We start from the raw sequence: 56699 nt of genomic DNA, 5'->3' as shown, positions 1-56699 counted from the left end.
CGGCTGCTCGTAGCCGGCGGTGCGGCTGGCGACGACCTGCTCGGCGCTCCAGCCGGCCACCTCCCGCACCGCGCGGGCGTAGTCGTCGGCGTCGTCGTAGTCGACGAGCACGCAGTTCTCGCCGGGCCGGGCGTAGGCCATGTTGCCGCCGCAGTCGGGCGTGATCACGACGCACCCCGCGGCCATCGCCTCGAGGCCGGGCAGGTACATGCCCTCCTCGGGGTCGGGCGTGCCGAGGAAGACGTCGGCCCAGTGGTAGAGCTCGCGCAGCTCGGCCCACGAGACCGACTCGCGGATGGCGCGCCACTCCACCGGGCGCGCGCCGGCACCACCGGCACCGGCGTCGAGGGCCTTCGCGGCGCGGTCGCCGACGTCGCTCTTCCACGTCGTGTACGCCACCCGCAGCGGCCGGTCGTCGGGCCAGCCGCCGTCGACGTCGCGGGCGAAGTACTCGCTCTCGTGGCCGATGCGCACCACGCGCAGCGGCGAGCGCGGGTCGAGCCACGGCGAGATCGCCTCGGCCACGATGTCGTTGATGGCGATGCGCGAGACCGGTCGCGTGAGCAGCCGGGTGGCGTACCCGTGCCGCCAGGTCGGCGTCCGGTGGCGCACGTTCTGCACCAGGTGGACGACGCGCAGCGGGCTCAAGCCGATGGGCAGCGAGCGCAGCGCGGCCTCGTAGTCGTCGGGGCGGCTGATGAGGAACAGGTCGTCGCGCTTGATGCCGCCGCGGGTGGGGTAGCGGGCGCGGAAGTCGACGTCGACGAGGTCGCGCAGCCGCTCGATGCGGAACAGCGGACCCTCGGGGTCGAGCTGCGCCGGGCTCCACAGCCGCACGTCGAGTCCCGCGGCGCGGGCGTGCTGGGCGTAGTCCAGGATCTTGATGACCCCGCCGAACGGCAGGAAGAACGGCACGAGCACGTGCAGGCGTCCGGTGCTCATCGCAGGCTCCGCAGCAGTCGGTCGAACGGCTCGGCCGCGGTGCCGGGTTCGAGCACGGTGGTGGACAGCCGGACGGCGCCCGCCCGCTTCGGCTCGAGCACGCTGCGGTCGGCGGCGGCCTCGCTGAGCACGGCGCGCATGCCGTCGACGTCGTCCTCGTCGACCAGCCAGCCGGCGTCCTGCTCGGCGATCCACGGGCTGACCTCGGTGAAGTCGACGTGCATGGCCGGCAGGCCCGTGGTCAGCGCGACCACGGTGCGGGTGACCATCGCCAGCTCGCGCTCGGGGTTGCGCTCGAAGACGTCGATGCTGAGGTGGCAGCGCGAGAGCAGGGTGCGGAAGTCGGTGAGCGTCATCAGCCCGTGCTGGCGGACGCCGGGGTGCGCGGCCAGGCGGGCCACCTCGGGCGACATCACCGCCTCGCGGGAGTTCTTGGCCCAGTGGTTGCCCACCACGAGGTGCAGCACCACGCGTCGCTGGTCGAGCAGCGGCAGGATCGCCTCGGCCCACGCGCCGGGGCGCGACCACGGCTGGATGTAGCCCGAGACCATCACCTGCAACCGCTCGGTGTCGGCCGGGTCGGGCGCCACCGGCGGCAGCGCCGGGTTGACCACCTCCAGCGGCAGGTCGGGGACGCCGGCCCGCTGCAGCCACTCGCGCACGTAGGGCACCTTCTTGGCGCCGTTGACCACGACACCGTCGCTGCGGCCGAGCGCGTAGAGCTTGCGCTGCTCGAGCGAGTCCATGATGGTCGCGGCGTTCTCGCGCAAGGTGTTCTCGGCCATCTCGAGCATCTTCGGCGCGAAGAAGTCGTAGACCAGCCTGCACGGCCCGAGGTCGCCGAGGTGGCGCACCAGGTTGGAGTTGATGATCACCAGCACCTCGATGCCGTGCTCGCGCACCCACGCGGTGGCCTGCTGGGCGGTGATCAGCACCGTGCCCGACGGCATGGACGGCGGCACGGCCGGCTGCTCGCCGCCCTCCCAGACCGCGCGCACCGCCTTGAGGTCGAGCAGCACGCTCACCTCGTGGCCGTGCGCGCGCAGGCCGAGCGCGAGACCCCACGCCCGCAGGCCGGGGGCCGCGACGGGCAGGCCCATGCCGGGCACGACGTCGTTGCTCAGGATGGCGACCCTCATGCCCGCTCCCCCGGTCCGAGGCGGGTCCAGGCCGTCAGCACCGCCCGCGTCATCGGGTCGGCGGGATGCCGGAAGCCGCGCAGCTCGTCGAGGTGCACCGCGCCGCCGGTGGCGTCGAGCACCTGGGTGCACAGCGCCGAGACCGACGGGTTGCGCCCCTGCGGGCCGTCGACCACCCAGCCGACGACCAGCAGCCGCCCGCCCGGGTCGAGCCGGCGGTGGGCCTCGGCGAGCGCCGCGTGACGGCGGGCGTCGTCCTGCTCGCCGCCGTCGGCGAACCACACGACGCCGGCGTGCGGGGAGGGGACCGTGAGCCGGTCCTCGAGCGAGGGGCCGGGCCGCTCGGCGTCGCCGTCGACCAGCTGCACCTCCTCGACCGAGCGGTAGCCGAGCAGCCGGGTGCGGACGGCGTCGCCGAAGCCGTGCACCCGCAGCGCGGTCGACCCGAAGGGCACCGGCACGGTCGCGAGCTGCTCCATGACGACCTCGAGCTCGAGCTCGAGGGTCTCCTTGGCGCGGCGCAGGGCGTCGTCGGCCTCGGGGGCGGCAGCGACGCGGCGGGCGAGCGGACCGTGCCACCAGTCGGCGCGCTCAGCCTCGTCGGGCTCGGGCAGCAGGCAGCACGAGGCGGGCAGGCCGTAGCGCTCGCACAGCCCGGCCGCGACGTCGGGACGCCGCACCAGCAGCCGGTCGTGCGCGGTGGCGCGCCGCAGCATCGGCTTGTCGAGCAGGTCGGCGGCCCCCTCGGCGTCGAGCGCCCCGGGCACCCGCACCACGACCGGCGTGGTGGAGCGCGGGTGGGACTGCCAGGTGCGCCAGGGGAAGCTCATCGGGTCGAGGACGACGACCTCGTGGCACTCGTCGAGCAGCCGGCCGACGTGGCCCACCATCGTGTCGAAGCCGTCGTGGCCGCCGGGCGCGAGCCCCGGGAACCGCCCGGTCCACACCGCGCGGCCCTGCCCGAGCGAGCCGGTGAACGGCGGGCCGGCGCCGTCGGCGGTGGGTCCGGCGTCGAAGCGCACGCCCTCCCCGGCGGGTGCGGTCACGCGCCGTCCCGCAGGTAGGTCTCGACGAGCCGGCGGTAGCCCGACCGGCGCCGCAGCAGCGGCGCGGCGGGGGTGCCCTCGAGCCGCTGCAGCAGCCAGACGAGGTCGTCGCGAGCCGCGCCGCCGGCGTCCCGGTGCTGGCCGGCCTTCGCCGGCTTGCCGGGCTTGCCGGGCTTGCCTGACTTGCCGGTGTGGCCGGGCTTGCCTGACTGGCCGGTCTGCTGGGGGGTGCCGCCCTGCGCGGCCGGGGCGTCACCGGCAGGCTTGCCGGCCTTGGCCTCCTGCCGCTCGCGCCACTCCTGCACCTCGCGGTCGCGGCGCTGGTCGCGCTCCTCGGCCGCCGCGAGCCGCGCCCGCAGGTGGGTGATCTCGTAGCGCAGCAGCTCGTTCTCCATGGCCAGCGCCGGCGCGTCGCCGGGCTCGAGTCGCACCAGTGGGTTCATCGGACGGCGGTCCTCTCGGTGAGCTGCTCGAGCGCGTCCCAGGTCGCGCGGACGCGTGACGCTACCTCGTCGTCGACGACGCGCTGGGGGGCCTGACGGCGGTTCGCGACGGTGGGGTCGAAGACCGACGGCGTCTCGACGACGTCCAGGTCGGCGCCGAAGCGGGCGTTGACCCGCTCGACGATCGGCGCCCCGCTCATCAGGTCGGTGAACGGCAGCACGAGGCAGTCGTCGGGGTGCGCGCGCACGTAGCGCACGAGCGCCTGGTTGTAGGTGAGCCACAGCCGCAGGCCGTGGTCGGGCTCGGTGAAGAAGCGCCGGTGGTCGGCGGCGCGGCCCTCGCCGCGCAGCAGGTTGCCGGCCTGGCGCGACTCGAGGGAGCGCACGCTGTCGCCGGGGTCGCGGTAGACCACGACGGTCCTGGCGTCGGGCATCAGGTGCTTCCAGGCCGGCAGGAACAGGCAGACGCGGGGGTCCTTGAAGCCCCACGTGCCGTGGCGGACGTCGCGGCGCCGCACGTACTGGCGCATCTGGCTCCAGTGGTCGGCGCCGATGTGGAAGGGGACCTCGGCGTCCCACTGCCAGTCGGTGCCGTGGCGCTCGAGCACGGCGCGGTGCAGGCGCAGCACCTCGCGGTCCTCGAAGTGGCCGTAGGGGTTGCTCGGCATCGCGCCGAGCAGGTCGTCACCGAGGAAGAGACCGGCGCTGTGCAGCAGCTGGGAGAGCACCGAGGTGCCGCTGCGGTGGAAGCCGGCGATGAGGATCTGCACGGCGACCCACCCCTCGTTCGCGCCCGACGTCGACAACGACCGCTCACCCTAGTCGAGCCCCGCCGCGCCCGGGGGCACGGGCTGCCGCGTCCCGGCGTCCGGTCGTGGGGACAATGACCCGATGAGCGTCGCCACTCCCCCCCGACGCGCCGCCGTCGTGCAGACCAACGCGGTGCACGACGAGGTGATGCCGTCGGTCTTCGACCTGCTGCTCGCGCACGGCATCGAGCCGACCGGCTTCCTCAACGACCGCATCGAGCGGCGCGGCGACGTCTTCGCGCCGTTCACCGCCCACGGCGACCGGGTGCGCTACCTCGAGACCGAGCGGCCGGCCGTGCTCGACGAGCTGGTCGACGAGCTGCGCGGCTACGACCTGCTGGTGCTGAACACCTACTCCTACGCCGGGCAGGGGCGGCTGGCCGACGCGGTCGGGCTGCCCACGCTCGGCGTCGTGCACAACCCGCTGCTGGTGCTGCACAACCCGCTGCTGGTCGACCAGCTGCGCACCGGTCGGGTGACCCCGGTGACGCTGGCCGCCCACGCCACGTCGTGGGCGATGACCGCCGCGCCCGACGTCTTCGGCAACGCCGCCACCCTCGGCGCCTGGATGTGGTCGATGCCCGAGGTCGCCCCGCCCCGCGCCGACGGACGCCGCCGGGTCGCCGTCCCGGGCGCGGTCAGCTTCAGCACCCGCGACCTGCGGGTGCTGCTCGACGAGCTGCCCGCGCTGGCCGACCGGGTCGGACGCGACCGCTTCGTGGTCACCGTGCCCGGCGGCGGGCCCGACCGCGCCCGCTTCGACGAGCTGGTCGAGCAGGCCGGGCTGGGCGACCTGGTCGAGACCGCGCCGGTCGACCCCGCCACGGGCAAGGTGCCGAGCAGCGCCTACTACCCGCTGGTGGCCGGCTCCGACCTGCTGCTGCCGATGCTGCCCGACGACGAGCCGTCCTACCGGGCCTTCAAGATCAGCGCGGCCATCTCGTCGTCCGTGGGCTTCGGCGTGCCGGCCGTCATCGACCGGTGGACGGCGGCCACCTACCGCCTGCCCGCCTTCACCTACCGCGGCGGCGGGCTCGTCGACGGCCTGGCGCGGGCGCTCGAGGCCGGCGACGACGAGCTGGCGGCGCTGCGCCGTGGGCTCGCCGAGCAGCGCGAGCAGGAGGTCGCCGACGCGACGGCCGAGCTGGGCGTGGCCCTCGACCTGCTCGGCACGCCCCCGCCCGTCGTCGGGCCGCAGCGCTACTTCAGCCGCGAGCACGACGCCTTCCTCCCCGGCACCCGGGCCAACGCCGAGCGGCCCGAGGAGAACGCCGACCAGCCGCCGCTGCCCGGCCTCGACCGCGAGGACGCCGACGCCTTCCTCGCCTTCGCCCGCCTGGTGCTGCCCCACTCGTTCAGCCAGCGGCTGCAGGACCTCTGGGCGCTCTGGGAGAGCGGCTTCGCCGGCTCCGGCTGGTTCGCCGAGTTCGGCGCGCTGAGCGGCCGGGCGATGTCGAACACCTACCTGCTCGAACGGCTGGGGTGGAAGGGCGTGGTCGCCGAGCCGAACCCCGCCTACGCCGAGCAGCTGCGCGAGAACCGCACCTGCGTCATCTCCGACCTCTGCGTGCTCGACGCCTCGGGCAGCACCGTCGAGTTCCACGCCGTGCGCGGCCGTCCGGCCCTGTCGGCCGTGGCCGGGTACGGCGCGGACGACGGCCCGGGAGCGCAGCACGAGCACGTCGTCCACCAGGTCGGGACGATCAGCCTCGACGACCTGCTGACGCAGTCCGGGGCCCCGCCGGTGGTCGACTTCCTCTCCATCGACACCGAGGGGTCGGAGGCGGTGATCCTCGGCGCCTACGACTTCGGCGAGCGCCCGATCCGCACCATCGCCGTCGAGCACAACGACCGCCACCGCGACGAGCTCCACGACCTGCTGACCGCCCAGGGCTACCGCCGCAAGTGGACCGAGCTGTCGGGCCACGACGACTGGTACGTGCTCGACGGCGCGGCGTCCGCCTGGTCGAGCGTGCGGCTGCAGCGGTGCGTGCGCGACGTGCTCGAGCTCGAGACGTTCACCGACCACTACGACGAGCGGGTCGCGCTCGTCGACCGGCACCGCGCGGGGCAGGCCTCGCCGCGGCAGGTGCTGGGGCTGCCCGCGCCCGCGGTCGGCACCCGCGAGCTGCTGCGGGCCGTCGGCACCAACTACCGCTTCACCGTCGACCTGCACGCCGAGCTGGGCGACCGCGCCGGCCTCAGCCGCGAGCGGCTCGACCGGCGGGTGCGGGCGCTGTACGCCAACCTCTGCACCCGGCTCTCCCCCAGCGTCACCCTCGAGATCGGCGCCTTCGAGGCCACCTACAGCCGCACGATGCGCGAGCGGCTGCCCGACGCGCGCGTGATCGCCTACGAGGCCAACCCCTACGTGCACCGCCACTTCGGCGACGAGGTGCGCGCCGCCGGCGTCGACTACCGCCACCAGGCCGTGGCGCGTGAGGCCGGCACCCTGGAGTTCCACGTGCCGCGCGACTACCGCGGCACCGAGCGGCCCCAGGTCAACCAGATGTCGAGCCTGAAGACGGGGCTGCGCACCGAGGAGCACGAGACGGTCTCCGTCGAGGCCGTCGTCCTCGACGCGGAGTTCGACGCCGCCCGCGAGACCTTCGCGCTCTGGATCGACGTCGAAGGGGCCACCGAGGAGGTGCTCTCGGGCGCCCAGGAGGTGCTGGGCAGCACGCTCGCGATCTACGTCGAGGTCGAGACCGAGCAGCTGTGGGACGGGCAGTGGATGGACGGCGACGTCGCGCGCCACCTCATGGCGCGCGGGTTCGTGCTGGTCGGGCGCGACCAGGCCAAGCCCGGCCAGTTCAACCTGGTCTTCGTGCACCACTCGGTCGCGCGGCGTCCGGGCATCGTGAAGCTGGCGGCCGGGGTGTACCCGAAGCCGGACGCGAAGGACGGCGGCGGGCGCGGCCGGGGTCGCGGGGCTCGCAAGGGCGCCGGCCGCGGTGGCGGTGGTGGCGGTGGTGGCGGTGGCGGCGGTGGCGGTGGCCAGCGCCGCACGGGTCGCGGTCGCCGGGCCGGGGGCGCCGGCTCCTAGCCGCGCCTAGCCGAGCAGGGCGTCGACGAAGGCGCCGGCGTCGAACGGCGCGAGGTCGTCGGGACCCTCGCCGAGGCCGACCAGCTTCACCGGCACGCCGAGCTCGCGCTGCACGGCGACGACGATGCCGCCCTTGGCCGAGCCGTCGAGCTTGGTGAGCACGATGCCGGTGACGTCGACGACGTCGCGGAAGACGCGGGCCTGCACCAGGCCGTTCTGGCCGGTGGTGGCGTCGATGACCAGCAGCACCTCGGTGACCCGCGCCTGCTTCTCGATGACCCGCTTGACCTTGCCGAGCTCGTCCATGAGGCCCTGCTTGTTCTGCAGCCGGCCCGCGGTGTCGACGATGACGGTGTCGACGCCCGCCTCGATGCCGTGCTTGACCGCCTCGAACGCGACGGACGCCGGGTCGGTGCCCTCCTTGCCGCGCACCACCTCGACGCCGACCCGCTCGCCCCAGGTGGCGAGCTGGTCGACCGCGGCGGCGCGGAAGGTGTCGGCCGCACCGAGGGTGACGGTGCGGTCCTCGGCGACCAGGATGCGCGAGATCTTGCCGACGGTGGTGGTCTTGCCGGAGCCGTTGACGCCGACCACCAGCACGACGCCGGGGACGCCGTCCTCGCCGCTGACCTGCAGGCGACGGTCCATGTCGGGGTCGACGACGGCGAGCAGCTCGTCGCGCAGCACCGATCGCGGGTCGCCCGCCTCGGTGCCGTCGACGCGCAGCCGGGTGCGGAGGTTCTCGACGATCTGCTGGGTCGGCGCGACGCCGATGTCGGCGGTCAGCAGCACGTCCTCGATCGACTCCCAGGTGTCCTCGTCGAGGCGCTCGCGGCTCAGCAGGCGCAGCAGGCCGCGGCCGAACCCGCCCTGCGAGCCGGCCAGGCGGGCACGCAGCCGCACGAGACGGGAGCGGGTGTCCTCGGGACGCTCGACGGTGGGGGTGGGCGCGGTCTCGACCGGCGTCTCGACGGGCGTCTCGAGCACCGGCGCCTCGGGCCCGCCGTCGACCTCGACCTCCGGCGGCGGCGCGGTCCGCTCCGTCGGCGGCGCCAGCGTGTCGCTGCGGTCGGCCGGCGGCAGCGTGCGGCGTCCACGCGTCGTGACCAGCCCGGCGACGGCGGCGATCGCGAGCACCGCGATGCCGATGACGAGGTAGACCCACTCCATGCCGCCATCCAACCAGCGGCGCGTCCGTCGTCCGAACTGACCGCCCCGGGGTGGTGCTCGCGCGGCCGTCGGCCCCGGTGGGCGGTGCCCCAGCCACCCTTTCCGGACGCCGGACCGTGGCCCCCGCACCGCCCACTGGCCCGCCCCGGGTGGGCGGTGACCCAGCCACCCTTTCCGGACGCCGAACCGTGGCCCCCGCACCGACCACGGCCCCGCTGGTGGGCGGTGAGTGAGTTACCGAACCAAGCCCGGAAACGGGAACCAGCCCACCGCCACCCCGACCTGACCCCGACCGGCGGTGACCCAGTTACCGAACCAAGCCCGGAAACGGGAACCAGCCCACCGCCACCCCGACCTGACCCCGACCGGCGGTGACCTAGTTACCGAACCAAGCCCGGAAACGGGAACCAGCTCACCGCCGCCCCGGCTCACCCCCGACCGGCGGTGACCTAGTTACCGAACCAAGCCCGGAAACGGGAACCAGCCCACCGCCACCCCGACCCGACCCCGGCAGGAAGCGTCAGTCCCGCACGAGCGGCGCGACGGCGTCCCGCACGACGTCGGGGAGGGGGACGACGGGGCGGGCGGGGTCGTGGTTGTCGACGTAGACGTGCACGAAGCGGCCCTCGGCGCGCGCGGTGGCGCCTGCGCTCGAGACGTCGCCCTGGAACAGGCCGACCCGGTAGACCACCGACGAGCGCCCGAGCCGCTCGACGACGACGCCGAGGTCGACGGGCTCGGGGTAGGTCACCTCGGCGAAGTAGCGGCACGACACCTCGGCCACCACGCCGATCGCCGGCAGGTGACGGATGTCGGTGCCGGTGGCGTGCAGCAGGTGGTTGTTGACCACGGTGTCGATCAGCTCGAAGTAGCGGGCGTTGTTCATGTGCCCGTAGACGTCGATGTCGGCCCAGCGCGTGGTGTGGGTCTCCCAGAACACGTACGCCGAGCGCGGCGGCCGCTCGGCCGGCATCAGGCGGGCTCGGTCTCGCGCAGCCGCTGGCTGATCACGGTGCTGACGCCGTCGCCGCGCATGGTGACGCCGTAGAGCGCGTCACCGACCTCCATCGTCCGCTTCTGGTGGGTGATCACGAGCAGCTGGGAGTTCTCGCGCAGCTCTTCGTAGATCTCCAGCAGTCGGCCGAGGTTGGTGTCGTCGAGCGCCGCCTCGACCTCGTCGAGGATGTAGAACGGCGAGGGCCGCGCCTTGAAGAGCGCCACCAGGAACGCCACCGCCACCAGCGACCGCTCGCCGCCGGAGAGCAGCGAGAGACGCTTGACCTTCTTGCCCGGCGGCCGCGCCTCGACCTCGACGCCGGTGGCGAGCATGTCGTCGGGCGTGGTGAGGACCAGCCGGCCCTCACCGCCGGGGAACAGCCGCGTGAACGTCGACTCGAAGGCCTTCTCGACGTCGGCGTAGGCCTCGGTGAAGACCTGCTCGACCCGCGCGTCGACCTCGCGGACGATGTCGAGCAGGTCGCTGCGGGTGCGCTTGAGGTCGTCGAGCTGCTCGCTGAGGAACTTGTGCCGCTCCTCCATCGCCGCGAACTCCTCCAGCGCCAGCGGGTTGACCCGCCCGAGCGTCGTCAGCTCGCGCTCGGCCGTGCGCAGCCGCTTCTGCTGCTCCTCGCGCACGAAGGGAGTCCCTTCGACAGGCTCAGGGTCCGCCCCGTCCGCGTCGTCCGCGTCGTCCGCGTCGTCGGCCCCGCGCACCGGCACCGGCACGTCGGGGCCGAACTCGGCGACCAGCGCGTCGACGTCCATGCCGAGCTCGTCGAGACCGCGCTGGGCGAGCTGCTCGAGGCGCATCTGCTGCTGGGCACGGGCGAGCTCGTCGCGGTGCACCGAGCCGACCAGCTCGTCGTGCTCACGGCCGAGGTCGCGCAGGGTGGCGCGGACGTCGCGCAGCTCGCGCTCGCGACCCGACCGGGCCTGCTCGACCTCGCGCCGCTGCTCGGTGGCGCGGTGGATGGAGACCTCGATGCGGGCCAGCACGTAGGACGCCGCCACGCCGACCGCCTCGGCGGCCGCGCCCTCGCGCAGCAGCCGCTCGCGGCGCTCGGCCGCCCGCTGCCGCGCCTCGCGGGCCCCGGCGGCCTGGCGCAGCAGCCCGTCGACGCGGCCGTGCAGCGCCCGCGCCCGCTCCTCGCCGGTGCGCAGCGCGAGCCGCGCGTCGGTCTCGGCCTGCCGCGCGGCCCGCGCCGCTAGCGTCAGCCGCTCGCGCTCGTCGGTGTCGGGCTCCTCGCCCTCCTCGGGGCTGCGCTCGGCGGCGGCGAGCCGCTGCTCGAGGTCGGCGACGCCGGCGAGGTCGGTGTCGCGGGCCGCCTCGGCCTTCTCGATGGCCTGCGCCAGCCGCTCGGCCTCGCCCTTCGCGGCGCGGGCCTGCGAGCCGTACTGCCCGAGCTCCTCCGCGACGGCAGCCAGGGTGGCGTCCGACTCGTGCAGCTTGGCCAGCGCGACGTCGACCCGCTGCTGCGCCGCCAGCCGCTCGGCCTCCAGCCGGCTCAGCTCGAAGCCGAGCCGCTCGCCGTCGGCGGTGGCGCCGAGCAGCGCCTCGGCCGCCTCGTCGACCGCGCTCTGGATCTCGATGAGGCTCTGCCGGTCGTGCGAGCCGCCGGCCGCGAGGTGGACGCCGAGCAGGTCGCCGCCGCGGGTCACCGCGACCACCGACGGCTCGGCCGCGACCAGCCGGCGGGCGTCGTCGAGGTCGTCGACGACCGCGGCGCGCTCGAGCAGCCGGGTCAGCGCCGGCCGCAGCCGGTCGGGGCACTCGATGAGGTCGACGGCGTACGTCGCGCCGCCGACCAGGCCGGCCGGGCCGGAGACGTCGGCGAGCGGGGGCCACGCGGCGGCGTCGACCGGTCCGGGCGCGCCGGCCAGCACCAGCTCGGCGCGGCCGAGGTCGCCTGCGCGCAGGTGCTCGAGTGCGGCGACGGCCGCCCCGGCGTCCTCGACCGCGACGGCGTCGGCGGCGGTGCCGAGCGCGGCGGCGACGGCGGCCTCGTAGCCGGCCCGGACGCCGAGCAGCGCGGCCACCGAGCCCATCAGCCCGTCGACCTCGTCGGTGGCCGCGAGCAGCGCGCCGGCGCCGTCCTTGCGGGCCAGGCCCATCTCGAGCGCGTCCTTGCGGGCGGCGAGGGTGGAGCGGGCGCGGTCGGCCTGGGCGGCCTCGTCGCGGGTCTTGGCCAGCCGCTCCTCGATGTCGCCGAGCTGGCCGCTGGCGACCTCGTGCTCGGCGTCGAGGCCCTCCTCGCCGGCGTCGAGGCCGGCGACGCGGGTCTCGAGGGCGGTGAAGTCGTGCTGGGCCCGCTCGGCGCGGGCGAGGGCGTCGCGGCGGGCGAGGCCCAGACGGCCCACCTCGTCGTCGGCGGCCGCGGCGCGCGAGCGCAGTGCGTTGACCTGCCCGTGCAGCCGGGCCAGCCCCTCGCGGCGGTCGGCGGCCGCGCGCTGCAGGGCGGCGACGCGACGGTCCTCCTCGGCGGCAGCGTCCTCGGCGGCGCGACGCGCGGTGACGGCGTCCTCGAGGGCGGTGCGGTGGGCGGTGACCTCGGCGCCGATGGCCTCCTCGCGGGCGCGCACCTCGGCGGCCTCGGCCTCGAGCTCGTCGGGGTCGCGGCCCTGGTCGGGCGCGGCCTCACCCGCCGCGGCCGCGTTGCGCACCCGCTCGGCGGCGAGGCCCTGCGTGCCGCGCAGCCGCTCGCGCAGGCCGGTGAGGGCGTACTGCGTCTCCTGGGCCCGGCTCAGCGCCGGCAGGTCCTCGCGCAGCGCTGCCTCGAGCGCCGCCTCGGTCTCGCGCGCGGCGGCCAGCTGCCGCTCGACGTCCGCCCGCCGCTCGAGCAGCAGCGTCTCGTCGGCGAGCTCCTGCTCGAGCGCGGTCCGGGCGGTGACGAGGTCGTCGGCCAGCAGTCTGGCCCGGGCGTCGCGCGCGTCGGCCTGGATGCCGGCCGCCCGACGGGCCACCTCGGCCTGGCGCCCGAGCGGCTTGAGCTGGCGACGGATCTCGGTGAGCAGGTCGCCCAGCCGGGTGAGGTTGCCCTCGCACGCGTCGAGCTTGCGCAGCGCCTTCTCCTTGCGCTTGCGGTGCTTGAGGACGCCGGCCGCCTCCTCGATGAAGCCGCGCCGGTCCTCCGGGGTCGCGTGCAGGATGCCGTCGAGCTGGCCCTGGCCGACGATGACGTGCATCTCGCGGCCGATGCCGGAGTCGCTGAGCAGCTCCTGCACGTCGAGCAGGCGGCACGAGGTGCCGTTGATGGCGTACTCCGAGCCGCCCGAGCGGAACATCGTGCGGCTGATCGTCACCTCGGAGTACTCGATCGGCAGCGCGCCGTCGGAGTTGTCGATGGTGAGCACGACCTCGGCGCGGCCCAGCGGCGGGCGGCCCGAGGTGCCGGCGAAGACGACGTCCTCCATCTTGCCGCCGCGCAGGCTCTTGGCGCCCTGCTCGCCCATGACCCACGCGAGCGCGTCGACCACGTTCGACTTGCCCGACCCGTTGGGTCCGACGATGCAGGTGATGCCCGGCTCGAGGCGCAGCGTGGTGGCCGACGCGAAGGACTTGAAGCCCTTGAGGGTCAGGCTCTTGAGGTACACCGTGGAGCTCCGTGCCGGGGTCGGGTACGTCGCGGGGACGTCGGGAAGGGCACTGACGCGGGGGAAGCTCAGCGCGCCACACCCTACCGGCGGACACCGACCGTTCCGCGCAGCCCGACGCCGGGGCGTCGGGTCGCCACCGCGCGCGTCGGTCGGGCACGGGGGTCGTGTGCCCGACATCGGTCCCTGCACCGGGCGGGGCACACGACCCCACCACCGGCGACGCGGTCACCCAGTCAGCGGCCCGGCTGGTTCAGCCGGCTCAGCCGGTCAGCGGCACGCCCACGCCGTCAGCCCGACGGCGACGGCGTCCTCGGCAACGGCCCCCTGCCAGGTGAGACCGCGCTGCTGCGCCCAGTCGCGCCACGCCGCGCCACCGACCGAGCCGGCGACGGCACCCGCGGCGCCCACGAGCAGCGGCAGGGTGGCGCTGCGCTGCTCGCGGCGGGCGAGCGCGACGGCCCCGACGCTGCCGGTGACGACCCGGCTCGCGAGACCGGGCAGCTGCAGCCGCGACGGCGCGAACGGCAGCTTGTCGGCCACCAGCTCGCCGAGCACGAGTCCCGAGGTGAGCAGGGTGACCGGGGTCGGCGCCGCCACGGCCGGACCGCCGATCCCGAGCGTCGATCGCGACCCGGCCGCCGCGCCCAGCGCGAGGCAGCGCCGCAGCAGCCGTCCCGTCGGTCGCTCCAGGACGGCGTCCTCGGACGCCGGCGGCGTGGCCCGGTCGAGCGCCCACCGGACGCCGACGCCGTAGGCCAGGTGCGCCGCGGCGTCGCGGGTCCAGTCGGCGCGCGACCAGGTGCTCGGGTCGCTGACGCCGGTCAGCGCCATCGGCACGTCGGACGCCGCCATCGCCGCCGCCCCGATCACCGCGGCGCCGACGGGCGCGGGCAGCCGCAGCCCCGCCGTCCGGGCCGCGCTGGCCGCGACACCGATGCCGAGCCCGGCCGCGATGCCCCCGAGTGCGCCGTAGGCCGCCGGCCGGCCACCGTCGCGCGGGACGTCGGCCCCGAGCCGCCGCAGCACGCCGTCGACCGTGCGGTCGGGTGCGTCGCTCGGCTGTCGGCCGCTCAGCGCGACGTCGACCCAGGTGGCCAGGTTGAGCAGGGTGGTGCCGACGGCGCCGGCGATCAGGCCGCGTCCGAGCGTGGAGGTCATCGCGCCAGGCAACCACGGCCGTGGGCGGCCTGCCTCGATCACCGGGGTGAGATGGTCCAGGCGTGGAACCCCGGGCGGGGTCCACGGCATCGGGAGGGTCGTGAGCAGCGGCGGGGACGACGGCTTCGAGGAGTACGCCGCCGCGCGCTGGTGCCACCTCGTGCACGCCGGCGTCCTGCTCGGCTGCACGCCCCACGAGGCCGAGGACCTCGCGCAGGCGACCCTGCTGCGCTGCTACACCGCCTGGACGCGGGTGCAGCGGGCCGAGAACCGCGACGCCTACGTCACCCGGGTGCTGGTCAACGGCCTGCGCGCGAGCCGACGGCGCCGCTGGTGGGGTGAGCGGCCGATGTCGCGACTGCCCGACCAGCCGGCGGACGACGACCACGCCACCGCGCTCGACGGCACCGACGCGGTGGAACGGGCGCTCGGGCGGCTGCCGCGGGGGCAGCGCGAGGTCGTCGTCCTGAGGTTCTGGTCGCACCTGTCGGTGGCCGAGACCGCCGACGCCCTCGGCGTCGCGCCGGGCACCGTCAAGAGCCGGCTCTCGCGCGCCCTGGCCGCGTTGGCCGACGACACCGACATCCACGACATCGCCCCCGGGAGGCACCCGTGAACGACGACGACGCCGTCGCCCTGCTCGACCGGCTCGCCGCCGGCCTGCCCGACCCCGGCCCCCTGCCTCCCGGCCTCGCCGCCAGTGGTGCCCGCCGCCGACGGCGGCGTACGACGGTCATGGTCGTCGCCGCCGCGTGCGTGGTGGCGCTGGTGGTCGGCGTCGTGTCGCTCGTCGGCCGCGACGACGCCGCTCCGGCCCCCGAGCCGACCACCGCCTTCCCCGACCCGCCGGCCGGCATGCGGTGGGTCGGGCTCGGCGGCGTCGTCATCGCCGTCCCGGTCGACTGGCTGGTCACAAACGACGTCTGCGCGGCGCAGTCGGTGCCGTTCAGCGTGACCCGAGGCGGCGTGGCCGTCGACTGCGTCGACCCGCCGGAACCCGAGGAGCAGGCGGGTCTGGTGCGGGTGCAGCTGAGCATCGTTCCGCAAGCGCAGCAGGACCAGTTGGTCGCCTGCGCGGCTGTCGACCCCGGACCCGACGCCTGCTCGGGCTCGGTCTGGCGCGACGGCGTCCTGGTGCAGGTGCGGACTCGCTACGCAGACCGCACCGCACTCGCTGCACTGCTCCTCGCGAGCGTCCGCCAGGTGCCCGACGGCGTCGACCTCGGCACCGGGCTCGGACGCGAGCAGCCGCCGTCCGGACGTCCGGCGATGATCGCGTGGCCGCCGATCGCGCGGCCCGGCGACCGGATCGGCGCCCTGTTCCCGGCCGAGCAGGTCCGGGGGCGGGCGTTCACGCTCACCTCGGACGACGTCACCTACTACCTCTCGTCGGGCGACACCCCGACGTGGAACGAGCGGTCGATGCCCACCGACGACATCGGGATCACCGGCCCGGGACCCGACCCGCTCGTCGTTCCCGACGTCGTGGCCCCCGGCGCCTACCGGCTGTGTACCGCCAACGCCGCGGAGCAGGCCTGCACCGGCGTGACCGTCGTCAGCCCGTGACCGGCGCCTCGGCCTCGTCGGCGTGCGCGATGTGCGCCAGCTGGCCCCAGATGAGGACGACGAAGACCGCCGACCCGCCGAAGGCGAACCAGAACGGCGCGGTGACGCCGTAGCCCTGGGCGAGCAGGCCGCCGAGGGCCGAGCCGGCCACGAGCCCGCCGTAGACCCCGACGAGGTTCACGCTGCCGACGCGCCCCTGCAGCCGGGCCGGGACGGCGCGCTGGCGCACGGTCACCGAGGTGGTGTGCCAGATGAAGGCGTGGGCGCCGAAGAGGAAGAAGATCGCCATCGCCACCGGCGGCGAGGTGGTGAGCGCGAGCGCGAGGTGGGTCAGCGTCTCGATCACCAGGCCGATGCGCATCAGGTTGCCCAGGCTCACGAACCGGGTGATCGAGCCGTAGGCGAGCGTGCCGAGCAGCCCGCCCAGCGCCGAGACGGTCGTGATGAGGCCGAAGCCGACCTCGCCGAGCCCGAGCCGTTCGGTGGCGTAGAGCACGAGCACCGACCACGCCGCGCCGAAGGTGACGTTGAAGATGAGGATCGTCAGCACGAGGGTGCGGACGGCGGCGTGGTGCACCACCCACCGGAAGCCCTCGGCGATGTCGTGACGCAGGTGCGTCTGCGGCGTCGGGCCCGCGCGCTCCGGCAGCCGCAGCCGCGAGAGCAGCGCGAAGCCCACCAGCACCAGCCCGGCCTGCGTCGCGAACGGCGTCGACGCGCCGGCCGCGAACAGCAGCGCTCCCAGCGGCGCGCCCGCCAGCTGGTTGATGGTCACGAACCCCGCGGTCAGCCGCGCGTTCGCCACCGCAAGATCGGCCCGCGCGACGATCGAGGGCAGGACGGCGCTCGCGGCGTTGTCGGTGAACACCTCCGCCACCCCGAGCACGAACAGCGCACCGAGCACGACGGCGATGCTCGCCACCCCGCCGGCGATGGCGACGGCCAGCACCACCAGCACCGCCGAGCGCACCGCGTTGGCGCTCATCATGATCCGGCGGCGGTCCCACCGGTCGGTCAGCGCGCCGGCCCACAGCCCGAAGACGAGCGGCGGCGTCCACTGCACGAGCGCCGCGAGGGCGACCAGGAACTCCGAGTCGGTGCGCGAGGCGACCAGCAGCGGGCCGGCGGCGAGCGCGATGCCGTCGCCGAGGTTCGTCGTCCACGACGAGGCCAGCAGCCAGCGGAACGGGACGCCGAGCCGACGCGGCACGACCGCCTCGACGACCCCGCTGCTCACGCCCACGAGGTCGGGACGCTACTGCCCCGGCCGCCGCGGCGCCTCCGGGTTCCGGGTCCGGCCGGTTTCCACGGTCGGTTCGATCGAACGGTCCGGGGGCTCGGGACGCCGGATCCACCGCACGAACCGTTCGATTGAACGGAACGCAGGCCGGGACGACCCGACAGCCGACGCACCACGGACCGGCGCAAGCACCGCCCCGGCGGCGGGATCAGACCGGCTGCATCTCCGGCAGCGGGGCGGTGTCGAGCAGCTCGGCGGCGCGGGCGGCGACGAGCCGGTCGTTCTCCTCTGACAGCTTGCGCACGAGCACCTCGAGATCGGCCACGCGCTGGCGCAGCCGAGCGTTCTCGGCGGCGAGGCGGGGGTCTCGCAGGTCGCTGTTCAGGTGGCCGATCAGCGCCTTGGCCATGTGGTGGCACCTTCCAAGATCCAAGAACGAGTGTCCGGCTCGACGGGCATCACGCCAGGAGCCGTCTACCAGAGTCTCACCCCGCGCAGGCCGGGTCAATCCGACGCCAACCCGACGCCAGCCCGACCTCAGTCCGGCACGGCCAGGGGCACGGGGCGGGGACGACGGCGCCGCGGCGCGGGCTGGCAGCGGGGGCAGAAGAACGACGAGCGGTTGGTGAACGCGACCCGGCGGATCGGCGTCCCGCAGCGCTCGCACGGCTGGTCCTCGCGGCCGTACGCGTGCAGCGATCGGTCGAAGTAGCCCGACTCGCCGTTGACGTTGACGTAGAGCGCGTCGAAGGAGGTGCCGCCCTCCCCCAGCGCCTGCGTCATCACCTCGCGGGCGTGGCCCAGCAGCTCGCGCACCTGCCGGCCGGTCAGCCGCTCACCCGGCCGCTCGCCGTGCAGCCGCGCCCGCCACAGCGCCTCGTCGGCGTAGATGTTGCCCACGCCCGAGATGAGGCCCTGGTCGAGCAGCAGCCGCTTGACCCCGGACGAGCGCCGCCGCACCCGCGCGACGAAGTCGTCGTCGTCGAAGAGCGGGTCGAGCGGGTCGCGGGCGATGTGGGAGATCTCGGGCGGCAGCTCGGCGCCGCCGGCGCTGACCGAGAGGCCGCCGAACATCCGCTGGTCGACGAAGCGCAGGTCGCGGCCGCCGGCGCCCTCGAGCACCAGCCGAACCCGCAGGTGCCGCTCGTCGGGCGCGGCGTGCGGCTGCACCAGCAGCTGGCCGCTCATGCCGAGGTGGCCGAGCAGCGCGTCGCCGTCGTCGAGCGGCAGCCAGAGGTACTTGCCGCGGCGGCGGGCGGCGACCAGACGACGTCCGGTGAGGGCCTGCGCGAAGCCGTCGGGGCCGCGCGGGTCGCGGCGCACCGGGCGGGGGTGCAGCACGTCGACACGCACGACGCGCGCGCCGAGGACGTGGCGCTCGAGGCCGGCGCGGACGACCTCGACCTCGGGCAGCTCGGGCACCGGGCGACTACCCGGAGGGCGGGACGGCGGGGGTGCCCGAGACCAGGTGGGTCACCGCGGGCACGACGATCGGCGCCTCGACGCCCAGGGACGCCGCGATCTCGCCGTAGGCGGTCTCGGCGCAGCCCTGCTCCGCCTCCTTCTTCGACCGGCCGGTGCCGTTGCCGTAGAGCCGGCCGGCGACCCGCACCTGGGCGTGGAAGGTCTTCAGGTGGTCGGGTCCCTCGTCGGTGATGACGTACTCGGGGACGCCGAGGCCGTGCTCGGCCGCGATCTCCTGCAGCGAGGTCTTCCAGTCGAGCCCAGCCCCCTTGGCGGAGGCCTCCTCGATGACCGGGTCGAAGAGCAGGTGGACCAGCCGCGACGACCCCGTGATGCCGCTGCTGAGGTGCACGGCGCCGATGACCGCCTCGACGGTGTCGGAGAGGATCGAGGCCTTGTGCCGGCCGCCGGTGGCCTCCTCGCCGCGACCGAGCTTGACGTGGTCGCCGAGCCCGATCGTGACGGCCACCCCGGCGAGCGCGCGGGCGTTGACCACCGCGGCCCGCAGCTTGGCCAGCCGGCCCTCGGACAGGTCGGGGTGCATCAGGAAGAGCGTCTCGGTGACGACCACGCCGAGCACGGCGTCGCCGAGGAACTCCAGCCGCTCGTTGGTCGGCAGGCCACCGTTCTCGTAGGCGTACGAGCGGTGGGTCAGGGCTCGCTCCAGCCGCTCGGCATCCAGATCGGGATGCCCGAGCGCGGCACGCAGCGCCGGGTAGTTGGCGCCGGGTGCCGCCGCGTCGGCGTGGCCGGGAGGGCCCTGCTGGCTCAGCGGTCGGCTCTGACGGGGCTCAGAGGACCTGGCGACGGGCGTTGCGCGCGCCGTACTGACCGCACTCGCCGCACGCGTGGTGCGGCAGGTGCTTGGCGCCGCAGGCGGGGTTCGCGCAGGTGACCAGGGTGGGGGCCGTCGCCTTCCACGCCGACCGGCGGTGCCGGGTGTTGCTGCGCGACATCTTCCGCTTCGGGACTGCCACTGTTCTCTCCTCTGTCTGCGTGCTGCTCGGTGCTCAGCGCGGCTCGGGTGCTGCTACTGATCCTGCTGGAGTCCGGTGAGCTTGGCCCACCGGGGGTCGATCGGGGCGTCGTGCGTGTGGTCGGGGTCGTCGGCGAGCCGGGCACCACACTCGGTGCACAACCCGGGACAGTCGTCTCGGCACAGCGGCTGGAACGGCAGTGCGAGCACCACCGCGTCCCGCAGCAGCGGCTCGAGGTCGAGCAGGTCGTCCTCGAGCGTGCTGACCTCGTCGTCCGCGTCGCCCCCGGCGTTGCGCTCGTGGTGGTCGTGCCGGTCGTCGTAGACGTACAGCTCCTGGAGCGTCACCTCGATCTCGTCGGAGATCGGCTCCAGGCACCGTGCGCACTCGCCCTCGAGCGCGGCTCGCGCCGTGCCCGTGACCAACACACCCTCCATGACCGCCTCGAGCCGCAGGTCGAGGTCGACCGGCGAGCCCTCGGGGACAGCGAGGATCTCGATGCCCAGCTCTGCCGGGGCCGGCACCGTCCGCGTCACCTCACGTTGGGACCCCGGGCGGCGGCCGAGCTCGCGGGTGTCGAGCACGAGCGGCGCTCTCGGGTCCAGGCTGGTCAGGAGATCACTTCCGGGTCCGGGCACGACAGAACAGTGTTGAAGCGTACTGCGCGGGTGCTGACCTGCGAAATCACGCCGTCAGCGCGCAGCGAGACGGGCGGTGAGGGCCTCGAGCACGAAGTCGGGGACGAAGGCCGAGACGTCGCCGCCGAGCGAGGCGACCTCCTTGACCAGCGACGACGAGACGAACGACCGCCCGGTGCTGGTGGGGAGGAAGACCGTCTCGACCGAGGTCAGGGCGGTGTTCATGTGCGCCATCGGCAGCTCGTAGTCGAAGTCGGACGCCGCGCGCAGCCCCTTGACGATGGCGACGGCGTCCTGCTCGGTGCAGAAGTCGGTGACCAGGCCGGTGAACCCCTCGACGCGCACGTTGGGCAGGTCGGCGACCGCGCGGGTGAGCATCTCGAGCCGCTCCTCGGGCGAGAACAGCCGGCTCTTCGAGGGGTTGACGCCGACCGCGACGACGACCTCGTCGAACAGGCGGGCGGCGCGGGTGACGACGTCGAGGTGGCCCAGGGTGATGGGGTCGAACGAGCCCGGGCAGACGGCACGGCTCATGACGACCTCACGGCGCGTGACCGTACCAAAGCAGCGTCTCGCCGTAGCGCTTCGACCGGTCGCCGACCAGCCCGTCGGGCCAGGCCGGCTCGGGGCTGCGGTGGGCGCGCTCGACGACGACCATCGCGCCGGGGGCCAGCCACGGCACCAGCGCGCGCAGGTCGGCGGCGAGGGCGTCGTCGGCGAGCGGGTAGGGCGGGTCGGCGAAGACGAGGTCGACCGAGGTCGTGGGCGCGCCCGCCAGGTAGGCCGCGACGGTCGTGGCCACCACCTGCACCGTGGCCGTCGCGCCGATCTCGCGCGCGTTGGCCCGTACCAGGTCGGCCGTGCGGCGGTGCGACTCGACCAGCGTGACCGCCTCGGCCCCCCGCGACCACGCCTCGAGCCCGACCGCGCCGCTCCCGGCGTACAGGTCGAGCACCCGCAGTCCGTGCAGCGAGCCGCACCACGACTCGACCGCGCTGAACAGGGCCTCGCGCACGCGGTCGCTGGTGGGCCGGGTGCGGTCGCCCGTCGGGGTGCGCAGCCGTCGCCCCTTCGCGGTGCCGGCGATGATCCGGGTCATCGGGGCTTCGTCCCGTCGGTGTGGCGGGCGTCGTCCCATGGGCCCCAGGCGTCGCAGGAATACCCGGTGGACCGGGTATTCCTGACGTTCTCGGCCGTTGCAACACCCGAGAACGTCAGGGACACCCGGTGAACCGGGTATCGCTGACGGCCCGCACACCCACGCCCCACGAACCTCACGCCCCCCACCCGACCCGTCACGACCGCTCGATGAAGTCGGCGGTGGCGGAGGTCTCGAGCTCGGTGACGGCGGCGGCGAGGAGGGGGGCGGCAGTGAGGTCGGGGTCGTCGTCGAGGAGCGCGTCGGCGGCCTCGCGGGCCTCGACGATGGTCTGCTCGTCGCGCAGCACCCGCAGGTTCTGCAGGCTCGAGCGGCGTCCGGACTGCGTGCGGCCGAGGACGTCGCCCTCGCGCCGGTGCTCGAGGTCGACCCGGCTCAGCTCGAAGCCGTCGGTGGTGGAGGCGACGGCGGCCAGCCGTTCGCCGGCGTCGGAGGCGGCGCCCGCGTGCGAGACCAGCAGGCACAGCCCGGGCAGCCCGCCCCGGCCGACGCGGCCGCGCAGCTGGTGCAGCTGGGAGACGCCGAACCGGTCGGCGTCGAGCACCACCATCGTCGTGGCGTTGTGCACGTCGACCCCCACCTCGATCACCGTGGTGGCCACCAGCACGTCGACCTCGCCGTCGGCGAAGGCCCGCATCGTCGCCTCCTTGACCTCCGGGGCGAGCCGGCCGTGCAGGACGGCGAGCCGCAGGCCGGCGAGCGGTCCGTCGGCGAGCTCGGCGGCGACGTCCTCGACGGCGGCGAGGGGCGGGCGTCCGGCGACGTCGAGCAGCACGGGCTGGCCCTCCTCGTCGACCGTCTCGGGCGCGTCGGACTCGCCCTGCTCGAGCTCGTCGCCGGTGATGCGCGGGCACACGACGTAGACCTGGTGGCCGGCCTCGACCTCCTCGCGCACCCGCGCCCAGACCCGGGTGACCCAGCCGGGGTGGTCGACGAGGTCGACGACGTTGGACTGGATGGCGGCCCGCCCGGCCGGCAGCTCGCGCAGCGTCGAGACCTCGAGGTCGCCGAAGACCGTCATGGCCACCGTGCGCGGGATGGGCGTCGCGGTCATCACCAGCACGTGCGGCGTCGTCCCGCGGGCGCCGGACTTGTCGGTGAGCGCCGCCCGCTGCTCGACGCCGAAGCGGTGCTGCTCGTCGACCACGACGAGGCCGAGGTCGGCGAACTGCACCTTCTCCTCGAGCAGGGCGTGGGTGCCGACGACGATGCCGGCCTCGCCGCTGCCCAGCCGCGACATCGGCCCGGTGCGCTGGGTCTTGGTCATCGAGCCGGTGAGCAGCTCGACCGTGGTGCCGCCGAGCATGCCGCCCTGCGCCAGCTCGCCGAGCAGCGCGACGATCGAGCGGTGGTGCTGCTGGGCGAGCACTTCCGTCGGCGCGAGCAGCGCGGCCTGCCCGCCGGAGTCGACGACGTGCAGCATCGCGCGCAGCGCCACCAGCGTCTTGCCCGAGCCGACCTCGCCCTGCAGCAGCCGGTTCATCGGGTGCGGGCGGCCGAGGTCGGCGGCGATCGTCTCGCCCACCTCGGTCTGACCGGCGGTCAGCGTGAACGGCATCCGGTCGTCGAAGGCGGCGAGCAGACGCCCGTCGCCGCCGTCGCGGGTCTGCGCCGCCCGGGCCTGCGCCGCCCGGCGCCGGCGGGCGAGCACGAGCTGGGTGACCAGCGCCTCCTCGAAGCGGAAGTGGCGGTGCGCGCGGGCGACCTCGCCGAGGTGGGCGGGCGCGTGCACGCCCTGCAGGGCCTCCTCGGCGCCGACGAGCCCGTAGCGCTCGCGCACGGCGTCGGGGATCACGTCGGGGACGGCGTCCACCACGTCGCGGGCGAGCGTGACGGCGCGCTGCAGGTCCCACGACTCGACGCCGGCGGTGAGCGGGTAGACCGGGAACAGCGGCCCGATGCCCGCGGCCTCGGCGCGGTCGGTGTCGGTGTCGGCGTCGTTGGCGCCGAGCATGACGGCCTTGGGGTTGGTCAGCTGCCAGTGCTCGCGGAACCGCGAGGCCGTGCCGACGAAGATGCCGGTGCGCCCGCGCGCGAACCGGCTGCGGAACGACTCGGCCATGCCCCGGTTGGCGGCGAAGAACGTCATGGTCAGCGACGGCCCGTCGGTCTGCAGCAGCGTCTCGACGCGGTAGGCGGTGCGCTGTCGTCGCTTGTCCTGCCAGCTCTTCATCTCGCAGGAGGCGATGGTGCCGACCACCGTGAGCAGCTGCCCCTCGTGCAGCTCGTCGACGGCGGTGGGGTTCGTGGTGTCGATGTAGCGGCGCGGGAAGTGGCGCAGCAGGTCGCCCACGGTGTGCAGCCCGAGCTTGTCGCGGATCTTGTCGTGCTTCTTCGCGCCACGCCCGCCCGCGCGACCGAGCACGGCCGCGACCGGGGTGTCGACGGTGATCGCCACGTGCAGACCCTGCCCTACTCCACCGACAGCAGCAGCGGGTAGCGGTCCTGCCCGCCGTCGTAGACGACGACGTCGACGTGCGGGAACGCGCCGCCCACCCACGTCGCGGCGCGCTCGGCGAGGTCGCCGGCCCCCTCCCCCGAGACCAGCGTGACCAGCTCGCCACCGCCGGCGAGCATGCGCCCGAGGACGGCCACGGCCACCTCGTGCAGGTCGGCGCCGACGACGGCGAAGTCGCCCTCGATCACGCCGAGGACGTCGCCCGGCTCGCACCAGCCCGCCATCGTGAGCGCACGCCGGGCCGCGACCGTGACGGCGCCGTGGCGGGCGTGCCGCGCCGTCGCGGTCATCTCGAGCACGTCCTGGTCGAAGCTGCGCGCCGGCTCGTGGACGGCGAGCGCCGCCAGCCCCTGCGTCTGCGCCCGGGTCGGGACGACGGCGACCCGCAGGCCGTGGTCGGCCTCGGCCGTGCCCGCCGCGATGCGCGCCACGCGCACCGAGTCGGCGTCGTTCGGCAGCACGACCACCTCGTGCGCGCCGGACCCGGTGATCGCGGCCAACACCTCCCCGGTCGAGGGACGGCGTCCGGGCCCGCCGGGCACGACCACGGCGCCGGCGTCCTGGAAGAGGCGGGTGAGGCCGGGGCCGGCGGCGACCGCGACGACGGCGCGACCACCGGCCCGCTCGGTCTGCTGGGCGCGCTGCTCGCGCTCGTGGCGGGCGACCTGCTCGGCGAAGTGGGTGACCCGGATGCGGTGGGGCCGCCCGGCCTCGATGCCGGCCTCGACCGCGGCCCCGACGTCGTCGACGTGCACGTGCACGTTCCACAGCCCCTCGCCGCCCACGACGACGAGCGAGTCGCCGAGCGCGTCGAGCCGCCCCCGCAGCGCGTCGACGGCGGCGTCCTCGGCGTCGAGCAGGTACATCACCTCGTAGGCGGGTCCCTCCTCGGTGAGGTCGCCCTCGGTCGGCGGGGCCGGCACCGGCACCCGCGTCGGTGCGGCGGGCCGGGGCGGACGGCGCCCGGTCAGCACGGTCTCGCCGGCGTCGAGGACGACGCTCAGCCCGCGCCCGCCCGCGTCGACGACGCCGGCGTGCCGCAGCACGTCGAGCTGGTCGGGGGTGCGCGCGAGGGCCTCCCGGGCGGCGGCGGCCGCCGCGGCGAAGACGTCGCGCGAGCGGGCGCCGGGCTGCTCGGCCCGCTCGAGCGCGGCCTGCGAGGCGGCCCGCGAGACCGAGAGGATGGTGCCCTCGACGGGGCGGCCGACCGCGCGGTAGGCGGCCTCGGTGGCCTCGTGCATGGCGTTCGCGACCGCCGCCGCGTGGCGCTCGCCGGGGTCGCGGCGGGCGAGCCGGCCGGTCAGCGCCCGCAGCAGCTCGCTGAGGATGACGCCGGAGTTGCCCCGCGCGCCGAGCAGCGCGCCGCGGCCGAACGCGGCCAGGGCGGCGTCCCGCTCGGCGCCGGCGGCGATCGCCTCGCCCACGGCGTCGCGGGCGGCGGAGACGGTGAGGTACATGTTGGTGCCGGTGTCGCCGTCCGGCACGGGGTAGACGTTGAGCGCGTCGACCTCCTCGCGGGCGGCGGCGAGGGCGTCGACGGCGACGTCGAGGAAGCGCAGGACGGTGGCGATCTCGAGGTCGCCACCCGCCCGCTCCATGAGCGGCACCGTAGTGCGGCCCCGCTTCGGATTCGGAGTCGCCCCGCGGGGTCGGATACATTGGTGCGGTTGCCCGTTCACCCGGGCCGTCCTCACTTTCGACCTGACCTCGATCCAGGAGTTAACCCGTGGCTGCCGTCTGCGACATCTGCGCCAAGAAGCCGGGCTTCGGCAACAACCGGCCGTGGTCGCGCAAGATCACCAAGCGTCGCTTCGACCCCAACATCCAGCGGGTCCGCGCCAAGGTCAACGGCACGCCCAAGCGCCTCAACGTCTGCACCGGCTGCCTCAAGGCCGGGAAGGTTTCGCGCTAGCAGTCACGACGCAGTCGGGACTGCGTCAGCGCGGAAGGTTGAGCAAGCGCCGCGACCGAGGAACGAGGTCGCGACGCGCGTGTCGAAACCACGTAAGGACCACGCCGACGCAGGCGAGGGGCCCTGGGTGTCCGTCGAGAAGCTCAGGGTCCGTGCTCCTGGTCAGAAGTGCGTCCACCCCCGCGGCCCGTCGTAGGCCGCGCCGTCGACGGTGACGACGCCCGCCTGGTCGCCGCCATCGCGCACCTCGCCCACGACCCGCCACCCCTCCGGCACCGAGCCGGCGTCGGGGAAGGTCGCGAGCAGGGAGTGGTCCTCTCCCCCGCCGAGCACCAGCTGCACCGGGTCGACGTTGAGCGCGGCTCCGACGGCCTGCAGCGGCTCGGCGATCTCGAACGCGCCGGCGCGCAGGTCGATCGCGACGCCGGAGTCGGCGGCGAGGTGGCCTGCGTCGGCCAGCAGCCCGTCCGAGACGTCGATCATCGACGTCGCGCCCGCCTGCGCGGCGACGGCGCCGGCCTCGTACGGCGGCTCGGGACGCCGGTAGGCCTCGACCAGCACCCGCGGCGAGCGAAACCCGCGCCCGAGGACGGCGAGCCCGCCGGCCGCCCAGCCCTGCCGGCCCACCAGCGCCACGACCTCGCCGGGCGAGGCGCCCGAGCGCAGCACCGGCGCCTGGACACAGGCGCCCATCACGGTCACCGCCACGGTCACCTGGTCGGAGCGGGCGAGGTCGCCGCCGACGACGGAGGCGCCGACCAGGGCGCACTCGGCGGCGAAGCCGCGGGCGAAGTCGAGGGCCCAGCTCACGGGCAGGTCGCCGGGCGCGGCGAGGCCGATGGTCAGCGAGTGCGCGCGACCGCCCATCGCGTTGATGTCGGAGAGGTTCTGCGCGGCCGCGCGGTGGCCGACGTCGAGCGCCTCGGCCCAGTCGCGGCGGAAGTGGGCGCCCTCGACGAGCAGGTCGGTGGAGACGACCACGTGGCCGGTGCGCACCCGCAGCACGGCGGCGTCGTCCCCCGGCCCGACCAGCACGTGCTCGCCCTGCTCGAACAGCGCGGTCAACCGGCCGATCAGCGCGAACTCGCCGAGGTCGGCGAGGGTCGCGTCGGCCGGGACGTCGCTCGGTGCCGCCATGGCGCCATCCCACCAGAGGGCGCACCCGGTGCGGGTACCCAGTCCCGCAGGTGCCGCGATAGGTTGAGCGACGCACCAGCCAGCACGTGGCTTCAGCGACGCAAAGGAGCGCCCCGCATGGTCGTCCAGGCCTACATCCTGATCCAGACCGACGTCGGCAAGGCCGCCGAGGTGGCCAAGGCCATCGCGCAGGTCAAGGGCGTCACGCTGGCCGAGGACGTCACCGGTCCCTACGACGTCATCGTGCGCGCCGAGGCCCGCAACGTCGACGAGCTCGGCAAGCTGGTGGTCTCGAAGGTGCAGAACCTCGAGGGCATCACCCGCACGCTCACGTGCCCCGTGGTGCACATCTGAGCCCGCACACCGCCCGACGACGACGCCCCGTGACCCTCCGGTCGCGGGGCGTCGCGCTCGGTGCCGCCGTCGGCTCGCTCTCGCTCGTGGCCGGGTGCAGCGGCGACCCCGAGATCGCGTCCTACGGCCTCGACGACGCCGACCAGGCCGCGTGCGAGGCGTTCGTGGCCGACCTGCCTGCCGTCCTCGCCGACGAGGACGAGGTGGAGGTCGACGGCGACGGCGACCCGGTGCTGGGCGCGGCCTACGGCGACCCGGCCATCACGGTGACGTGCGGCGTGCCGACGCCCGACGGCTTCGACCAGACGTCGTCGTGCGAGGTCGCCGACGGCGTCGGCTGGTACGTCGCCCCCGAGGCCTTCGACGACCAGGACGCCGACGTCGTCCTCACCGCGGCGGGCTACCGGCCCGCGGTCGCGGTCGAGGTGCCGGGCGAGCTGCGGCCCGACGCCCCGGCCGCCGCCATCGCCGAGCTCGCGGCGCTGGTCGAGCAGCACCTCACGCTCGAGCAGCGCTGCAGCTGAGCCGCGCTCAGCCGACCGGCGCCGGACGCACGTCGGGCACCAGGCCGGTCGAGACCGGCTCGACGACGCGCACCAGGGTGGCCGCGCCCTTGCCGGTGACGCGGACGACGGCCTCCACCGGCGTGCGCGCCGGGCGGACGACGACCAGCCGCGCCCGGCCGGGCAGCTCGAGCGAGGCGGCGCTGTCGGGTCCGACCTCGACGCGCTCGGTGGCCAGGGGCTCGCCGTCGGCATCCCAGGTAGCGACCTCGGCGACGCCGGGGCGGGTGGCACCGCCGAGCACGAGCAGCTTCTCGCCCTTCGGCAGCGGCGTCGCGCCCTGGGACTCCACGGGCGCGACGGGGGTGGCGTTGACGAGGTCGCCGCGCACGAACATGCCGAGGGTGGCCGTGGTCGGCACGGTCGAGTCGACGACGAGGGCGACGGGGTCCTCGTCGCCCGCGGCCGCCTCGCGCAGCACCGCGGTGAGCGGCACCCGCACGGTCGAGCCGGGCGGCAGGTCGACCGGCTCGAGGCCGCCGGGGGTGAAGGTGGCGTCGGAGGTGACGAGGCTCAGGGTGGCGCGGCCCTGCGACTCGCCGGGGTTGGCGAGCACCAGCTGGCGCGGGCCGCGGCCGCCGGTGACGCCGAGCAACAGGTTGCGCTCGGCGGGCGCGGGCTGCGAGGCGAGCGCGTCGGTGCCCTCGCGTCCGCCGCTGCCGATGCCCTGGTAGGAGTCGACCATGCTGGCCGCGACCCGGCCGCGCACCACGGTGACGCCGAGCGTCAGCAGGTCGCGGCGCGGCAGGAGGCGGGCGAGCTCGATGGTGCGGGTCTCGCCGCCGCGCACGGCCAGCTCGCGCAGGGCGGGCACGTCGACGACGCCGTCGGCGCCGAGCACGACGACGTCGACCACGGCACGCCCCTCGTCGGGGTTGACCAGCTGCAGGGCCGAGGTGTGGCGCGCCCCGGCGCCGGCGCCGGTGAACCACTGCTCGAAGGCGGGTGCGCCGCAGGCCCAGGCGGCCAGCGGCGTGCTGAAGCGGGCCGCGACGAGGCCGGGGGCCACCTCGCCCTCGCCGGTCACGACGGCCGCCCGCTCGCCGACGTCGACGGTCGTGCCCGTGCCGGGGACGACGTCCGCGCGCGAGCGCGAGCGCCCCGCCCGCACCTCGACCTCGCCGGCCGTGCCGGTGGTGGCGACCCGCAGGTCGGTGCCGGCGGCGGGGCAGACGACGTCGGACCGCTCGAGCGGCGACTCGGTCGGGCCGGCGCCGACGACCACGCGGACGTCGTCGGTGCGCACGAGCAGCGAGACGACGACGGTCAGGGCGACCACGACGGCCGCCACGACGACGGTGGCGTCGAGGCGCAGGGCGGGACGGCGGTCGGTCACGACGCCCTCCCGGTGCGCTCGTCGGGGGTCTCGTCGGGGGCCGGGGGCCGCGGGGCGCGCAGCGTCGGCAGGGCGAGCACGAGCGCGACCAGCACCGCGAGCCCCTGCACGCCGAGGAGCACGGGGCGCAGCGACGACCCGTCGCCGGCGACGCCGTCGCCGAGCGGCCTGGTGACCTCCCAGGCCCGGCTGCCGGGGTCGGAGCCCGACTGGGTCAGCCCGGAGGTGGCGTCGAGCCGGGCGGCCACCTCGCCGTCGGCCGGCGCGGGCAGCAGCAGCCACTGCACGCCGTCCTCGCCGAGGCGGTCGACGAGGTCGCGGGTGGGGCGCGCGGCGAGGTCGCGCACGGCCTCGGTGGTGGCGGCGTCCTCGGGCGTCAGCGCGAGCACCTCGTCCTCACCGAGCGTGACGCCGTCGCCCCGTCGCACCTCGTAGGCCAGGCCGTCGGCGATCGAGCCGGTGACCACGAGGACCCCGCGGGCCGGGCTCTGCTCGACGCGCTGCTCCATGTAGGCCGGCACGACGCCGGCGGGGTCGGACTCGAGGGCGTCGTCGCCGGTGACCGCCCACACCAGCCCGGCGACCGGCACCGCGGCCGCGACGGCGGCGAGGCCGAGCGCGACCGTGCGGGTGAGCGAGTTCAGGCGCGACCGGGCGAGCCCCTGGCCGCCGAGCACGGCGGCGGTGAGCAGGCAGCCCTGCACCACCACGACCAGCACGGCCAGCCCCGGCGGCGTGGTGGTGGTGAGGGCGGTGAGGCTCAGCGGCGCCAGCAGGGCGGCGAGGCCGGCGGCGAGCAGCGCCACCAGCCAGCAGACCGTGACGGGGATGCGGGTGGCCCGCGGCACGAGCGCGACGACGGCGAGCCCCAGGAGCAGCCAGCCGACCCAGTCGGGGGCGCCGTAGGCGACGTCGAGGCGGCCGGTGAGCAGGCCGGACGACGTCAGCGACTCGGCGGGCACGCGGCCCGCCTCGAGCAGCAGCGCGTCTCCGGCACCGGCGCGCAGCGCGGGCAGCCACCACGGCAGCAGCACCACGACGGGCACCAGCAGCGCCACCAGCGGCGGGCTCCAGGCGGTGCGCGAGGCCAGGGCCGAGCGCGCGAGCAGCAGCGTCACGAGCAGCCCGAGGACGACGACCACCGCGGCCAGCACCCACACCAGCGGCGTGAACGAGGCGACGAGGGCGAGCAGCAGACCCACGCGCCAGCCGGCGCGGCGGCGCCGGTCGGGCTCGGGGTCGGCGAAGCCGAGCGTCGCGTGGGCCAGCCAGGGCAGCAGCGCGGCGGCCACGACGACGCCGAGACGGCCGTTGCCCCAGGCGCCGCTGACGACCGGGACGACGGCGTAGGCGGTGGCGCCGCCGACGAGCAGCACCCGCGGCGCGCCGCGGGTGCTGACGAGGCGGCCGGTCACGCGCAGGAAGCGGAAGGCGCCCCACAAGGCGAACGGGGCCGAGAGCACCAGCAGCGCGCTGACCGCCGCCGTGGTGCCGACCACCGAGGCCAGCAGGGCCAGCGGCAGCACGTAGGGCGGGGCGGGGACGTCGGTGCCGCCGGCCAGCTCGTGCCAGGCGTCGAGGTGCAGCGACCACCAGTCACCGGCGCCCTCGGGCACCGGCGAGAGCGCTCCCCCGCTGACCGAGCCCCACGCGGCGCCGGCCCCGACGAGCAGCACCACGACGACGGCGGTGAGCGCGAGGGCGACCGGGTTGGTCACGAACCGGGCGAAGGCGCCGGTGTCGGCGAGCTCGCCCTCCTCGTCGTCGTCACGCTCGCGGCGGGCCTGCTCGGCGCGCAGCCGCGCCGCGGCCAGCGACGACGGGTCGGCCTCGGCGGCGGCGATGCGACGCCGCTCACCGATGTCGGCGGCCTGCTGCGAGGCGGCCGAGGTGACGTCGGCGAGGAAGTCGAGCCCGTGGCGGTAGGGCACCCAGGGCGGGGGCAGCAGCGCCTTGACCCGGGCCGTGTCGGGCGCGCTGCCGAGGCGACGGGCCTGCTCGCGCCGCGCCCGTCGTCCCGCTCGCACGGCGCCGGGGCGGCCGACGACGGCGACCAGCGCGGCGAGGTCGTCGAGCGCCTCGCCGACCGAGCGCAGCAGCACGAAGCCGAGCATGCGGACCAGCGTGCCGAGGGTCAGCCGCAGCACCCGCCACGGCAGCGCGGCCGTGCGGCTGTTGACCAGCAGCGTGTAGAGCGCGGCGCGGCGCTCCTGGAAGTGGGTGTGGCGGCCGGTGAGCGCGGTGCGCCGCAGGCCCCGGTGGGCGGCCTCGGCGTGGAAGACGACCGCCTCGGGCACCACCAGCGTGGTGTGACCGGCCGCGGCGGCGCGCCAGCCGAGGTCGACGTCGTTGCCGAACATCGGCAGCCGCTCGTCGAAGCCGCCGAGCCCGGCCAGCACCTCGCGCCGCGCGAGCATGCCGGCGCTGTTGACCGCCAGCACCTCGCGGCGCTCGTCGTGCTGGCCCTGGTCGTACTCGCCGGTCTCGAGGCCGGTCTCCCGGCGTCCGGTGCCCGAGATCGTCACGCCGAGCTCGAGCAGCCGTCGCAGCGAGGGCCACTCGCGCAGCTTGGGGCCGAGGACGTCGACGTCGGGCCGGTCGGACGCCGCCTCCAGCAGCGCCGCGAGGGCACCGGGGGCGGGGCGGGCGTCGTCGTGCAGCAGCCAGACCCACTCCGGCCGCTGCTCGGGCGGCAGGGCGTCGAGGTGGGCGAGCGCGGCGTCGACGGCGCCCGGGAAGCTCACGGCCGAGGTCAGCTCGAGCAGGTCGGCGTCCGGGAAGGCGCCGCGCACCAGGTCGCGGCTGGCGTCGAGGCTGCCGGTGTCGACGGCCACGACCCGCGCGACGGCGTCCTGCTCGGCGAGTCCCGCGAGCACGCCGGGCAGCCAGCGGGCCCCGTCGTGGGTCACCAGGACGACGGCGACGCCGGCGTGCGGGGACGGAGAAGACACGGTCCGCGACTCTAACGGTGGCCCGGTCAGGCAGCCGAAAGGCCGCGGCAGCCCTCAGGCGCGGGAGTGGTGCAGGCCACCCGGGGTGGAGCGCTCGGGCGGGCCGGGAGCGGCTAGGACGCGGCGGAGGCCTCGTCGCGGCCGCTGTTGGCGCGCTTGATCTTGCGGCGCTCGCGCTCGGACAGGCCGCCCCAGATGCCGAAGCGCTCGTCGTTCATGAGGGCGGCCTCGAGGCACTCGTCGCGCACCTCGCAGGTCAGGCAGACCTTCTTGGCCTCGCGGGTCGACCCGCCCTTCTCGGGGAAGAAGGCCTCGGGATCGGTCTGCGCGCACAACGCGCGCTCCTGCCAACCGGCGTCGTCCTGCTCCGGTTCCAGGAGGAACAGCTCTCGCATGGTCTCTCGCCTCTCGACCCGGTCGCCGCCCGGTCGGGATCCGCGCGACTCTTGAACACTTCGTCGAAGTTTCGACGACACCCCGAATTACATGCCTGTGATACGCGGAAGTCAAGCGGACCTCTGGTAATAGCAGGCGGCGGTCCAGCCCACGGCACCCGCTGGCAGAGTGAGCCCATGGACTCCATCACCGTGCTGTCGGGCGGCGTGGGCGGGGCGCGGTTCCTGCAGGGCCTGCTGCACGGCATCGCCCACGGCCGGCTGCCCGGCGTCTCGCCCGACGCCACCGTCACCGTCGTGGCCAACACCGCCGACGACCTGTGGCTGCACGGCCTCAAGGTCTGCCCCGACCTCGACACCGTCATGTACACCCTCGGCGGCGGCATCGACGCCGAGCGCGGCTGGGGCCGCCAGGACGAGACGTGGAGCGCCAAGGACGAGCTCGCCGCCTACGGCGTCGAGCCCACCTGGTTCGGGCTCGGCGACCGCGACCTCGCCACCCACCTCGTCCGCACGCAGATGCTCGACGCCGGCTACCCGCTCTCGGCGGTCACCGAGGCGCTGTGCCGTCGCTGGCAGCCCGGCGTCCGGCTGCTGCCGATGACCGACGACCGCGTCGAGACCCACATCGCCATCGCCGACGTCGACTCGCCGAGCGGACGGCGCGTCGTCCACTTCCAGGAGTACTGGGTGCGGCTGCGCGCCGCGGTGCCCGCCGACGCCGTGATCGTGGTCGGCCTCGAGACCTGCTCGCCCGCCCCCGGCGTCCTCGACGCCGTCACCGGGGCCGACCTGGTGCTGCTGCCGCCGTCGAACCCGGTGGTCTCGGTCGGCACCATCCTCGGCGTGCCGGGCGTGCGCGACGCGCTGCGCGCCACCAGCGCCCCGGTCGTCGGGCTGTCCCCCATCGTCGGCGGCACCCACGTGCACGGCATGGCCCACCAGATGCTCACCTCCATCGGCGTCGAGGTGAGCGCCGGCGCCGTGGGCCGCCACTACGGCGCGCGCACGTCGGCCGACGGCGTCCTCGACGGCTGGCTGGTCGACGAGCGGGACGCCGACCAGGTGGCCGGGGTGCGCGAGGCCGGCCTGGCGTGCGCCGCGGCGCCGCTGATCATGAGCGACCTCGATGCCACCGCGGCGATGGCCGCCGCCGCCATCGGGCTCGTGACGTGAGCGTCCGCGCCGTCGCCCCCGACGGTGCGCCCGAGGTGACCGCGGGCGACGACCTCGCGACGCTGCTGCTCTCGCTGCTGCCCGCCGACGGGCCCGACGCGCTCGCCGACGGCGACGTCGTCGTGGTCACCAGCAAGGTGGTCAGCAAGGCCGAGGGGCGCGTCGTCCCCGGCACGCGTGAGGAGCACCTGCCGGCCGAGACGGCGCGCGTCGTGGCCCGCCGCGGACCCACCACGATCGTGCGCACCCACCACGGCCTCACCCTCGCCGCGGCCGGCATCGACGCCTCGAACGTGGCCACCGGCTCGGCGGTGCTGCTGCCGCTCGACCCCGACGCGTCCGCGCGCCGTCTGCGGGCCGAGCTGCACCGGCGCAGCGGGCGGGTCGTCGGCGTGGTCGTCACCGACACCGCGGGGCGCGCCTGGCGCGAGGGGCAGACCGACATCGCCGTCGGTGCCGCGGGGCTGGTGGTGGCCGAGAGCTTCGCCGGCCGCACCGACGCCCACGGCAACGACCTCGTCGTCACCGCCCCGGCCGTCGCCGACGAGATCGCCGGGCTGGCCGAGCTGGCCCAGGGCAAGCTCGGCGCCCGGCCGTTCGCGGTGGTGCGCGGGCGTGCCGACCTCGTGCTGCCGGCGGGCGACGACGGCACCGGCGCCGCGGCGCTGGTGCGCGCCGAGGGCGGCGACCTGTTCGGCTACGGCGCCCGCGAGGCCGTCGTCCGCGCCGTGGCCGCCGACGCCGACCCGCGCCCGTTCGGAGCCCCGGTCGGCGCGGCCGACCTGGTCGCGCTGCTGCACGAAGTCCTCGGCGTCGTCGCGCGCGTCGTGGAGGCCGACGTGACCGAGGTGGCCGTGCCGACGTCCGACCCGGCTGTCGCGGCGCGCGCCGCCGTGCTGGCCTTCGCCCACGGGTGGACGCCGGTCACGACCGCCGATCTGCGGTTCCGCCCGGTCACTCCGTAGACTCGCGGCGCCTGTCCTCCTCGGCCCTGCGGTACCCCGCCGCGCCGAGTGTTCTCATCAGTCGACCAGAAGGTATGCCGACCCGTGGCCAAGCCGAGCAAGTCCGCCAAGACCGAGCGTCAGCGGCTCATCGACGAGACCCTGAAGAAGCAGCGCTCCGCCGAGAAGCGCCGCGGCAACGTGATCATCGCCGCCGCGGTCGTGGTCGCGCTCGCCATCATCGGGGTCGCGCTGCTGCCGCGCGTGGTGGGCCAGGCCCGCGAGGCGGGCTACGCCGACGAGCCGGTCGACCAGATCGGCGCCGCCGCCTCGGTCTGCCAGGACGTGCAGGAGCTCGAGGCCACGGGCGTCTCGAACCACGTCGACCCGCCGCAGCAGGTCACCTACGACACCGCTCCCCCGGCCTTCGGCGCCCACTGGAACAGCTCGAACCCGCCGGCCCCGGCCCCGTTCGACGACAAGTTCTACGACGCCGACGACCGCCCCGAGCTCGAGCAGCTCGTACACAACCTCGAGCACGGCTACACGATCCTCTGGTACGACGAGACCATCGCCGACGACTCCGACCAGCTCGCCCAGGTGCGCTCGATCGCCCGCAAGTTCGACGGCAGCGCCGACGACCTGAACTTCCGCCTGAAGTTCATCGCCGCCCCCTGGACCGACGACGACGAGGGCGGCAAGAAGTTCCCCGAGGGTCAGCACGTCGCCTTCACGCACTGGAAGGGCGACGCCCAGAAGTCGATCGGCGTCACGCAGTACTGCAGCGAGGTCTCCGGTGCCGCGCTCGTCGACTTCATGGACAAGTACCCCTACACCGACGCCCCCGAGGCCGGCGCGATCTGAGCCGACCCGTCGCTTACAAGCGACGGGTCACCCGGATCCACGCTGACCCGTCGCTCATGAGCGACGGGTCAGCGCTCAGAGCAGGTCGTCGCGGCCGGCCTGACGCAGGGCGGCGACGATGCCCTTGACGTCCTGGGCCCGCGACCGCGAGACGACGAGCAGCGCGTCGGGCGTGTCGACGACCACGACGTCGTCCAGGCCGACCAGGGCCACGGTGCGTCCTGCGGCGGGCACCACCAGCCCGGTGGCGCCGGAGGCGTGCACGAGGGCGTCGTCGCCGAGCACGGTGACCCCGGCCGACTCGTGGCTCTCGAGGAGCCCGGCGAGGGAGTCGAAGTCGCCGACGTCGTCCCAGCCGAACGATGCGGGCACCACGGCCACGCGCCCGGCCGCCGCGGCGGGCTCGGCGACGGCGTGGTCGAGGGCGATGCGCGGCAGCCGCGGCCAGACATCCTCGAGGGTGGCGGGGTCGGCGGCGACGGCGCGCAGCGAGGCGGCGAACGCCGGGTCGCCCTCGGCCAGCAGGTCGAGCAGCACACCGGGCCGCACCACGAACATGCCGGCGTTCCAGCGGTAGCGGCCGCTGGCGAGGTAGCGCCCGGCGACGTCGGCGCTCGGCTTCTCCACGAACCCGAGGGCGGCGTGGACGCCGGGGTGCCCGGTGAGCGGGTCGCCGAGGTGCACGTAGCCGAAGGAGGTGGCGGCGAAGGTGGGCTCGATGCCGAGGGTGACCAGCCAGCCGTCGCGGGCGGCGGCGGTGGCGACGCGGACCGCGTCGGCGAACACCTCGGGGTCGGCGATCACGTGGTCGGCCGCGAACGAGCCCATCACGGCGTCCGGGTCGCGGCGCTCGAGCAGCGCCGCGGCCAGCCCGATGGCGGCCATCGAGTCGCGCGCCGACGGCTCGGCCACCACGTCGTCCGCGGCCACCTCGGGCAGCTGCGCGCGGACGGCGTCGCGGTGGTCGCGGCCCGTGACGACCAGCAGCCGGTCGCCGACGAGCGGGACGAGCCGGTCGCGGGTCTGCTGCAGCAGCGTGCGGCCCGAGCCGGTGAGGTCGCGCAGGAACTTCGGCTCCGACGAGCGCGACAGCGGCCAGAGGCGGGTGCCGGCGCCGCCGGCGGGCACCACCGCCCACAGGTCGTCGGTCGCGGGCGGCGGCGTGGTCACCTACGGAGGGTAGGGGACGACGCCGCTCACCTCACCTTGAAGCTGAGGCGGTGCCGGGGCTGCGCCGCGAGCACCGGCTCGACGGCGTCGGCCACCTCGCGCGGCTCCGGCCGGTCCTCCGGCCGGGGCGCCAGCATCGCGAGCACGACCTTGGTGACCGGGTCGGGCACGCCGTCGGGCAGCACGTAGGGCTCGTCGACCAGCTGCGGGAAGCGCTGCTCGAGGTCGTCGGCGTCGGCGTCGCCCTCGTCGAAAGGCCGGTAGCCGGCTATGGCGTGGAACAGGGTGGCCCCCAGCCCCCAGACGTCGCTGGCGTAGCCCGGCTCGCCCGCCCGGCCGGGGTCGCACTGCTCGGGCGCCATGTAGAAGTCGGTGCCGATCTGCGAGGCCAGGCGCGCGGCCCGCTCGCCGGAGCGGGCGACCGACAGGTCGATCAGCCGGGCCGGCGCGCCCATGATGACGTTGCTCGGCTTGATGTCGAGGTGGCACAGGTCGATGCGCCGGAAGAAGTGCAGCGCCGAGGCGACGTCGAGCGCGAGCGGCAGGTACTGCTGCTCCGAGAGCCGGCCGTGGCGCCGGATCAGGCTCGAGAGCCGTGGCCCGTCGATGTTCTCCAGGACGACGTGCGGCCGCTCGCCGTCCAGGTCGTGCCGCAGGGCGCGGACGACGACCGGGTGGTTGGCGCGCTCGATCGCGGCGACCTCGCGGCGCAGGCCGCGCAGCGTGTGCTCGTCGTCCAGCTGGTCGGGCCGCACCAGCTTGACCACGACGGGCGAGAACGTGACCTCGTCGAAGGCGAGGTAGGCCTCGTAGGCCGACCCACCCCCGAGCAGCCGCATCGCGGTCAGCTCGGGGGTGATGGCGTCGCCCTCACCCAGGTCCCATCGGTCGGCGCCGCTCATGGGTCTCTCCTGTGGTTCGTGGTCGGTGCGTCGGTTCCCGGCCTGCGTCAGCGGCGGGTGTTGTGACGCGAGCGGTCGTTGGTCTGGTTGGCCGACCAGTCGCGCTTGGTGTCGCCGGCGCCGTCCTGGGTCCAGTCCTTGACCTGGCGGTCGCGGCTGTCGTCGCGCCCGGTGCGGGTGCCCGTGCCGGTGTTGTCGTTGCGGCTGCGGGAGTTGGTGTCGTTGCCGGTGCGGGTACGCGTCTGACCCTGCGTGCGGGTCTGCGTGCGCGTCTGGTCCTTGGCGTTGGTGTCGTCGTCGTCGTCGTCGGCGACCAGCACCAGCTCGGGGACGTCGTCGTCGCGCTTGGCGAACGCGTCGTCGTCACCGCTCGCGGCGCTCGAGCTGACCGGCATGGCCAGCAGGCCGGCCGAGACCAGCCCGGCCACGCCCAGGGTGCCGGCGGACAGCAGGGGGAGCTTCTTCATGATGGTTCTTCCTCTCGGGTGGACGGCCGGTTCCGGCCTCGTGAGAAGAACTCTGGAGCCCGGCAGTGAGGCAACCGTGAGCCGTAGGTGAGAGCCCTCTCACCAACGCCACCCCGCTCGCCCGGCCCCACACACGAACCCGGAGCTCGGTAGAAGGGCCCTGACGCCACCACGGACCCTGAGCTCGGTCGTTGGGCCCTGACGCAACCACGGGCCCGCCCCCACGCAGGACTCGGACCGAGCGCCAGCGACACCGACCGCAGCGGAGCAGGGTCAGCCCGCGTCACGGTGCGATGTCCCAGCAGGTCGTGGCGGCGGAGCTGCGCATCAAGGCAGCGGAGCACCCGTTCGCGGCGCGCGATCGTCTGGACGGAGGAGCACGGAAGGGCGCAGCGAGGAACGAGCGAGCCCTTCCGCGCGCACGGAGGAAGACGATCGCTGCAGGCGCCGCGAACACGGGCCGAAGCGAGGAACGAGCGGAGGCGCCATCAAACACAGGCGGTCGGTCTGACCATCACGCCGCGGCCGTTGACCGGCAGAGTCCCTTCGACAAGCTCAGGGTCCGTGCAGGGACCTGGGCACCGAGGGCCAGATGCGCGGAGGCGCGCAGGCGCCATCACAACGAGTACGACCCGTGCCGGTCACCCCCACGGAGCCGGCACGGGCCAGCAGGGGTTCGGAGGCCCGGGGCGGGGCGGATTGGACGGGGTGCGGGTGAGTTTCGGTGACCTGCGCATGATGGGGGCCATGAGCGAGAGCCCGCTGCCCACGCGGTTCGACATCTCCGTGCCGCCCGAGCACCTCGAGGGCCACTACGCCGACTTCGCGAGCGTGTGGCACAACAAGGAGACCTTCATCCTCGACTTCGTCTCGATGAGCCAGCCGCCCCAGCAGTCGCAGGACGACGCGGGCGCGTCGGTGGCGCGGGTGAAGGCGCAGGTGGTGACGCGGGTGCGGCTGCCGGCGGCCCAGGTGTGGGAGGTCATGAAGGCGCTGGAGAGCCAGCTGGGCAAGTGGGAGGACGAGAACCCCGACCGTCGGCAGTCCTGATCCGGCTCGGGGACGACGCCGTCACGACCGCCGTGGGGTGGAGGCCCGGCCGGGCGCCGGAGGCACCGTGGCCCCTCGGTGGGTCGGCACGCGCCGGCGGACACCCGGACCGGGGGTGTCGGTGGGCGCGGAGGGGATCGAACCCCCGACCACTTCGTTGTAAGCGAAGCGCTCTACCGCTGAGCTACACGCCCGGCGCGGCACAGGCTACAAGCGCCCGGAGCCGCTCGAGGCGGTGGCTCAGGGGGCGAAAAATGAGCTGAACCGCTGGCGTCTCGGGTCACCAGCGGTTCAACGAGATGAACACTACTGGCTGTCGGGCGCGCGTCAACCGAAACCCGGCAATTCGGCCAGGTGATCTAGACCGCACCCGACCAGCTGGTTGCCTCGCGCAGCCGCAGCAGGTGCTCGTCGAGGTCGCGCCCCTGGGGCATCGCGTTGTGCACGGCCCACCGGACGACGCCGTCGCGGTCGACGACGTACGACGAGCGGCGCGGGCAGCCCCGCTCGTCGTCGAAGACCTCGTAGGCCCGGGTGACCTCGCCGTGAGGCCAGAAGTCGCTGAGCAACGGGAAGTTGAGGCCGTCGCGGTCGGCGAAGGCCCGCATCGCGAAGACCGGGTCGCAGGAGATCCCGACGACCTCGGTGTCGAAGGTGAGGAACTCCTCGAGCCGGTCGCGGATGCCGGAGAGCTCGCCGGTGCAGACACCGGAGAAGGCGAAGGGGAAGAACAGCAGGGCGACGCTCTTGCGGCCGCGGTACGACGACAGCGTCACCTCCTGCCCGAACTGGTCGCGCAGGGTGAAGTCGGGCGCGGGCCCGCCCAGGGACAGACCGCTCATGCGGAGTCCTGGGCGTCGGCGTGCTCGTCGTCCGCCTGCGACTCGGCGCCGCTGTCGTCGTCCCGGTCGGCCAGCTCGCGCTTGAGCACCTTGCCGGTGGCGTTGCGGGGCAGCTCGTCGACGAACACGATGTCGCGCGGCACCTTGTAGCGGGCGAGGTTGTCCTTCACCCAGCCCTTGAGCGCGTCCTCGTCGACGTCGGAGTCGGCGGTGACGACCACGAAGGCGCGCAGTCGCTTGCCGAAGTCCTCGTCGTCGACGCCGATCGCGGCGACCTCGGTGACCGCCTCGTGGCGGGCGAGGCAGTCCTCGACCTCCTTGGGGAAGACGTTCTCGCCCCCGGAGACGATCATCTCGTCGTCGCGGCCCTCGACGTAGAGCAGCCCGTCCTCCAGGCGACCGACGTCGCCCGACGACATCAGGCCGTCGACGATCTCCTTGTGGCCGCCGCCGGTGTAGCCCTCGAAGAGCAGGCCGTTGCCGACGAAGATGCGCCCGGTGGTGCCGTCGGGCACGGGCTTGCCGTCGTCGTCGAGGATCTTGACCACGGTCGCGTACGGCGGCCGGCCGGCGGTGGCGGGGTCGGCACGCAGGTCGGCGGGCCGGGCGATGGCAGCGTAGGCGACCTCGGTGGAGCCGTAGGTGGAGTAGATGTTGTCGCCGAAGCGGTCCATCCAGGTGGCCGCGAGGTCGCCGGGGAGGGCCGAGCCGCTGCTGGCCACGACCTCGAGGTCGGGCAGGTCGTAGCGGTCGAGGGTCTCGGTGGGCAGCGCGAGCACGCGCTGCAGCATCACCGGGATCACCGCGGCCGACTGGCAGCGGTGCTCCTCGAGGGTCTGCAGGAACGACTCGGGCTCGTACTTGCGCCGTAGGACGACGGTGGTGCCGAGCAGCATCGCGAGCGCGAGGTGCGCGAAGCCCCAGGTGTGGAACAGCGGGGCGGCGATGTGGCAGCGCCAGCCGTGCTTGAGCGGCATCGCCGAGAGCAGCGAGACGGCGGCCTCGACGCCGGCCTCGGTGCGGGGGGCGCCCTTCGGGGTGCCGGTGGTGCCCGAGGTCAGGATGACGGTGCGGCCGTGCCGCTGCGGCGGGTCGAGCGGCGCCGGCTGGTGCTGCTCGATGAGCGACTCCAGCGTCGGGACGTCGCCCGCGTCGCCGTCGACCCAGGCCAGCACCCGGGTCGCGACGTCGGCCCCGGCCACCATGTCGGTGAACTCCTCGTCGTGGATCAGGACCTTGGGCTGGTCCCGCTCGAGCACCGCGACCAGCTGCGGTCCGGCGAAGGCGGTGTTGAGGTAGAGCGCGTCGCCGCCGATCTTGGCGACGGCGATGCTGGCATCGACGAAGCCGCGGTGGTTGCGGCACATCAGCGCCACCCCGTCGCCCTCCCCCACGCCGAGGTCGCGCAGGGCGTGGGCCAGCGACGTGGACCGCTCGTCGAGCTCACCGAAGGTCAGCTCGCCGAGCTCGTCGACGAGCCCGACGGCGTCGGGCGTGCGGAGGGCGAGCGACATGAAGCCGCCGGCCGGTCCGGTGCCCCACTGCTTGAGCGTGCGAGCCAGCCGCACCAGCGTGAGCGGCGAGTAGGGGCGGATGACGCCCGCGGCGCCGAGCACCTTCAGCGAGGTGCCGGCCGCCGCGATGCCGGAGGTCAGCTTGGAGGGCACGGGCGCCAGCGTAGGGGATGCGACCGGCCCGACCGGGTCGAGTGCGAGCCGTCTCACGCCCCGCGGACGGGACCCCGCGGGCGCCCGCTGCGCCGCGCCTGCGGCGCGGTCGTCACTGCGGGGTCTTGGGCGCCACGAGCCGGATGGCGGCCCAGTCGCTGCTCACCGGCGCGGTGGTCGTGGGCGAGAGGCCGGCGATGGGGGCCGCCTCGGAGATGTCGGCGGCGTCGACGCTGCCCGGCCGGCCGATCTTCGGCGTCAGCAGCCAGATGACGCCGCCGCCGACGAGGTCGGTGAGGGCCTCGACGAGGCCGTCGACCAGGTCGCCGTCGTCCTCGCGCCACCACAGCACGACCGCGTCGACCACGTTGCCGTAGTCGCCGTCGACCATGTCGGCGTCGATCGCGTTCTCGATGGCGACGCGCAGCTCGTCGTCGGTGTCGTCGTCCCAGCCGAGCTCCTGGACGACCATGCCGGTGGTGAAGCCGAGGCGGTCAGCCGGGCCGGTCTGGGTGGTCCCGCCACCCGCGGTCGAGCTCACGAGGACTCCTCCATGGTTCATCTCGACACTGCCTGCGCACTGCCGGGTGGACGCCCGGCCGGTCGGCCGGACGAGCCGCCGCACCGGTGGTGGCGCGGTCGTGGGCGGTAGTCCATCGGAGAACGGCGCTGTTGTGCAACCTCCTGCGGCGATATCCACACCCGGATGGCTACCCGCGGGTACGCCGTCGCCCGCTCACGGGTGCGCGCGGTGCGTGCAACGATGGGAGCGTGAACGACGAGAAGTCCGGGGGCGCGGCCCAGAGCTCGACGAGGGCGATCCCCTCCGTCATCCACGAGGGCCTCCCCACCCAGCTGCCCGACATCGACCCCGACGAGACGCGCGACTGGCTCGACTCCTTCGACGCGATGCTCGACGAGCGGGGCCGCGACCGCGCCCGCTACGTCATGCTGCGGCTGCTCGAGCGCGCGCGCGAGACCCAGGTCGGCGTCCCGGCGCTGCGCAGCACCGACTACATCAACACGATCCCGCCCGAGCGCGAGCCGTGGTTCCCCGGCGACTACGAGGTCGAGCAGCGCATCCGCGCCTTCCTGCGCTGGAACGCCGCCGTCATGGTCTCCAGCGCCAACCGCAAGGGCCTCGAGGTCGGCGGGCACATCGCGACCTACCAGTCCTCGGCCAGCCTCTACGAGGTCGGCTTCAACCACTTCTTCCGCGGCAAGGACCACCCCGGCGGCGGCGACCAGGTCTTCATCCAGGGTCACGCCTCCCCCGGCATCTACGCCCGCGCCTTCCTCGAGGGCCGGCTGAGCGAGGAGCAGCTCTACCGCTTCCGCCAGGAGGTGCAGCACGGCCCCGGCGCCGGCCTGTCGTCCTACCCCCACCCGCGGCTCATGCCGCAGTTCTGGGAGTTCCCCACCGTCTCGATGGGCCTGACCGCCCTCAACTCGATCTACCAGGCGCGCTTCAACCGCTACCTGCACAACCGCGGCATCAAGGACACCACCCAGCAGAACGTCTACGCCTTCCTCGGCGACGGCGAGATGGCCGAGCCCGAGTCGCTCGGCGCGATCCGCGTCGCCGCCCGAGAGGAGCTCGACAACCTCACCTGGGTCGTCAACTGCAACCTGCAGCAGCTCGACGGGCCCGTCACCGGCAACGGCAAGATCATCCAGGAGCTCGAGGCCAACTTCCGCGGCGCGGGTTGGAACGTCATCAAGGTGATCTGGGGCCAGGGCTGGGACGCCCTGCTCGCCCGCGACGTCGACGGCGTCCTGGTCAACCAGATGAACACCACGCCGGACGGCGCCTTCCAGACCTACTCGGTCGAGGACGGCGCCTACGTGCGCGAGAACTTCTTCGGCCCCGACCCGCGGCTGCGCGCCATGGTCGAGCACATGAGCGACGCGCAGATCCAGAAGCTGCCGCGCGGCGGTCACGACTACCGCAAGGTCTTCGCCGCCTTCGACGCCGCCGACAAGCACGTGGGCCAGCCGACGGTGATCCTGGCCAAGACCATCAAGGGCTGGACGATCGACGCCCTCGAGGGCAAGAACGCCACGCACCAGATGAAGAAGCTGACCCCCGACGACCTCAAGCGGTTCCGCGACCGGCTCTACCTGCCGATCTCCGACCGCGACCTCGAGCGCTCCTACGAGGAGACCGGGGCGGCGCCGTTCTTCCACCCCGGCGACGACGCCCCCGAGATCGAGTACATGCGCCACCGGCGCGACGAGCTCGGCGGCTCGCTGCCCCGGCGCGTCGTCCGCAGCAAGCCGCTCAAGCTGCCCGGCGACGCCGTCTACAGCGAGCTGAAGAAGGGCGGCGGCAAGAACAAGGTCGCCACCACGATGGCCGCCGTCCGGCTGCTGCGCGACTGGATGAAGGACCCCGAGATCGGCAAGCGGGTCGTTCCGATCGCGCCCGACGAGTACCGCACCTTCGGCATGGACTCGATGTTCCCGAGCGCCAAGGTCTACAACCCGGGCGGGCAGCAGTACGAGTCGGTCGACCGCAAGCTGCTGCTGAAGTACACCGAGTCCGAGCAGGGCCAGATGCTCCACGAGGGCATCTCCGAGGCCGGCGCCATGGGCTCGGCGATCGCGGCCGGGTCGTCGTACGCCACCCACGGCGAGCCGATGATCCCCTTCTACATCTTCTACTCGATGTTCGGCTTCCAGCGCACCGGCGACTCGGTGTGGGCGATGGCCGACCAGCTGGCGCGCGGCTTCCTCATCGGTGCCACCGCCGGCCGCACCACGCTGACCGGCGAGGGCCTGCAGCACGCCGACGGCCACTCGCCGCTGCTGGCGGCCACCAACCCGGCGGTCGTGCACTACGACCCGGCCTTCGGCTACGAGGTCGCGCACGTGATGCAGTCGGGCCTCGAGCGGATGTACGGCGAGAACGCCGAGGACGTCATCTTCTACGTCACCGTCTACAACGAGCCGGTCGCGCAGCCGGCCGAGCCGGAGGACGTCGACGTCGAGGGCATCCTGCGCGGCGTCCACAAGGTCACTACCGGCGAGGGCGACGGCCCCCGGGTGCAGCTGCTCGCCTCGGGCGTAGGCTACCCGTGGATCAACGACGCCGCCCGGCTGCTCTCCGAGGAGTGGGGCGTGCAGGCCGACACCTGGTCGGTGACGTCGTGGAACGAGCTGGCCCGCGACGCCGTGGCCGCCGAGGACCACAACCTGCTGCACCCCGACGACTCGCCGCGGGTGCCCTACGTGACCACCAAGCTCGACGGCGCCGGCGGCCCCTTCGTCGCGGTCTCCGACTACATGAGCGCGGTGCCGCTGCAGATCGCCCGCTGGGTGCCCGGCGACTACGTGGTGCTCGGCGCCGACGGGTTCGGCTTCGCCGACACCCGGCCCGCCGCGCGCCGCTTCTTCCGCATCGACGCGCAGTCGGTCGTCGTCCGCGCGCTGCAGGCCCTCGCCGACGCCGGCGAGATCGACCCGGCCCTGGTGGCCAAGGCGGCCGCGCAGTACCGCATCGACGACCCCACCGCCGTCAAGGACGTGAAGCAGGAGGGTGGCGACGCCTGACGTCCCGCCACCGTCCCTCACCGCGACCACCGTCGATCCGACGGTGGTCGCGGTGCGTCCGGGCCTGGGCCACACTCAACCCCGTCGCGTCCTGCTTCGTCGGAGCAGGTGAGAGGCCGCACCAGCGGTCTCCGGGATTCCAGGTGGTCGCATGCGGACGACGTCGCACTCCGAGCCGGAGTTCGCCGCGTTCGTGCAGGCCGCCTGGCCGCAGCTGAGGCAGGCCGCCTTCGCGCTCACCGGTGATCGCGACCGGGCGGAGGACCTGCTGCAGACCGTGCTCGTGCGCACCTGCACGAGGTGGGCGCGGGTGCGCCGGGGCGACCCGGTCGCCTACGTCCGGCGCGCGCTGCTCAACGCCTGGATCGACCAGTACCGGCGCCGGCGGGTGATGGCGGAGGACGCCGTCGCCGAGCCGGACGCCGGCGCGGTGGCCGACGAGTCCGAGACGGTCGGCCTGCGGGCCGACCTGGCCCAGCGGCTGGCGGTGCTCTCGGCGCGCGAGCGCACGATGGTCGTCATGCGGCATTACCTCGACCTCCCCGAGGCCGAGGTCGCCGAGGCGATGGGCTGCTCGGTCGGCACGGTCAAGAGCACCTGCTCACGGGCGCTGGCGCGGCTGCGGATCCCGATCGACGAGACCCGAGGGGACCCGAGATGACCACCCACGAGACCGAGGACGCCAGCAGCGCCGGCGCCTTCCGGCGCGAGCTCGACGAGCTCGACACCGGCCTGCCCGCCTCCCCCGACCTCGGTCGGGTCGAGGGCATCGTCCGCCGCCGTCGACGCATCCGCCTCGCCGGGCTGGGCGCGGCGGCCCTCGCCGTCGGCCTCGGCGTCGGCGTGCTCGCGGTCACCGGCGACGGACCCTCGAACGCCACCGACACCACCGACGCGGCGGCCGCACCGGCCCCGCCCGCCGACGCCGCCCCCGAGCCGCAGGCGCCGCAGCTGCCCGTCGTCGACCCCGACGAGCTCGCCGGTCCCGGGTTCGGCGCGCAGCAGCGCGCCGCCGTCGCACGGGTGCTGCCCGGCCTCGAGAAGGGCGGCCAGATGCGCGGTGACCACTACCTGCCGCTCGACGACACCGGCACCTTCCCGATGGCCGTCGAGACGCCGGTGAGCTGGGAGACCTTCTTCAACTGGACGTCGTTCTTCGACGCCCCCGGCAGCTCGCTCCACGTCGACGTCGCCTCGACCCGCGAGTCGCCGACGCCGGTGCAGATCACCGGCTCGCGCGACGCCTGCCGCGCCGACCTCTACCCCTACCGCGCGACCTGCAGCGAGGACGTCGTCGACGGCCGCACGGTCGTGACGAGCGACGGCATCCGCTTCGAGGAGGGCGGCACCTGGTTCCGCCAGGTGGAGGTCTACGGGCCGCAGGGCGAGCGCGACATGGAGGCCAAGGTCGTCGTCTCGGCGTTCAGCGACGCCCGCACGCGCGCGGCCGCCAACCGCACGCTGCCCTCCCTGGACGACCTGCAGCGCCTCGCGCTCGACCCCGACCTCGTGCTGCCCGAGCCGGCGGCCTACCCGGACGAGTTCCCGGAGTAGCGGCGGACCCTCAGGCCCCGGCGGCACCCTCGACGAGACCGAGCGGCGCCGTCACCGCGCCCTGGTCGCCCGAACGCAGCAGCGAGCGCCACCGGGCCCGCGAGTAGACCGCGGGCTGCGTCGTCCGCACGAAGTCGTGCACGATGCGGGCGAAGCGCTCGGGGTGGTCCTTGTGTGGGAAGTGCCCGGCGTCGGGCAGGATCTCGACCCGCGCCTTGGGCGCCAGGAACGCCGCGTTCTCGGCGTGGCGGGCGGGGATGACGCGGTCGTCGGCGCCCCACACGACGGCCATCGGCATCGCGTCGGTCAGGTAGGCGCGGTCGGCCATGGTGACCACCTGGCCGCGCCAGTCGACGACGGCGCGGACGACGTGGCGGATGGCGGTGCGGGTCTGCGGGTCGGCGAAGGAGTCGTAGATGGTGGCGACCTCGTCGAGGTCGCGGGTGGCCTTCAGGCCCGTGGCCCGCAGCGCCTTCAGCCCGATGACGCCGGCGTGGCGCACGCCCGGCAGCGTGAGCGCCCCCATGACCTGGTGGAAGCCGGGGGCGGTGATGGCGCGGATGGCGGGCGAGACCTCGGGGCCGAGGCCACCGGAGGCGACGAGCAGCAGCCGCTCGGTGCGCTCGGGGAACTGGTAGGCGAACTGCATCGCGACGCCGCCGCCGAAGCTGTGGCCGACCACCGTGACCCGGTCGACCCCGAGCACGGTGAGCAGGTCGCGCATGCCGTTGGCGTAGCCACCGACGCTGTAGTCGGCCCGCGGCTTGTCGGAGCGGCCGTGACCGAGCAGGTCGGGCGCGATGACGGTGTGGTGGCGGGCGAGACGGTCGATGACCGGCGTCCAGGTGGTGTGGTCGCAGCCCAGGCCGTGCAGCAGCAGCAGGGCCGGGCCCGACCCCGCCCGCACGAAGGCGCGCCGGTGGCCGTGCACGGTGACGTACTGCACCTCGTGCTCGGACACGCTCGTCCTCCTCCGACGTCGGTCTGTCGTGGTCCGCTCGGATTCAACCACGCGCGCGCTCGTCGCGGGCACGGTCCACAGGGGTGGTCGTGATCCGGACCACTACCGTGGCCCGGGTGGCCCGCCGTCCCCCCAGCTCGCGCGAGCGCGCGGCGACGGCCCTGGTGCGCGCCAGCGGCGCCCTGAGCACCTCGGCCACCAGCCGCATGGATGCCGAGCTGGCCTGGTTCCGCGACCTCGGCGCCCAGGAGCGGGCCTGGGTCGGGCAGATCGTGCAGGCCGGCATCGGGACCTTCGTGGCCTGGTTCCGCGGGGGCACCGAGGACGCCGACGCCGACGCCACCGAGTCGTTCGCGGTGGCCTCCTCGGTCTTCGGGGCGGCACCGCGCGCCCTCGCCGGCACCATCACCCTGCAGCAGACCGTCGACCTGGTGCGCCTGTCGATCGAGGTCGTCGAGAGCGAGATCGACGCCCTGCTCGAGCCGGCCGACGTCGAGCACGTGCGTGCCGCCGTCACCCGCTACGCCCGCGAGGTCGCCTTCGCCACCGCCGAGGTCTACGCCCGCGCCGCCGAGGTGCGCGGCGCCTGGGACGCCCGGCTCGAGGCGCTGGTGGTCGACGCCGTGCTGCGCGCCGAGACCGACGAGACGCTGCTCTCGCGCGCCAGCGCCCTCGGCTGGGCGGCACGCGGCGACGTCGCCGTCGTGCTCGGCACCGTCTCGGAGCGGCGCACGCAGACCGACCTGTTCGACGAGGTGCGGCGGGTGGCGCGCGGCCACGACCTCGACGCCCTCTGCGCCGTGCAGGGCGAGCGGCTCGTCGTCCTGCTCGGCGGCCTGACCGACCCCCGGGCGGCCGGCGCCGCCATCGGCCACCTCTTCGGTGACGGGCCCCTGGTCGTCGGCCCGGTCGCCAGCGACCTGCAGCACGCGCACGTCTCGGCCCGCGCGGCGCTCGCGGCCCACCGGGCGGCCGCCGGCTGGCCCGACGCGCCACGACCGGTGCTCAGCGACGAGCTGCTGCCCGAGCGGGCGGTCTCGGGCGACGGCCACGCCCGGCGCCACCTGGTCGAGGAGGTCTACCAGCCGCTCGACGCCGCGGGCGGTGGCCTGCTCGAGTCGTTGTCGACCTACCTGGGCCGGGGCGGCTCGGTCGAGGGCACCGCCCGGGCGCTGTTCGTGCACCCCAACACCGTGCGCTACCGCATGCGCCGGGTCGCCGAGGTCACCGGCTTCACCCCCAGCGACCCCCGCGACGCGCTGACGCTCCAGGTGGCCCTGGTGCTCGGCCGGCTCTCGGCGCGGCCGTCACGCTGACCGGACGTCGTCCGACCGCTTTTGTGGGGTTCCCACAAGTCGCGCGGGGTGAGTTGGTGCGCGCCGGAGGGGCGCCGCCGTGCCCCGGGGCGGCAGAGTGGCGCTCGTGCTGGTGATCGTCGCTCCCGGTCAGGGAGCCCAGACCCCCGGATTCCTCGCCCCCTGGCTCGAGGACGACGTCTTCGCCTCGCGGCTCCACTGGCTCTCCACCGTGGCCGGGCTCGACCTGGCCAGGCACGGCACCGAGTCCGACGCCGACACGATCCGCGACACCCGGATCGCACAGCCGCTGCTGGTGGCCACGGCTCTGGTGACCTCCCTCGAGCTGTTCCCGCACCCGGCCGACGCGTTCCGCCTCATCGGCGCCGTCGCGGGCCACAGCGTCGGCGAGCTGGCCGCGCTGGCCGGATCCCGGGCCATCACCGCCGAGCAGGCGATGGTGCTCGTGCGCGAGCGGGGCACCGCGATGGCCGACGCCGCCGCGATCACGCCCACCGGCATGACCGCCGTCCTCGGCGGCGACCGCGACGAGGTGCTGGCCACCCTCGAGCGCCACGGCCTCACGCCGGCCAACGACAACGGACCCGGCCAGATCGTGGCCGCCGGCACCACCGAGCAGCTCTCCGCGCTGGCCGACGACCCGCCGGCCAAGGCCCGGCTCATCCCGCTCTCGGTCGCCGGCGCCTTCCACACCGAGCACATGGCGCCCGCCGTGGGGCACATCGCCAAGCTGGCCGTCTCGGTCTCGGTGCACGACCCGCGCATCCCGGTCATCTCCAACCGCGACGGCCAGGTCATCCACGACGGCCGCGAGCTGCTCAAGCGGGTCGTGGGCCAGATCGCCAGCCCCGTGCGGTGGGACCTCTGCCTCGACGCCATGGCCGACCTCGGCGTCACCGGCATCCTCGAGGTGCCGCCGGCCGGCACCCTCACCGGCATCGCGAAGCGCGCGCTCAAGGGCGTCGCGACCTTCGCGCTCAAGACCCCCGACCAGCTCGACGACGCCCGGGCGTTCTGCCTCGAGCACGGTGAGGGCTCGCTGATCGAGACCACGCCCACCTGGCGCATGGTCGTCTCGCCGGCCAAGGGCACCTGGCACCTCGCCGAGCAGCTCAAGGGCACCGGTGCCGACGGCGAGCTGCTCGACGCCGGCACCGAGATCGGTGGCGTGAGCAGCCTGCGCGACACGATCGCGGTCACCGCGGCGCACGGCGGCCAGGTGGTCGAGTGGCTCGTCGAGGACGGCGACCTCGTCTCCCCCGGCCAACCGCTCGTCCGACTGCACCCGGTGGGTGCCGAGTGAGCGCCATCGCCCCGCAGGACGCCGTGGGCTCGCGCCACGCCGCCATCCTCGGTCTCGGCGTCTACCGGCCCTCGATCGTGGTGCCGAACGCCGACGTCGTCGAGGCCATCGACAGCAGCGACGAGTGGATCCAGCAGCGCTCGGGCATCAAGCAGCGTCGCCACGCCGCGCCCGAGGAGTCGGTGCAGCTGATGAGCGTGGCCGCCGCCCGTGACGCGCTCGAGCAGGCCGGCATCGAGGCCCGCCAGGTCGACGCCGTCATCGTCGCCACCGTCACCCACCTGCTGCAGACGCCCGCGCTCGCACCGGCCGTGGCCACCGAGCTCGGGTGCGAGCAGCCCGTCGCCTTCGACATCTCCGCCGCCTGCGCCGGCTTCTGCCACGGCGTCGGCCTCGCCGCCGACATGGTGCGCTCGGGCAGCGCCCGCCACGTGCTCGTGATCGGCGTCGAGCGGCTCTCCGACATCCTCAACCGCCAGGACCGCGGCACCGCGTTCCTGTTCGCCGACGGCGCCGGCGCCGTCGTGATCGGCCCGAGCGAGACCCCGGGCATCGGTCCCACCGTGTGGGGCTCCGACGGCGAGCAGTTCGACCTGATCCGCCAGCGCGAGGACTGGCGCGACGTCGTCGCCTCCGACGACCCGGTGATGCCGCACCTGGTGATGCAGGGCAACGCGGTCTTCCGCTGGGCCTCGTTCACGATGGCCAAGGTCGGCCTGCAGGCCATCGACCGTGCCGGGCTCACCCCCGACGACCTCGACTGCTTCGTGCCCCACCAGGCCAACATGCGCATCACCGACGCGATGGCGCGCGCCATGAAGCTGCCCGAGGGCATCAAGATCGCCCGCGACGTCGCCGAGCAGGGCAACACCTCGGCCGCCTCCATCCCGCTCGCCCTGCACCGCATGGTCGAGGAGGGCGACGCCAGGTCCGGCGACCTCGCCCTGTTCATCGCCTTCGGCGCCGGCCTGGCCTACGCGGCCCAGGTCGTCGTCGTCCCCTGACCCGGTCCGCTCCCGGACCGCACCGACCCGTTCCACCCGACGCTCCACCCACCCACAGGAGAGAAATCGCCATGAGCACCACCGAAGAGATCCGCGCCGACCTCGCCGAGATCGTCAACGAGGTCGCCGGCATCGAGCCCGCTGACGTCCAGCTCGACAAGTCGTTCGTCGACGACCTCGACGTCGACTCGCTCTCCATGGTCGAGGTCGTCGTGGCCGCCGAGGAGAAGTTCGGCGTGACCATCCCCGACGACGAGGTCAAGAACCTCAAGACCGTCGGCGACGCCGTGGCCTACATCGAGCGCGCCCAGAACTGATGGCCTCCCGTTCGGACCGCACGCGCGTCGTCGTCACCGGGCTGGGCGTCACCAGCCCGGTCGGCGGCGACGTGGCCGACACCTGGGAGGCGCTGCTCGCCGGCCGCTCCGGCGTCCGGCGGCTCGACGACGAGCTGGTCGGCGAGCTCCCCGTCAAGATCGGCGCGCCTGCGCTCGTCGACCCCACCGAGGTGCTCGAGCGGGTCAAGGCCCGCCGCCTCGACCGCAGCTCGCAGCTCGCCATGGTCGCCGCGATGGAGGCCTGGCGCGACAGCGGCCTGCAGGCCGCGCAGGAGTCCGACGACCTCGACGGCGACCGCGTCGGCGTGGCGATGGCCACCGGCATCGGCGGCGTCACCACGCTGCTGAGCAACTACGACGCGCTGCTCGAGAAGGGCCCGCGCCGGGTCTCGCCGCTCGCCGTGCCGATGCTGATGGCCAACGGCCCCGCCGCCAACATCAGCCTGTACGTCGGCGCGCGCGCCGCGGTGATCACGCCGGTCTCGGCGTGCGCGTCGGGCAACGAGGCGATCGCCCACGCCGTCGACCAGATCCGGCTCGGCCGGGCCGACGTCGTCGTCGCCGGCGGCACCGAGGCCGCCATCCACCCGCTGCCCATGGCCGCGTTCGGCAACATGATGGCGCTGTCGAAGACCGGCAGCGAGGACGGCGCCGACCCCACCGCGACCAGCCGCCCGTGGGACACCGCCCGCGACGGCTTCGTGCTCGGCGAGGGCGCCGGCTGCCTGGTGCTCGAGTCCGAGGAGCACGCCCGCGCCCGCGGTGCGCGCATCTACGCCGAGGTCTGCGGCGCCGGCGTCACCGCCGACTCCCACGACATCGCGCAGCCCGACCCCGGGGGTCGCGGCGGCACCCGGGCCATCCAGCGGGCGCTGCTGGAGTCCGACATCGACCCGTCGGCCATCAAGCACGTCAACGCGCACGCCACGTCGACGCCGCTGGGCGACATCGCCGAGGGCCTGATGCTGCACGCGACGCTGGGCTCGTCGATCGGCGACGTGGTCGTCACCAGCACCAAGTCGATGACCGGGCACCTGCTCGGCGGCGCCGGCGCGCTCGAGGCCGTCGCCACCGTGCTCGCGCTCCACCACCGGGTCTCGCCGCCGACGATCAACCTCGACGACCAGGACCCGAAGGTCGAGCTCGACATCGCGACCAAGGTCCGCGACCTACCCCAGGGCGACATCGCGGCCCTGAACAACTCCTTCGGCTTCGGCGGCGCGAACGTGGCCGTCGTCTTCGCCAGCGTCTGACCCGTCGATCCGTCCAGGAGCACGCCCGTGACCACCACCGCCGCCCCGGCCAAGCAGAAGCTGCCGCGCGAGCAGGACCCGCGCAACCCCGTCACGCGGCTCACCGCGCTGCTCGACGACGGCAGCCTCGAGCTGATCACCCCCGACGACGACAGCGGCATGCTGGCGGCGGTGGGCACGGTCGACGGCACCCGCGTGGTGGCGTTCTGCTCCGACGCGACCGTCATGGGCGGGGCCATGGGTGACGTCGGCTGCCGGGTCGTGGTCGACGCCTACCACCGCGCCATCACCGACGGGGTGCCGATCATCGGGCTGTGGCACTCCGGCGGGGCGCGGCTGGCCGAGGGCGTGCTCTCGCTGCACGCCGTCGGCCGCATCTTCCAGGTCATGACCCAGGCCTCGGGCGTCATCCCGCAGATCTCCGTGGTGCTCGGCCCCGCGGCCGGCGGCGCGGCCTACGGTCCGGCGCTCACCGACGTGGTCATCCTCGGTCCCGACGGTCGCATCTTCGTCACCGGACCGGACGTCGTCCGCTCGGTGACGGGCGAGGCGGTCGACATGCTGCGCCTCGGCGGTCCCGAGCCCCACGGGCGCCGCTCGGGCGTCGTCCACATCCTCACCGAGTCCGAGGCCGAGGCGCTCGGCCGCGCACGCGCCGTCGCCACGCTGCTCGGCTCGCAGGGCAGCCTCGACGTCGACCAGGTCGAGGACCGCGACCTCGACGCCGCACTGCCCGAGTCGCCCAAGCGGGCCTACGACGTGCACCCGCTGGTCGAGCAGGTGCTCGACGAGGGCACCGGCGTCGAGCTGCACGCCCGCTGGGCGCCGAACATCGTCACCACGCTCGGCCGCTTCGGCGGCCGCACCGTCGGCGTGGTGGCCAACAACCCGCTGCGCCTCGGTGGGTGCCTCGACTCGCTCTCGGCCGAGAAGGCCTCCCGCTTCGTGCGGATGTGCGACGCCTTCGGCGTGCCGCTCATCGTGGTGGTCGACGTGCCGGGCTACCTGCCGGGCGTGGGCCAGGAGTGGGACGGCGTCGTGCGCCGCGGCGCCAAGCTGCTGCACGCCTTCGGGGAGTGCGTCGTGCCGCGGGTGACGCTGGTGACCCGCAAGACCTACGGCGGGGCCTACATCGCCATGAACGCCCGCTCGCTCGGCGCGACCAAGGTCTTCGCCTGGCCCGGGGCGCAGGTCGCCGTCATGGGCGCCGTCGCGGCCGTGCGCATCCTGCACCGCCGCCGGCTGGCCGAGGTCTCCCCCGACATCCGCACCCAGGTCGAGAACGAGCTGGCCGCCGAGCACGAGCGCATCGCGGGCGGCGTCGAGAAGGCCGTCGAGATCGGCGTCGTCGACGAGGTCGTCGAGCCCGCCCACACCCGCAGCGCGATCGCGCGCGCCTTCCACGAGACGGTGCAGCGCGACGGCGTCCGTCGGGGCCGGCACGGGAACATCCCGCTCTGAGCCCCGGCCGGCGCCGTCAGCGCGGCCGGCGCATCCGTAACGCGGGGCGGCCCCGTACGTTGGACCTCTGAGACGCACGTCACGATCCCGACCGCCTCCGGAGGAACCTCATGGCCCGCCGCTGTGCCCGGCTGCTCGTCGTCGTCCTGCTGCTCGGCGGCCTCGCCGTCCTGTCGCCGACCGCACCACCGGCCGCCGGCACCGACTACAAGCCCTACGGGCGCGCGATGGCCCCCGACCAGACGCTCAAGCGCGGCTGCCGCAACTACAAGCTGAGCTGGACGCTCAAGCCGCCCACCGACGAGTGGTCGGCCATCATCACCGTCTACACGCCGCGTGGCCGCAAGGCGGCCGGCATCCTGCTCGACGCGAACGCGCCCGACCCCCTGCGCGGGTCGCGCTGGTTCAAGCTGTGCCGCGCCAGCGTCGTGCCCGGCCGCTGGAAGGTGGGCATGCTGGTCATCTGGAACGACGGACGCGACCGGTACCAGGCACCGGTTGCCCCCACCTACTTCCGCATGCGCCTGCCGCGCTGACGCCGCGGCGCGCGACGTCCCGGCTCACACCACCTGGTGGAGCCAGCGCACCGGGGCGCCGTCGCCGGCGTGCCGGAAGGTCTCGAGCTCGTCGTCCCACGGCTTGCCGAGCAGCTTGTCGATCTCGACCGGCAGCGTGGTCTCGCCGAGGGAGGCCTTGACGGCCGCGGCCTTCAGCCGGTCCTCCGGGATCATGATGTCGCCGTGCAGCCCCACGACGGCGTGGAAGACGCCCAGGTCGGGGGTGTAGGAGTACCGGGATCCCTCGGTCGAGGCGGTCGGCTCCTCGGTGATCTCGAACCGCAGGTGGTTCCACCCGCGCAGCGCGGAGGTCACGGCGGCCGCCGACCCGGTCGGTCCGGTCCAGGACAGCTCGGTGCGATAGCTCGCCGGCTGGGCAGGCTGCGGCGTCCAGACAGGGTTGACGGCCACGCCGAGCACGCCGCCGACGGCCCACTCCACGTGCGGGCACAGCGCGGACGGCGCTGAGTGCACGTAGAGGACGCCTCGGGTGCTGGTGCGGCCCGTGGGGGGGTGGCTCGGGGTGCGAGCGGTCACGACGGTCTCCTTCATCCTCGGCGCGAGCTGCGCCTTCCCCAGCGGGCTCGTTCGTGGACGTCGGTGACGTACGTGGTCTATGAAGTTTGCTGGATCCAGTGTGACGCATGTGGCGCGGTCACACCAGTGGTGCGCCTCAGCTCGGGTCGAGCCGCTTCTCGAGTTCCTCGGCGCGCTGTGCAGCGTCGGTCAACTCGTCGGCGTCGATCGCGTGGGTCCGGTGGAACCAGGTGAGGGCGTCCTGCTCGCGGCCGGCCTCGACGAGCGCGTCGGCGTAGGCGTAGCGAAGGCGCACCACCCACGGCGAGCGGTCCTTGCTGGCGAGCGGGGCGCGCTCGAGCGTGCGCAGCGCAGCGTCAACCTGCCCCAGGTCACGCCGGGCGCCGGCCTCCACCAGGGTCATCTCCGCCTTGGCGGGCGCCGAGAACGAGGCGATCGCGGGGCTCTGGGCCAGCTTGAGGGCCTGCTGGGCATTACCCAGGGCACGGTGGCAGTCCGCCATGATCGGCAGATAGGCCGTGGCACCGTTCATCCGCTTCGCCGCGCGCAGCTCGGCGAGCGCCTCGGCGTAGTGGCCGGCCGCGTAGGCCGCCTCCCCCGCCGCCTCGCGGACGACGGCCAACCGCGGCGCGCGGGCGCGGGCAGCCAGCGCGTGGCGGTAGGCCGTCTCGGGGTCGTCGTCGATCATCATGCCGGCGGCCGCGAGGTGCTTGGCGATGCGTGCCGCGAGCTTCTCGGGCAGCCCCTTGAGCTGGTTGCTGATCGAGCGGTCGATCTCACCGCCGGTGATCTCCGGCGGCAGCGGCGGACCGTCGTAGACGGCCTGCTCGACGGTGCGCTCGACGGGCTCCTTGTCGGCGGGCCGCTTCCAGTCGCCCTTGCGCGGCGCGCGCTTGTCGTCCGTCCGGCCGCCGGCCCGGCCGGTCGGCTTGCCGCCCGACCGCCCGCCGCTGGCCGGCTTGCCGCCGCGGCCCCGTTGGTCGGACGCGGGTCCACGGCGTCCAGACGACGAGCCGCCGCGCGGGTTCGCGCCACCGCGTCGTTGGTCAGCCACTGTGAGTCACCCTCTTCTGTTTGGTACGTCCCCGGTCCGTCGCTCGGGCCCTGGGGACATCATCGCAAATGCAAGTAGAGGCCACCTTGCGGTGGCCCCTACTTGGAATGTTTGTCCGGCGGCGTCCTACTCTCCCACAATCTTTCGGTTGCAGTACCATCGGCGCTGGCAGGCTTAACTTCCGGGTTCGGTATGGGACCGGGTGTTTCCCTGCCGCTGTGGCCGCCGTAA

General features: G+C 74.5%; 52 protein-coding genes, 1 tRNA gene and 1 rRNA gene (1 of these 54 running past the window's edge). 20 read left to right on the top strand and 34 right to left on the bottom strand.

What is annotated here, in order from left to right; all coding sequences use genetic code 11:
• The 5 genes in view from ABEA04_RS15690 to ABEA04_RS15670 are tightly spaced (at most 8 nt apart) and all read right to left on the bottom strand, a layout consistent with a single transcriptional unit that may run on beyond the window.
• Nucleotides 1-942, bottom strand: partial view of a glycosyltransferase gene (locus tag ABEA04_RS15690; protein WP_345460549.1) — the 5' portion only. It extends 120 nt beyond the left edge of the window; 942 of the gene's 1062 nt are visible here — the first part of the coding sequence; it begins with the start codon at nucleotides 940-942; its stop codon lies beyond the left edge, outside the window.
• The gene (locus ABEA04_RS15685) at nucleotides 939-2081 is read right to left on the bottom strand and encodes a glycosyltransferase family protein (RefSeq protein WP_345460546.1); all 1143 of its coding nucleotides are present in this window, start codon (nucleotides 2079-2081) and stop codon (nucleotides 939-941) included. The genes ABEA04_RS15690 and ABEA04_RS15685 overlap by 4 nt, the downstream gene beginning before the upstream one ends.
• Nucleotides 2078-3127 carry a hypothetical protein gene (locus ABEA04_RS15680; protein ID WP_345460543.1) on the bottom strand — a complete coding sequence of 350 codons (1050 nt, stop codon included), beginning with the start codon at nucleotides 3125-3127 and terminating at the stop codon, nucleotides 2078-2080. Before ABEA04_RS15680 ends, ABEA04_RS15685 begins: the two co-directional genes overlap by 4 nt.
• Nucleotides 3124-3558: a hypothetical protein gene (locus ABEA04_RS15675; protein WP_345460540.1), complete on the bottom strand. Its 435-nt coding sequence runs from the start codon at nucleotides 3556-3558 to the stop codon at nucleotides 3124-3126. The genes ABEA04_RS15680 and ABEA04_RS15675 overlap by 4 nt, the downstream gene beginning before the upstream one ends.
• 8 nt (nucleotides 3559-3566) lie before the next feature.
• The gene (locus tag ABEA04_RS15670; protein ID WP_345460537.1) at nucleotides 3567-4340 is read right to left on the bottom strand and encodes a sulfotransferase; all 774 of its coding nucleotides are present in this window, start codon (nucleotides 4338-4340) and stop codon (nucleotides 3567-3569) included.
• A 121-nt stretch (nucleotides 4341-4461) separates the two neighbouring features.
• Between ABEA04_RS15670 and ABEA04_RS15665 the strand changes: the two genes are divergently transcribed.
• Complete coding sequence (locus ABEA04_RS15665) at nucleotides 4462-7425, top strand: FkbM family methyltransferase (RefSeq protein WP_345460534.1); 2964 nt, start codon at nucleotides 4462-4464, stop codon at nucleotides 7423-7425.
• Nucleotides 7426-7431: 6 nt separating this feature from the next.
• On the opposite strand, the gene ftsY is transcribed toward ABEA04_RS15665, so the two are convergent.
• The 4 genes from ftsY to ABEA04_RS15645 all read right to left on the bottom strand — a co-directional run bounded on the left by ftsY (nucleotide 7432) and on the right by ABEA04_RS15645 (nucleotide 14346).
• Nucleotides 7432-8595, bottom strand: coding sequence for a signal recognition particle-docking protein FtsY (gene ftsY / locus ABEA04_RS15660; protein ID WP_345460531.1), 1164 nt, complete (start codon nucleotides 8593-8595; stop codon nucleotides 7432-7434).
• A 520-nt stretch (nucleotides 8596-9115) separates the two neighbouring features.
• Complete coding sequence (locus ABEA04_RS15655; protein ID WP_345460528.1) at nucleotides 9116-9568, bottom strand: acyl-CoA thioesterase; 453 nt, start codon at nucleotides 9566-9568, stop codon at nucleotides 9116-9118.
• On the bottom strand, nucleotides 9568-13185 hold the full coding sequence (gene smc / locus ABEA04_RS15650; RefSeq protein WP_345460525.1) for a chromosome segregation protein SMC: 3618 nt from the start codon (nucleotides 13183-13185) through the stop codon (nucleotides 9568-9570). The genes ABEA04_RS15655 and smc overlap by 1 nt, the downstream gene beginning before the upstream one ends.
• 270 nt (nucleotides 13186-13455) lie before the next feature.
• The gene (locus tag ABEA04_RS15645; RefSeq protein ID WP_345460522.1) at nucleotides 13456-14346 is read right to left on the bottom strand and encodes a hypothetical protein; all 891 of its coding nucleotides are present in this window, start codon (nucleotides 14344-14346) and stop codon (nucleotides 13456-13458) included.
• Nucleotides 14347-14446: 100 nt separating this feature from the next.
• Here ABEA04_RS15645 and ABEA04_RS15640 point away from each other — a divergent pair, with 100 nt between their 5' ends.
• Both ABEA04_RS15640 and ABEA04_RS15635 read left to right on the top strand, forming a co-directional pair.
• On the top strand, nucleotides 14447-14962 hold the full coding sequence (locus ABEA04_RS15640) for a SigE family RNA polymerase sigma factor (protein ID WP_345460519.1): 516 nt from the start codon (nucleotides 14447-14449) through the stop codon (nucleotides 14960-14962).
• Complete coding sequence (locus tag ABEA04_RS15635; RefSeq protein WP_345460516.1) at nucleotides 14959-15912, top strand: hypothetical protein; 954 nt, start codon at nucleotides 14959-14961, stop codon at nucleotides 15910-15912. The genes ABEA04_RS15640 and ABEA04_RS15635 overlap by 4 nt, the downstream gene beginning before the upstream one ends.
• Here ABEA04_RS15635 and ABEA04_RS15630 read toward each other — a convergent pair.
• The 10 genes from ABEA04_RS15630 to ABEA04_RS15585 all read right to left on the bottom strand — a co-directional run bounded on the left by ABEA04_RS15630 (nucleotide 15902) and on the right by ABEA04_RS15585 (nucleotide 25446).
• Nucleotides 15902-17155, bottom strand: a complete 1254-nt coding sequence (locus ABEA04_RS15630; RefSeq protein ID WP_345460513.1) for an MFS transporter — start codon at nucleotides 17153-17155, stop codon at nucleotides 15902-15904. The two genes, ABEA04_RS15635 and ABEA04_RS15630, sit on opposite strands and share 11 nt — an antisense overlap.
• Before the next feature lie 205 nt (nucleotides 17156-17360).
• Complete coding sequence (locus tag ABEA04_RS15625; protein WP_345460510.1) at nucleotides 17361-17561, bottom strand: hypothetical protein; 201 nt, start codon at nucleotides 17559-17561, stop codon at nucleotides 17361-17363.
• A 128-nt stretch (nucleotides 17562-17689) separates the two neighbouring features.
• Nucleotides 17690-18574, bottom strand: coding sequence for a bifunctional DNA-formamidopyrimidine glycosylase/DNA-(apurinic or apyrimidinic site) lyase (gene mutM, locus ABEA04_RS15620; protein WP_345460507.1), 885 nt, complete (start codon nucleotides 18572-18574; stop codon nucleotides 17690-17692).
• Nucleotides 18575-18581: 7 nt separating this feature from the next.
• The gene (gene rnc / locus ABEA04_RS15615; RefSeq protein WP_425577048.1) at nucleotides 18582-19388 is read right to left on the bottom strand and encodes a ribonuclease III; all 807 of its coding nucleotides are present in this window, start codon (nucleotides 19386-19388) and stop codon (nucleotides 18582-18584) included.
• 19 nt (nucleotides 19389-19407) lie between these two features.
• Nucleotides 19408-19593, bottom strand: coding sequence for a 50S ribosomal protein L32 (gene rpmF, locus ABEA04_RS15610; RefSeq protein WP_345460504.1), 186 nt, complete (start codon nucleotides 19591-19593; stop codon nucleotides 19408-19410).
• Between the two features lie 53 nt (nucleotides 19594-19646).
• Nucleotides 19647-20207 carry a YceD family protein gene (locus ABEA04_RS15605; protein ID WP_345461772.1) on the bottom strand — a complete coding sequence of 187 codons (561 nt, stop codon included), beginning with the start codon at nucleotides 20205-20207 and terminating at the stop codon, nucleotides 19647-19649.
• A gap of 78 nt (nucleotides 20208-20285) precedes the next feature.
• Nucleotides 20286-20765, bottom strand: coding sequence for a pantetheine-phosphate adenylyltransferase (gene coaD, locus ABEA04_RS15600; protein ID WP_345460501.1), 480 nt, complete (start codon nucleotides 20763-20765; stop codon nucleotides 20286-20288).
• A gap of 7 nt (nucleotides 20766-20772) precedes the next feature.
• Complete coding sequence (rsmD, locus tag ABEA04_RS15595; RefSeq protein WP_345460498.1) at nucleotides 20773-21330, bottom strand: 16S rRNA (guanine(966)-N(2))-methyltransferase RsmD; 558 nt, start codon at nucleotides 21328-21330, stop codon at nucleotides 20773-20775.
• Nucleotides 21331-21526: 196 nt separating this feature from the next.
• A complete protein-coding gene (locus tag ABEA04_RS15590) occupies nucleotides 21527-23788 on the bottom strand; it encodes an ATP-dependent DNA helicase RecG (RefSeq protein ID WP_345460494.1) in 2262 nt (753 codons plus the stop codon).
• A 14-nt stretch (nucleotides 23789-23802) separates the two neighbouring features.
• Nucleotides 23803-25446 (bottom strand): DAK2 domain-containing protein, encoded by a 1644-nt coding sequence (locus tag ABEA04_RS15585; protein ID WP_345460491.1) that lies wholly within the window; start codon nucleotides 25444-25446, stop codon nucleotides 23803-23805.
• 128 nt (nucleotides 25447-25574) lie between these two features.
• Between ABEA04_RS15585 and rpmB the strand changes: the two genes are divergently transcribed.
• The gene (gene rpmB, locus ABEA04_RS15580) at nucleotides 25575-25760 is read left to right on the top strand and encodes a 50S ribosomal protein L28 (RefSeq protein ID WP_056862348.1); all 186 of its coding nucleotides are present in this window, start codon (nucleotides 25575-25577) and stop codon (nucleotides 25758-25760) included.
• A 162-nt stretch (nucleotides 25761-25922) separates the two neighbouring features.
• Here rpmB and ABEA04_RS15575 read toward each other — a convergent pair whose 3' ends face one another.
• Nucleotides 25923-26897 (bottom strand): thiamine-phosphate kinase, encoded by a 975-nt coding sequence (locus ABEA04_RS15575; protein WP_345460488.1) that lies wholly within the window; start codon nucleotides 26895-26897, stop codon nucleotides 25923-25925.
• Nucleotides 26898-27014: 117 nt separating this feature from the next.
• Between ABEA04_RS15575 and ABEA04_RS15570 the strand changes: the two genes are divergently transcribed.
• Nucleotides 27015-27251, top strand: coding sequence for an Lrp/AsnC family transcriptional regulator (locus ABEA04_RS15570; RefSeq protein WP_139981871.1), 237 nt, complete (start codon nucleotides 27015-27017; stop codon nucleotides 27249-27251).
• 29 nt (nucleotides 27252-27280) lie between these two features.
• The gene (locus ABEA04_RS15565) at nucleotides 27281-27775 is read left to right on the top strand and encodes a DUF3515 domain-containing protein (RefSeq protein ID WP_345460479.1); all 495 of its coding nucleotides are present in this window, start codon (nucleotides 27281-27283) and stop codon (nucleotides 27773-27775) included.
• Nucleotides 27776-27782: 7 nt separating this feature from the next.
• Here the strand turns inward: ABEA04_RS15565 and ABEA04_RS15560 are convergent, their stop codons facing one another.
• The 3 genes from ABEA04_RS15560 to ABEA04_RS15550 form a co-directional block, all read right to left on the bottom strand.
• The gene (locus tag ABEA04_RS15560) at nucleotides 27783-29150 is read right to left on the bottom strand and encodes a DUF5719 family protein (RefSeq protein WP_345460476.1); all 1368 of its coding nucleotides are present in this window, start codon (nucleotides 29148-29150) and stop codon (nucleotides 27783-27785) included.
• Nucleotides 29147-32101, bottom strand: coding sequence for a glycosyltransferase family 2 protein (locus tag ABEA04_RS15555; protein WP_345460473.1), 2955 nt, complete (start codon nucleotides 32099-32101; stop codon nucleotides 29147-29149). The genes ABEA04_RS15560 and ABEA04_RS15555 overlap by 4 nt, the downstream gene beginning before the upstream one ends.
• A gap of 113 nt (nucleotides 32102-32214) precedes the next feature.
• Nucleotides 32215-32496: a WhiB family transcriptional regulator gene (locus ABEA04_RS15550; RefSeq protein WP_345460470.1), complete on the bottom strand. Its 282-nt coding sequence runs from the start codon at nucleotides 32494-32496 to the stop codon at nucleotides 32215-32217.
• Nucleotides 32497-32673: 177 nt separating this feature from the next.
• Between ABEA04_RS15550 and cofD the strand changes: the two genes are divergently transcribed.
• The 3 genes from cofD to ABEA04_RS15535 all read left to right on the top strand — a co-directional run bounded on the left by cofD (nucleotide 32674) and on the right by ABEA04_RS15535 (nucleotide 35480).
• Nucleotides 32674-33672, top strand: a complete 999-nt coding sequence (cofD, locus tag ABEA04_RS15545; RefSeq protein WP_345460467.1) for a 2-phospho-L-lactate transferase — start codon at nucleotides 32674-32676, stop codon at nucleotides 33670-33672.
• Nucleotides 33669-34637 (top strand): coenzyme F420-0:L-glutamate ligase, encoded by a 969-nt coding sequence (locus ABEA04_RS15540; protein WP_345460464.1) that lies wholly within the window; start codon nucleotides 33669-33671, stop codon nucleotides 34635-34637. The genes cofD and ABEA04_RS15540 overlap by 4 nt, the downstream gene beginning before the upstream one ends.
• A gap of 84 nt (nucleotides 34638-34721) precedes the next feature.
• Complete coding sequence (locus ABEA04_RS15535) at nucleotides 34722-35480, top strand: DUF3105 domain-containing protein (protein WP_345460462.1); 759 nt, start codon at nucleotides 34722-34724, stop codon at nucleotides 35478-35480.
• Nucleotides 35481-35555: 75 nt separating this feature from the next.
• On the opposite strand, the gene ABEA04_RS15530 is transcribed toward ABEA04_RS15535, so the two are convergent.
• The 3 genes from ABEA04_RS15530 to ABEA04_RS15520 are packed head-to-tail and all read right to left on the bottom strand — an operon-like array spanning nucleotide 35556 to nucleotide 38019.
• Nucleotides 35556-36650 carry a mannose-1-phosphate guanylyltransferase gene (locus ABEA04_RS15530; protein ID WP_345460460.1) on the bottom strand — a complete coding sequence of 365 codons (1095 nt, stop codon included), beginning with the start codon at nucleotides 36648-36650 and terminating at the stop codon, nucleotides 35556-35558.
• Nucleotides 36651-36676: 26 nt separating this feature from the next.
• Nucleotides 36677-37552 (bottom strand): serine/threonine-protein kinase, encoded by an 876-nt coding sequence (locus ABEA04_RS15525; protein WP_345460457.1) that lies wholly within the window; start codon nucleotides 37550-37552, stop codon nucleotides 36677-36679.
• A gap of 47 nt (nucleotides 37553-37599) precedes the next feature.
• Nucleotides 37600-38019: a hypothetical protein gene (locus tag ABEA04_RS15520; protein ID WP_345460454.1), complete on the bottom strand. Its 420-nt coding sequence runs from the start codon at nucleotides 38017-38019 to the stop codon at nucleotides 37600-37602.
• Between the two features lie 747 nt (nucleotides 38020-38766).
• Between ABEA04_RS15520 and ABEA04_RS15515 the strand changes: the two genes are divergently transcribed.
• A complete protein-coding gene (locus ABEA04_RS15515; protein WP_345460451.1) occupies nucleotides 38767-39069 on the top strand; it encodes a DUF3467 domain-containing protein in 303 nt (100 codons plus the stop codon).
• A 122-nt stretch (nucleotides 39070-39191) separates the two neighbouring features.
• On the opposite strand, the gene ABEA04_RS15510 is transcribed toward ABEA04_RS15515, so the two are convergent.
• From ABEA04_RS15510 to ABEA04_RS15495, 4 genes are all read right to left on the bottom strand, one after another.
• A tRNA-Val gene (locus ABEA04_RS15510) sits at nucleotides 39192-39263 on the bottom strand.
• Between the two features lie 165 nt (nucleotides 39264-39428).
• The gene (locus tag ABEA04_RS15505) at nucleotides 39429-39911 is read right to left on the bottom strand and encodes a peroxiredoxin (RefSeq protein WP_345460448.1); all 483 of its coding nucleotides are present in this window, start codon (nucleotides 39909-39911) and stop codon (nucleotides 39429-39431) included.
• The gene (locus ABEA04_RS15500) at nucleotides 39908-41578 is read right to left on the bottom strand and encodes an AMP-binding protein (protein WP_345460445.1); all 1671 of its coding nucleotides are present in this window, start codon (nucleotides 41576-41578) and stop codon (nucleotides 39908-39910) included. The genes ABEA04_RS15505 and ABEA04_RS15500 overlap by 4 nt, the downstream gene beginning before the upstream one ends.
• 112 nt (nucleotides 41579-41690) lie before the next feature.
• On the bottom strand, nucleotides 41691-42119 hold the full coding sequence (locus ABEA04_RS15495; protein ID WP_345460442.1) for a DUF3052 domain-containing protein: 429 nt from the start codon (nucleotides 42117-42119) through the stop codon (nucleotides 41691-41693).
• Nucleotides 42120-42349: 230 nt separating this feature from the next.
• On the opposite strand from ABEA04_RS15495, the gene aceE reads away from it, so the two are divergent.
• From aceE to ABEA04_RS15480, 3 genes are all read left to right on the top strand, one after another.
• The gene (gene aceE, locus ABEA04_RS15490; RefSeq protein ID WP_425577042.1) at nucleotides 42350-45130 is read left to right on the top strand and encodes a pyruvate dehydrogenase (acetyl-transferring), homodimeric type; all 2781 of its coding nucleotides are present in this window, start codon (nucleotides 42350-42352) and stop codon (nucleotides 45128-45130) included.
• Between the two features lie 151 nt (nucleotides 45131-45281).
• Nucleotides 45282-45791, top strand: coding sequence for a SigE family RNA polymerase sigma factor (locus ABEA04_RS15485; protein ID WP_345460439.1), 510 nt, complete (start codon nucleotides 45282-45284; stop codon nucleotides 45789-45791).
• Entirely contained in the window at nucleotides 45788-46684 is an 897-nt protein-coding gene (locus ABEA04_RS15480) for a hypothetical protein (protein WP_345460436.1), read from the top strand. Before ABEA04_RS15485 ends, ABEA04_RS15480 begins: the two co-directional genes overlap by 4 nt.
• 10 nt (nucleotides 46685-46694) lie before the next feature.
• Here ABEA04_RS15480 and ABEA04_RS15475 read toward each other — a convergent pair whose 3' ends face one another.
• Nucleotides 46695-47645, bottom strand: a complete 951-nt coding sequence (locus tag ABEA04_RS15475) for an alpha/beta fold hydrolase (RefSeq protein WP_345460433.1) — start codon at nucleotides 47643-47645, stop codon at nucleotides 46695-46697.
• 116 nt (nucleotides 47646-47761) lie between these two features.
• On the opposite strand from ABEA04_RS15475, the gene ABEA04_RS15470 reads away from it, so the two are divergent.
• The 7 genes from ABEA04_RS15470 to ABEA04_RS15440 all read left to right on the top strand — a co-directional run bounded on the left by ABEA04_RS15470 (nucleotide 47762) and on the right by ABEA04_RS15440 (nucleotide 54856).
• A complete protein-coding gene (locus ABEA04_RS15470; protein ID WP_345460430.1) occupies nucleotides 47762-48961 on the top strand; it encodes a PucR family transcriptional regulator in 1200 nt (399 codons plus the stop codon).
• A 106-nt stretch (nucleotides 48962-49067) separates the two neighbouring features.
• A complete protein-coding gene (locus ABEA04_RS15465; RefSeq protein WP_345460427.1) occupies nucleotides 49068-50264 on the top strand; it encodes an acyltransferase domain-containing protein in 1197 nt (398 codons plus the stop codon).
• Entirely contained in the window at nucleotides 50261-51268 is a 1008-nt protein-coding gene (locus tag ABEA04_RS15460; protein WP_345460424.1) for a beta-ketoacyl-ACP synthase III, read from the top strand. The genes ABEA04_RS15465 and ABEA04_RS15460 overlap by 4 nt, the downstream gene beginning before the upstream one ends.
• Nucleotides 51269-51339: 71 nt before the next feature.
• Nucleotides 51340-51585 (top strand): acyl carrier protein, encoded by a 246-nt coding sequence (locus tag ABEA04_RS15455; RefSeq protein WP_345460421.1) that lies wholly within the window; start codon nucleotides 51340-51342, stop codon nucleotides 51583-51585.
• A complete protein-coding gene (locus ABEA04_RS15450; protein WP_345460418.1) occupies nucleotides 51585-52859 on the top strand; it encodes a beta-ketoacyl-[acyl-carrier-protein] synthase family protein in 1275 nt (424 codons plus the stop codon). The genes ABEA04_RS15455 and ABEA04_RS15450 overlap by 1 nt, the downstream gene beginning before the upstream one ends.
• Before the next feature lie 27 nt (nucleotides 52860-52886).
• Nucleotides 52887-54320: an acyl-CoA carboxylase subunit beta gene (locus ABEA04_RS15445; RefSeq protein WP_345460415.1), complete on the top strand. Its 1434-nt coding sequence runs from the start codon at nucleotides 52887-52889 to the stop codon at nucleotides 54318-54320.
• Between the two features lie 110 nt (nucleotides 54321-54430).
• Nucleotides 54431-54856 carry a hypothetical protein gene (locus tag ABEA04_RS15440; RefSeq protein ID WP_345460412.1) on the top strand — a complete coding sequence of 142 codons (426 nt, stop codon included), beginning with the start codon at nucleotides 54431-54433 and terminating at the stop codon, nucleotides 54854-54856.
• Nucleotides 54857-54880: 24 nt separating this feature from the next.
• Here ABEA04_RS15440 and ABEA04_RS15435 read toward each other — a convergent pair whose 3' ends face one another.
• From ABEA04_RS15435 to rrf, 3 genes are all read right to left on the bottom strand, one after another.
• The gene (locus tag ABEA04_RS15435) at nucleotides 54881-55414 is read right to left on the bottom strand and encodes a DUF3145 domain-containing protein (protein WP_345460409.1); all 534 of its coding nucleotides are present in this window, start codon (nucleotides 55412-55414) and stop codon (nucleotides 54881-54883) included.
• Nucleotides 55415-55550: 136 nt separating this feature from the next.
• Nucleotides 55551-56468 (bottom strand): tetratricopeptide repeat protein, encoded by a 918-nt coding sequence (locus tag ABEA04_RS15430; protein ID WP_345460406.1) that lies wholly within the window; start codon nucleotides 56466-56468, stop codon nucleotides 55551-55553.
• Between the two features lie 113 nt (nucleotides 56469-56581).
• Nucleotides 56582-56698: ribosomal RNA gene (rrf, locus tag ABEA04_RS15425) — 5S ribosomal RNA — on the bottom strand.
• Nucleotide 56699 lies beyond the last annotated feature (1 nt).

Source organism: Nocardioides marinquilinus (assembly GCF_039543705.1).
Taxonomy (GTDB): Bacteria; Actinomycetota; Actinomycetes; order Propionibacteriales; family Nocardioidaceae; genus Nocardioides; species Nocardioides marinquilinus.
This window is presented reverse-complemented; position numbering and strand designations above follow the sequence as displayed.

Coding starts and splice junctions, on each gene's coding strand:
- ABEA04_RS15655 (WP_345460528.1), bottom strand. CDS start 9,568: ATGCCGGCCGAGCGGCCGCCGCGCTCGGCGTACGTGTTCTGGGAGACC.
- ABEA04_RS15550 (WP_345460470.1), bottom strand. CDS start 32,496: ATGCGAGAGCTGTTCCTCCTGGAACCGGAGCAGGACGACGCCGGTTGG.
- ABEA04_RS15525 (WP_345460457.1), bottom strand. CDS start 37,552: ATGAGCGGCGCCGACCGATGGGACCTGGGTGAGGGCGACGCCATCACC.
- ABEA04_RS15575 (WP_345460488.1), bottom strand. CDS start 26,897: ATGGCGGCACCGAGCGACGTCCCGGCCGACGCGACCCTCGCCGACCTC.
- ABEA04_RS15440 (WP_345460412.1), top strand. CDS start 54,431: ATGGCCCGCCGCTGTGCCCGGCTGCTCGTCGTCGTCCTGCTGCTCGGC.
- cofD (WP_345460467.1), top strand. CDS start 32,674: ATGGACTCCATCACCGTGCTGTCGGGCGGCGTGGGCGGGGCGCGGTTC.
- coaD (WP_345460501.1), bottom strand. CDS start 20,765: ATGAGCCGTGCCGTCTGCCCGGGCTCGTTCGACCCCATCACCCTGGGC.
- ABEA04_RS15455 (WP_345460421.1), top strand. CDS start 51,340: ATGAGCACCACCGAAGAGATCCGCGCCGACCTCGCCGAGATCGTCAAC.
- ABEA04_RS15485 (WP_345460439.1), top strand. CDS start 45,282: ATGCGGACGACGTCGCACTCCGAGCCGGAGTTCGCCGCGTTCGTGCAG.
- ABEA04_RS15480 (WP_345460436.1), top strand. CDS start 45,788: ATGACCACCCACGAGACCGAGGACGCCAGCAGCGCCGGCGCCTTCCGG.
- ABEA04_RS15585 (WP_345460491.1), bottom strand. CDS start 25,446: ATGGAGCGGGCGGGTGGCGACCTCGAGATCGCCACCGTCCTGCGCTTC.
- ABEA04_RS15505 (WP_345460448.1), bottom strand. CDS start 39,911: ATGAGCGGTCTGTCCCTGGGCGGGCCCGCGCCCGACTTCACCCTGCGC.
- ABEA04_RS15570 (WP_139981871.1), top strand. CDS start 27,015: ATGGTCGTCCAGGCCTACATCCTGATCCAGACCGACGTCGGCAAGGCC.
- ABEA04_RS15625 (WP_345460510.1), bottom strand. CDS start 17,561: ATGGCCAAGGCGCTGATCGGCCACCTGAACAGCGACCTGCGAGACCCC.
- rsmD (WP_345460498.1), bottom strand. CDS start 21,330: ATGACCCGGATCATCGCCGGCACCGCGAAGGGGCGACGGCTGCGCACC.
- ABEA04_RS15515 (WP_345460451.1), top strand. CDS start 38,767: ATGAGCGAGAGCCCGCTGCCCACGCGGTTCGACATCTCCGTGCCGCCC.
- ftsY (WP_345460531.1), bottom strand. CDS start 8,595: ATGGAGTGGGTCTACCTCGTCATCGGCATCGCGGTGCTCGCGATCGCC.
- ABEA04_RS15685 (WP_345460546.1), bottom strand. CDS start 2,081: ATGAGGGTCGCCATCCTGAGCAACGACGTCGTGCCCGGCATGGGCCTG.
- ABEA04_RS15665 (WP_345460534.1), top strand. CDS start 4,462: ATGAGCGTCGCCACTCCCCCCCGACGCGCCGCCGTCGTGCAGACCAAC.
- ABEA04_RS15450 (WP_345460418.1), top strand. CDS start 51,585: ATGGCCTCCCGTTCGGACCGCACGCGCGTCGTCGTCACCGGGCTGGGC.
- ABEA04_RS15645 (WP_345460522.1), bottom strand. CDS start 14,346: ATGACCTCCACGCTCGGACGCGGCCTGATCGCCGGCGCCGTCGGCACC.
- ABEA04_RS15520 (WP_345460454.1), bottom strand. CDS start 38,019: ATGAAGAAGCTCCCCCTGCTGTCCGCCGGCACCCTGGGCGTGGCCGGG.